Source organism: Roseovarius sp. PS-C2 (assembly GCF_018862045.1).
GTDB lineage: Bacteria > Pseudomonadota > Alphaproteobacteria > Rhodobacterales > Rhodobacteraceae > Roseovarius.
The window spans coordinates 110663-165858 of the sequence record NZ_JAHKSQ010000002.1; the positions used below are offsets into that span (position 1 = coordinate 110663).

Annotated in this window: 57 protein-coding genes (2 of these 57 running past the window's edge); 23 read left to right on the forward strand and 34 right to left on the reverse strand. The window is 64.6% G+C overall.

Annotated elements, in window-relative coordinates; all coding sequences use genetic code 11:
- Positions 1-1689, forward strand: partial view of an FAD-dependent oxidoreductase gene (locus KPG71_RS03870; protein WP_216336825.1) — the 3' portion only. 813 nt of this gene lie to the left of the window's left edge; only the last 1689 of its 2502 coding nucleotides appear in the window; its start codon lies off the left edge, out of view; its stop codon occupies positions 1687-1689.
- Positions 1690-1722: 33 nt separating this feature from the next.
- On the opposite strand, the gene KPG71_RS03875 is transcribed toward KPG71_RS03870, so the two are convergent.
- A complete protein-coding gene (locus KPG71_RS03875) occupies positions 1723-2604 on the reverse strand; it encodes a LysR family transcriptional regulator (protein WP_216336826.1) in 882 nt (293 codons plus the stop codon).
- Between the two features lie 126 nt (positions 2605-2730).
- Here KPG71_RS03875 and KPG71_RS03880 point away from each other — a divergent pair, with 126 nt between their 5' ends.
- The gene (locus KPG71_RS03880; RefSeq protein ID WP_216336827.1) at positions 2731-3753 is read left to right on the forward strand and encodes a D-cysteine desulfhydrase; all 1023 of its coding nucleotides are present in this window, start codon (positions 2731-2733) and stop codon (positions 3751-3753) included.
- 62 nt (positions 3754-3815) lie between these two features.
- Here the strand turns inward: KPG71_RS03880 and KPG71_RS03885 are convergent, their stop codons facing one another.
- The 4 genes from KPG71_RS03885 to KPG71_RS03900 form a co-directional block, all read right to left on the reverse strand.
- Complete coding sequence (locus KPG71_RS03885; protein WP_216336828.1) at positions 3816-4400, reverse strand: DUF937 domain-containing protein; 585 nt, start codon at positions 4398-4400, stop codon at positions 3816-3818.
- Positions 4401-4526: 126 nt separating this feature from the next.
- On the reverse strand, positions 4527-4868 hold the full coding sequence (locus KPG71_RS03890; RefSeq protein WP_216336829.1) for a carboxymuconolactone decarboxylase family protein: 342 nt from the start codon (positions 4866-4868) through the stop codon (positions 4527-4529).
- A 111-nt stretch (positions 4869-4979) separates the two neighbouring features.
- A complete protein-coding gene (locus KPG71_RS03895) occupies positions 4980-5639 on the reverse strand; it encodes a DUF938 domain-containing protein (protein WP_216336830.1) in 660 nt (219 codons plus the stop codon).
- Between the two features lies 1 nt (position 5640).
- On the reverse strand, positions 5641-6573 hold the full coding sequence (locus KPG71_RS03900; protein WP_216336831.1) for an aldo/keto reductase: 933 nt from the start codon (positions 6571-6573) through the stop codon (positions 5641-5643).
- 140 nt (positions 6574-6713) lie between these two features.
- Here KPG71_RS03900 and KPG71_RS03905 point away from each other — a divergent pair, with 140 nt between their 5' ends.
- Positions 6714-7355 (forward strand): Hint domain-containing protein, encoded by a 642-nt coding sequence (locus KPG71_RS03905; protein WP_216336832.1) that lies wholly within the window; start codon positions 6714-6716, stop codon positions 7353-7355.
- Positions 7356-7429: 74 nt separating this feature from the next.
- Here the strand turns inward: KPG71_RS03905 and KPG71_RS03910 are convergent, their stop codons facing one another.
- From KPG71_RS03910 to KPG71_RS03925, 4 genes are all read right to left on the reverse strand, one after another.
- A complete protein-coding gene (locus KPG71_RS03910) occupies positions 7430-8509 on the reverse strand; it encodes a BMP family ABC transporter substrate-binding protein (RefSeq protein ID WP_216336833.1) in 1080 nt (359 codons plus the stop codon).
- Between the two features lie 34 nt (positions 8510-8543).
- Positions 8544-9464 carry an ABC transporter permease gene (locus KPG71_RS03915; protein WP_216336834.1) on the reverse strand — a complete coding sequence of 307 codons (921 nt, stop codon included), beginning with the start codon at positions 9462-9464 and terminating at the stop codon, positions 8544-8546.
- On the reverse strand, positions 9464-10552 hold the full coding sequence (locus KPG71_RS03920) for an ABC transporter permease (protein WP_216336835.1): 1089 nt from the start codon (positions 10550-10552) through the stop codon (positions 9464-9466). The genes KPG71_RS03915 and KPG71_RS03920 overlap by 1 nt, the downstream gene beginning before the upstream one ends.
- Positions 10553-10666: 114 nt before the next feature.
- On the reverse strand, positions 10667-12187 hold the full coding sequence (locus KPG71_RS03925) for an ABC transporter ATP-binding protein (RefSeq protein ID WP_216336836.1): 1521 nt from the start codon (positions 12185-12187) through the stop codon (positions 10667-10669).
- Between the two features lie 190 nt (positions 12188-12377).
- Here KPG71_RS03925 and dnaE point away from each other — a divergent pair, with 190 nt between their 5' ends.
- Both dnaE and KPG71_RS03935 read left to right on the forward strand, forming a co-directional pair.
- Positions 12378-15881: a DNA polymerase III subunit alpha gene (dnaE, locus tag KPG71_RS03930; protein ID WP_216336837.1), complete on the forward strand. Its 3504-nt coding sequence runs from the start codon at positions 12378-12380 to the stop codon at positions 15879-15881.
- Between the two features lie 63 nt (positions 15882-15944).
- The gene (locus tag KPG71_RS03935; RefSeq protein WP_216336838.1) at positions 15945-16820 is read left to right on the forward strand and encodes a hypothetical protein; all 876 of its coding nucleotides are present in this window, start codon (positions 15945-15947) and stop codon (positions 16818-16820) included.
- 5 nt (positions 16821-16825) lie between these two features.
- Here the strand turns inward: KPG71_RS03935 and KPG71_RS03940 are convergent, their stop codons facing one another.
- Positions 16826-17020, reverse strand: a complete 195-nt coding sequence (locus tag KPG71_RS03940) for a SlyX family protein (RefSeq protein WP_216336839.1) — start codon at positions 17018-17020, stop codon at positions 16826-16828.
- Between the two features lie 120 nt (positions 17021-17140).
- On the opposite strand from KPG71_RS03940, the gene hisS reads away from it, so the two are divergent.
- Genes hisS through hisG form a run of 3 tightly spaced genes read left to right on the forward strand, consistent with a single transcriptional unit; the run spans position 17141 to position 20405 of the window.
- Entirely contained in the window at positions 17141-18631 is a 1491-nt protein-coding gene (gene hisS, locus KPG71_RS03945) for a histidine--tRNA ligase (RefSeq protein WP_216336840.1), read from the forward strand.
- On the forward strand, positions 18628-19713 hold the full coding sequence (locus KPG71_RS03950) for an ATP phosphoribosyltransferase regulatory subunit (protein ID WP_216336841.1): 1086 nt from the start codon (positions 18628-18630) through the stop codon (positions 19711-19713). Before hisS ends, KPG71_RS03950 begins: the two co-directional genes overlap by 4 nt.
- Positions 19710-20405 carry an ATP phosphoribosyltransferase gene (hisG, locus tag KPG71_RS03955; protein ID WP_216336842.1) on the forward strand — a complete coding sequence of 232 codons (696 nt, stop codon included), beginning with the start codon at positions 19710-19712 and terminating at the stop codon, positions 20403-20405. The genes KPG71_RS03950 and hisG overlap by 4 nt, the downstream gene beginning before the upstream one ends.
- A 787-nt stretch (positions 20406-21192) precedes the next feature.
- On the opposite strand, the gene KPG71_RS03960 is transcribed toward hisG, so the two are convergent.
- A complete protein-coding gene (locus tag KPG71_RS03960) occupies positions 21193-21786 on the reverse strand; it encodes an outer membrane protein (protein ID WP_216336843.1) in 594 nt (197 codons plus the stop codon).
- A gap of 283 nt (positions 21787-22069) precedes the next feature.
- Positions 22070-22498 carry a DUF1489 family protein gene (locus tag KPG71_RS03965; protein ID WP_216336844.1) on the reverse strand — a complete coding sequence of 143 codons (429 nt, stop codon included), beginning with the start codon at positions 22496-22498 and terminating at the stop codon, positions 22070-22072.
- A 96-nt stretch (positions 22499-22594) separates the two neighbouring features.
- Between KPG71_RS03965 and KPG71_RS03970 the strand changes: the two genes are divergently transcribed.
- From KPG71_RS03970 to KPG71_RS03990, 5 genes are all read left to right on the forward strand, one after another.
- On the forward strand, positions 22595-24874 hold the full coding sequence (locus KPG71_RS03970; protein WP_216336845.1) for an adenosylcobalamin-dependent ribonucleoside-diphosphate reductase: 2280 nt from the start codon (positions 22595-22597) through the stop codon (positions 24872-24874).
- Positions 24875-25193: 319 nt separating this feature from the next.
- The gene (locus KPG71_RS03975; RefSeq protein WP_216336846.1) at positions 25194-25943 is read left to right on the forward strand and encodes a MotA/TolQ/ExbB proton channel family protein; all 750 of its coding nucleotides are present in this window, start codon (positions 25194-25196) and stop codon (positions 25941-25943) included.
- 1 nt (position 25944) lies between these two features.
- Positions 25945-26328, forward strand: coding sequence for a biopolymer transporter ExbD (locus KPG71_RS03980; protein WP_216336847.1), 384 nt, complete (start codon positions 25945-25947; stop codon positions 26326-26328).
- Positions 26329-26332: 4 nt separating this feature from the next.
- Positions 26333-26758, forward strand: a complete 426-nt coding sequence (locus KPG71_RS03985; protein WP_216336848.1) for a biopolymer transporter ExbD — start codon at positions 26333-26335, stop codon at positions 26756-26758.
- On the forward strand, positions 26755-27672 hold the full coding sequence (locus KPG71_RS03990; RefSeq protein ID WP_216336849.1) for an energy transducer TonB: 918 nt from the start codon (positions 26755-26757) through the stop codon (positions 27670-27672). The genes KPG71_RS03985 and KPG71_RS03990 overlap by 4 nt, the downstream gene beginning before the upstream one ends.
- 3 nt (positions 27673-27675) lie before the next feature.
- Here KPG71_RS03990 and KPG71_RS03995 read toward each other — a convergent pair whose 3' ends face one another.
- From KPG71_RS03995 to phnG, 9 genes are read right to left on the reverse strand one after another with little or no spacing between them, the layout of a single operon-like run.
- Positions 27676-28851 (reverse strand): alpha-D-ribose 1-methylphosphonate 5-triphosphate diphosphatase, encoded by a 1176-nt coding sequence (locus tag KPG71_RS03995; RefSeq protein WP_216337197.1) that lies wholly within the window; start codon positions 28849-28851, stop codon positions 27676-27678.
- 8 nt (positions 28852-28859) lie between these two features.
- The gene (gene phnN / locus KPG71_RS04000; RefSeq protein WP_216336850.1) at positions 28860-29435 is read right to left on the reverse strand and encodes a phosphonate metabolism protein/1,5-bisphosphokinase (PRPP-forming) PhnN; all 576 of its coding nucleotides are present in this window, start codon (positions 29433-29435) and stop codon (positions 28860-28862) included.
- Positions 29432-30115 (reverse strand): phosphonate C-P lyase system protein PhnL, encoded by a 684-nt coding sequence (gene phnL, locus KPG71_RS04005; protein ID WP_216336851.1) that lies wholly within the window; start codon positions 30113-30115, stop codon positions 29432-29434. Before phnL ends, phnN begins: the two co-directional genes overlap by 4 nt.
- Before the next feature lie 60 nt (positions 30116-30175).
- The gene (gene phnK, locus KPG71_RS04010) at positions 30176-30958 is read right to left on the reverse strand and encodes a phosphonate C-P lyase system protein PhnK (protein WP_216336852.1); all 783 of its coding nucleotides are present in this window, start codon (positions 30956-30958) and stop codon (positions 30176-30178) included.
- A complete protein-coding gene (locus KPG71_RS04015) occupies positions 30955-31812 on the reverse strand; it encodes an alpha-D-ribose 1-methylphosphonate 5-phosphate C-P-lyase PhnJ (protein ID WP_216336853.1) in 858 nt (285 codons plus the stop codon). Before KPG71_RS04015 ends, phnK begins: the two co-directional genes overlap by 4 nt.
- Positions 31809-32405 carry an HAD family phosphatase gene (locus tag KPG71_RS04020; RefSeq protein WP_216336854.1) on the reverse strand — a complete coding sequence of 199 codons (597 nt, stop codon included), beginning with the start codon at positions 32403-32405 and terminating at the stop codon, positions 31809-31811. Before KPG71_RS04020 ends, KPG71_RS04015 begins: the two co-directional genes overlap by 4 nt.
- On the reverse strand, positions 32402-33511 hold the full coding sequence (locus tag KPG71_RS04025) for a carbon-phosphorus lyase complex subunit PhnI (RefSeq protein ID WP_216336855.1): 1110 nt from the start codon (positions 33509-33511) through the stop codon (positions 32402-32404). The genes KPG71_RS04020 and KPG71_RS04025 overlap by 4 nt, the downstream gene beginning before the upstream one ends.
- Positions 33511-34074 carry a phosphonate C-P lyase system protein PhnH gene (gene phnH, locus KPG71_RS04030; RefSeq protein ID WP_216336856.1) on the reverse strand — a complete coding sequence of 188 codons (564 nt, stop codon included), beginning with the start codon at positions 34072-34074 and terminating at the stop codon, positions 33511-33513. The genes KPG71_RS04025 and phnH overlap by 1 nt, the downstream gene beginning before the upstream one ends.
- Complete coding sequence (gene phnG / locus KPG71_RS04035; protein WP_216336857.1) at positions 34074-34529, reverse strand: phosphonate C-P lyase system protein PhnG; 456 nt, start codon at positions 34527-34529, stop codon at positions 34074-34076. Before phnG ends, phnH begins: the two co-directional genes overlap by 1 nt.
- A gap of 82 nt (positions 34530-34611) precedes the next feature.
- Between phnG and phnF the strand changes: the two genes are divergently transcribed.
- Positions 34612-35343: a phosphonate metabolism transcriptional regulator PhnF gene (gene phnF / locus KPG71_RS04040; protein ID WP_216336858.1), complete on the forward strand. Its 732-nt coding sequence runs from the start codon at positions 34612-34614 to the stop codon at positions 35341-35343.
- 10 nt (positions 35344-35353) lie between these two features.
- On the opposite strand, the gene KPG71_RS04045 is transcribed toward phnF, so the two are convergent.
- The 6 genes from KPG71_RS04045 to KPG71_RS04070 form a co-directional block, all read right to left on the reverse strand.
- Positions 35354-35971, reverse strand: a complete 618-nt coding sequence (locus KPG71_RS04045; RefSeq protein WP_216336859.1) for a chloramphenicol acetyltransferase — start codon at positions 35969-35971, stop codon at positions 35354-35356.
- A 3-nt stretch (positions 35972-35974) separates the two neighbouring features.
- The gene (gene phnE / locus KPG71_RS04050; protein WP_216336860.1) at positions 35975-37318 is read right to left on the reverse strand and encodes a phosphonate ABC transporter, permease protein PhnE; all 1344 of its coding nucleotides are present in this window, start codon (positions 37316-37318) and stop codon (positions 35975-35977) included.
- Positions 37315-38187: a phosphonate ABC transporter, permease protein PhnE gene (phnE, locus tag KPG71_RS04055; RefSeq protein ID WP_216336861.1), complete on the reverse strand. Its 873-nt coding sequence runs from the start codon at positions 38185-38187 to the stop codon at positions 37315-37317. The genes phnE (KPG71_RS04050) and phnE (KPG71_RS04055) overlap by 4 nt, the downstream gene beginning before the upstream one ends.
- A gap of 70 nt (positions 38188-38257) precedes the next feature.
- Positions 38258-39163 carry a phosphonate ABC transporter substrate-binding protein gene (phnD, locus tag KPG71_RS04060; RefSeq protein WP_216336862.1) on the reverse strand — a complete coding sequence of 302 codons (906 nt, stop codon included), beginning with the start codon at positions 39161-39163 and terminating at the stop codon, positions 38258-38260.
- Between the two features lie 48 nt (positions 39164-39211).
- Positions 39212-40024 carry a phosphonate ABC transporter ATP-binding protein gene (gene phnC, locus KPG71_RS04065; RefSeq protein WP_216336863.1) on the reverse strand — a complete coding sequence of 271 codons (813 nt, stop codon included), beginning with the start codon at positions 40022-40024 and terminating at the stop codon, positions 39212-39214.
- A 132-nt stretch (positions 40025-40156) separates the two neighbouring features.
- Positions 40157-41023 carry a sigma-70 family RNA polymerase sigma factor gene (locus tag KPG71_RS04070; protein WP_216336864.1) on the reverse strand — a complete coding sequence of 289 codons (867 nt, stop codon included), beginning with the start codon at positions 41021-41023 and terminating at the stop codon, positions 40157-40159.
- A 101-nt stretch (positions 41024-41124) separates the two neighbouring features.
- Between KPG71_RS04070 and KPG71_RS04075 the strand changes: the two genes are divergently transcribed.
- From KPG71_RS04075 to KPG71_RS04100, 6 genes are all read left to right on the forward strand, one after another.
- Positions 41125-41760 carry a MarR family winged helix-turn-helix transcriptional regulator gene (locus KPG71_RS04075; RefSeq protein ID WP_216336865.1) on the forward strand — a complete coding sequence of 212 codons (636 nt, stop codon included), beginning with the start codon at positions 41125-41127 and terminating at the stop codon, positions 41758-41760.
- Positions 41761-41764: 4 nt separating this feature from the next.
- Positions 41765-42955, forward strand: coding sequence for a P-loop NTPase (locus tag KPG71_RS19725; RefSeq protein WP_216336866.1), 1191 nt, complete (start codon positions 41765-41767; stop codon positions 42953-42955).
- Complete coding sequence (locus tag KPG71_RS04085) at positions 42948-44171, forward strand: NifU family protein (RefSeq protein WP_216336867.1); 1224 nt, start codon at positions 42948-42950, stop codon at positions 44169-44171. The genes KPG71_RS19725 and KPG71_RS04085 overlap by 8 nt, the downstream gene beginning before the upstream one ends.
- A gap of 95 nt (positions 44172-44266) precedes the next feature.
- Entirely contained in the window at positions 44267-45514 is a 1248-nt protein-coding gene (locus tag KPG71_RS04090) for an aminopeptidase (RefSeq protein WP_216336868.1), read from the forward strand.
- A complete protein-coding gene (locus tag KPG71_RS04095; protein WP_216336869.1) occupies positions 45507-46292 on the forward strand; it encodes a ZIP family metal transporter in 786 nt (261 codons plus the stop codon). The genes KPG71_RS04090 and KPG71_RS04095 overlap by 8 nt, the downstream gene beginning before the upstream one ends.
- 98 nt (positions 46293-46390) lie before the next feature.
- The gene (locus KPG71_RS04100; protein ID WP_216336870.1) at positions 46391-46870 is read left to right on the forward strand and encodes a DUF411 domain-containing protein; all 480 of its coding nucleotides are present in this window, start codon (positions 46391-46393) and stop codon (positions 46868-46870) included.
- A 48-nt stretch (positions 46871-46918) separates the two neighbouring features.
- Here the strand turns inward: KPG71_RS04100 and KPG71_RS04105 are convergent, their stop codons facing one another.
- The 3 genes from KPG71_RS04105 to KPG71_RS04115 all read right to left on the reverse strand — a co-directional run bounded on the left by KPG71_RS04105 (position 46919) and on the right by KPG71_RS04115 (position 49740).
- A complete protein-coding gene (locus tag KPG71_RS04105) occupies positions 46919-47740 on the reverse strand; it encodes a molybdate ABC transporter substrate-binding protein (protein WP_253196089.1) in 822 nt (273 codons plus the stop codon).
- 39 nt (positions 47741-47779) lie between these two features.
- On the reverse strand, positions 47780-48259 hold the full coding sequence (tsaA, locus tag KPG71_RS04110) for a tRNA (N6-threonylcarbamoyladenosine(37)-N6)-methyltransferase TrmO (protein WP_216336871.1): 480 nt from the start codon (positions 48257-48259) through the stop codon (positions 47780-47782).
- 77 nt (positions 48260-48336) lie between these two features.
- Positions 48337-49740 carry an FAD/NAD(P)-binding protein gene (locus KPG71_RS04115; RefSeq protein WP_216336872.1) on the reverse strand — a complete coding sequence of 468 codons (1404 nt, stop codon included), beginning with the start codon at positions 49738-49740 and terminating at the stop codon, positions 48337-48339.
- Between the two features lie 129 nt (positions 49741-49869).
- Between KPG71_RS04115 and KPG71_RS04120 the strand changes: the two genes are divergently transcribed.
- Entirely contained in the window at positions 49870-50883 is a 1014-nt protein-coding gene (locus KPG71_RS04120) for an NAD-dependent epimerase/dehydratase family protein (protein ID WP_216336873.1), read from the forward strand.
- Positions 50884-50915: 32 nt separating this feature from the next.
- On the opposite strand, the gene KPG71_RS19730 is transcribed toward KPG71_RS04120, so the two are convergent.
- On the reverse strand, positions 50916-51047 hold the full coding sequence (locus KPG71_RS19730; protein WP_301182883.1) for a hypothetical protein: 132 nt from the start codon (positions 51045-51047) through the stop codon (positions 50916-50918).
- Positions 51048-51154: 107 nt separating this feature from the next.
- Between KPG71_RS19730 and KPG71_RS04125 the strand changes: the two genes are divergently transcribed.
- Positions 51155-51349 carry a hypothetical protein gene (locus KPG71_RS04125; protein ID WP_216336874.1) on the forward strand — a complete coding sequence of 65 codons (195 nt, stop codon included), beginning with the start codon at positions 51155-51157 and terminating at the stop codon, positions 51347-51349.
- A 27-nt stretch (positions 51350-51376) separates the two neighbouring features.
- On the opposite strand, the gene KPG71_RS04130 is transcribed toward KPG71_RS04125, so the two are convergent.
- Positions 51377-51916 carry an adenine phosphoribosyltransferase gene (locus KPG71_RS04130; RefSeq protein WP_216336875.1) on the reverse strand — a complete coding sequence of 180 codons (540 nt, stop codon included), beginning with the start codon at positions 51914-51916 and terminating at the stop codon, positions 51377-51379.
- Between the two features lie 171 nt (positions 51917-52087).
- Here KPG71_RS04130 and KPG71_RS04135 point away from each other — a divergent pair, with 171 nt between their 5' ends.
- Complete coding sequence (locus KPG71_RS04135) at positions 52088-53962, forward strand: acyltransferase family protein (RefSeq protein WP_216336876.1); 1875 nt, start codon at positions 52088-52090, stop codon at positions 53960-53962.
- A gap of 45 nt (positions 53963-54007) precedes the next feature.
- On the opposite strand, the gene KPG71_RS04140 is transcribed toward KPG71_RS04135, so the two are convergent.
- A complete protein-coding gene (locus KPG71_RS04140; RefSeq protein WP_216336877.1) occupies positions 54008-54991 on the reverse strand; it encodes a methyltransferase domain-containing protein in 984 nt (327 codons plus the stop codon).
- 116 nt (positions 54992-55107) lie between these two features.
- A protein-coding gene (locus tag KPG71_RS04145) for an S-methyl-5'-thioadenosine phosphorylase (protein WP_216336878.1) crosses the window boundary here: on the reverse strand, positions 55108-55196 show its 3' end. 784 nt of this gene lie beyond the right edge of the window; the window shows 89 of its 873 coding nt (coding positions 785-873); its start codon lies beyond the right edge, outside the window; the stop codon is at positions 55108-55110.

Sequence of the window (55196 nt, forward strand, 5' to 3'; positions counted from 1 at the left end):
GTCCGCGAAGAGCGCGGCGGTTGGATCCTGGGCCCCTATGAGCGCAACGCGCCTGCGCGGTTCGAATACGGTGTGCCCGACAGTTTCCGCGCCGACCTGTTCCCGCTGGATCTGGAGCGGATCGAAGAGGAATACATGAGCATGATCCACCGGATTCCGTCGTCGGAAACCGTGGGTCTGAAGGACGATTTCAACGGGCCGATCTGCTATACGCCCGATGGCAACCCGCTAGTCGGCCCGGCGCCGGGCTTGCGGAACATGTGGCTGGCCGAAGGGTTCAGCTTTGGCATCACCGCCGCGGGCGGCACCGGCTATTACATGGCGCAGATGATGGTCGAGGGCGAGGCCGAGATCGACATGGCGTCGCTCGATCCCAAGCGGTTCGGCAGCTGGATGACCACCGAATGGGCCGCGCGCAAGGACGAAGAGGCCTATGAGCACGTCTACATCCTGCACCACCCGGACGAAGAGCGCGAAGCCTGCCGCCCGCTGCGCACCGCGCCCAGCTATGACCGTCTGAAGGCGCGCGGCGCGCAGTTCGGCGTGGTCAACGGGTTCGAGCGGCCCAACTATTACGGCCCCGTCGATGCGCCTGCGGATTTCGACCACAATGCGCGCAGTTTCCGGCGTGGTGGCTGGTGGAAATATGCCGTGGACGAGGCCAGGGCCGTGCGCGAGGGTGTGGGCCTGATCGACGCGTCGGCCTTTACCAAACACACGGTCAAGGGGCCGGGCGCGACGGCGTTCCTGGATTGGTTCACCTGCAACAAGCTGCCCAAGGTCGGGCGTATCAACCTGACCTATGCGCTGACCAGCGCCGGAACCACGCGCACGGAATATACCATCGTGCGGCTGGCCGAGGACAGATATTACCTCGTGTCCGCCGGTGCGCTGACCGATTACGACGGCGATTACCTGCGCAAATGCGCCGAGGACAAGGCGGCGGAGTTCGGCTATATCGCGATCGAGGACGTGACCACGCAATGGGGCGTGTTCGCCATTGCCGGGCCGAAAGCGCGCGATGTTCTGAAAGAGGTCATCAAGGATGCCGAGCCCGGCACCGCGCTGTCGAACAAGCGTTTCCCGTGGCTGAGCCAGCGTGACATCGAGCTGGGCATGTGCCCGGTGCGCGCGATCCGTGTGGCCTATACCGGCGAGCTGGGATGGGAGTTGCATCACCCGATCGAGATGCAGAACTATCTGTTCGACCTGCTGGAAGAGGCAGGCAAAAAGCATGACATGAAGCTGGTGGGGGTGCGCGCGCAGAACTGGCTGCGTCAGGAGAAATCCTATCGCGCCTTCGGCAACGAGCTGGGCCGCGATGCGACTCCGCTTGAGGCCGATCTGCCGCGCTTTGTGGACCAGTCCAAGGAGTTTCAGGGCAAGGACGCCATGAACGATCTGGGCGTGCGGTTCAAATGCGTGACGGTCCTGATCGACGGGCCGGACGATGCCGATCCCTGGGGCGCCGAGGCGCTGTATGATGGTGATACGCGGGTGGGCCGCCTGACATCGGGCGGGTATTCCGTGGCGTTCGGCAAATCCATCGGCATGGGCTATGTCAGCCCTGACAAGGCCGAGCCCGGCACGAAACTGAAGGTGAAGATCCTCAACGCGCTTTGGGATGCCGAAGTGACCGAGGACAGCCCCTATGATCCGAAGAACGAAGTGATCCGGGTTGACGGATAAAACGGATCGGGCCGGGCCATGTGCCCGGCCTTTTCAATCGGGCGCGTGCAATGCATCGCGCAGGATATTCCAACTGTCCAGTGCCGCGGGGCGGATGGGATCGGCCAAACGGATCATCCGCACATCCAGCATCAGGTCGGGCGTATCGAGGGGCGCGCGGATCAGGCGGCCCTGGTTCAGCGCCGTGCCTGCCAATGAGAGCGGCAGCCATGCGATGCCGATGCCATCCAGCGCATATTGGCAGGCGGCGAGGGTCAGGGCGGTTTCGGCCTTGCGCGTGATGTCGATACCGGCGGGCAGGCGGGAGAGAACGGCGCGGTCCAGCACCTGCCCGAGGAAGACCTCGCCGGGATAGGCGATGATCGGCCAGGACATCGTGTCCTGCAGATTTGCCAAATCCGGTGCACATACCGCGATCAGAGGCTCGGTGCCGATGGACATTTCGGCGAAGGCACGGCTGTCGGGGCGTGGCGGGCCATGCGGGGAATCGTAGATCACGGCGATATCCACCTCGCCGGTGACGAGTTGCGACAGGCATTCGTCCCGGTTGCCCGAGCGGACCCGCACCGAGCGGTCGCGTGCCAGAACCTGCACCAGCCGGGGGGATATGGTGGTGGTGATGGCGTGCTGACAGGCCAGGGAGACGACTCGCCCTGCGCCCGACTGCCGCAATCCGTCGCGCAGGGTGCGCAGATCGGCGGCCATGCGGCGCATCTCGTCCTCGCGGGCGCGAACATTGGGCAGGAGTTGCACGGGTTTGCGGGCGCGGTCGAACAGTGGCGTGCCGATTCCGTCCTCGATGGTGCGGATGCGGCGGGTAAAGGCCGATTGAGTCAGGTTCCGGGCCTCTGCCGCTCGGGCAAAGGAGCCGGTATCGAGCACCGCAAGGATATCTTCCAGCCAATCCAGACGCATGTGGTTGTGATAGAGTGCGGTGAAGCAACTTGCAAATCATGCATTATGAATTGCGGTATTCGCATTTGCAGCGGCCTGTTTTGTCGGACTATGTGGTTTGTAACGCATAATAAGGAGGGTCCCCCTATGCATCTTGCCCGTTTCCCGCGTCATTTTCTGGCGCATCTTCCCACACCGCTGGAACGTCTGGACCGGCTGAGCGCCGAGTTGGGCGGGCCGGAAATCTGGATCAAGCGCGACGATTGCACGGGGCTGTCCACGGGCGGGAACAAGACCCGCAAACTGGAATTCCTGATGGCCGAGGCCGAGGCGCAGGGCGCCGACATGGTGATGACCCAAGGCGCGACGCAATCGAACCACGCCCGCCAGACGGCGGCCTTTGCGGCCAAGCTGGGGATACCGTGCCATATCCTGCTGGAGGACCGGACCGGATCGAACGATCCGAATTACAACAATAACGGCAACGTCCTGCTGGATCACCTGCACGGCGCCACCACCGAGAAACGCCCCGGCGGCGGCGACATGAATGCCGAGATGGAGGCCGTGGCCGACAAGCTGCGCGCCGATGGCAAGACGGTTTACACCATTCCGGGCGGGGGCTCGAACCCGACGGGGGCTTTGGGCTATGTGAACTGCGCGTTCGAGTTGCTCAGCCAGGTCAACGGAACGGGGCTGAAGATCGACCATATCGTGCATGCCACCGGCAGCGCCGGCACACAGGCGGGGCTGATCACCGGCCTTCAGGCGATGAATGCGCAAATTCCGCTGTTGGGCATCGGCGTGCGTGCGCCCAAGCCCAAGCAGGAGGAAAACGTCTATAACCTTGCCTGCGCCACCGCCGAGAAACTGGGCTGTGCGGGGGTGGTCAGGCGCGAGGACGTGGTGGCCAATACCAATTACGTGGGCGAAGGTTATGGCATCCCCACCGAGGGTGGGCTGGAAGCGATCCGCATGTTCGCCGAACTCGAAGCGATCCTGCTGGACCCGGTTTATTCGGCCAAGGGGGCGGCGGGCCTGATCGACCTGATCCGCAAGGGCCATTTCAAGAAGGGCGAGCGCGTGGTTTTCATTCATACCGGCGGCGCGGCAGCGCTGTTTGGCTATGACGCCGCGTTCGATTTCGCGGATCGCTGGCGCAACGCAGGGTGATCAAAGCAGAAAACGCGCGCCTGTCGGGGCGCGCGTTTTGAGACCGTGTACCCCGGCAAGGTCTATTTCATGAACTTGCCAAGGATGTCGTCCATGGCCGATCCGTCGCCATCGGCATCCAGCATATTGGTCAGAATCGACAGGTCGGGGCCAGAGCCGCCCTTGTCGCCGCCCAACAGGCCGCTGACCATGCCCATCAACCCACCGCCACCGGTCATCTGGTCGATCTGGCTGTCGGGCATCTGTTTTTGCAGACCGCCTTGCGCCATCGCGGCGAGGGCGGGCAGGAATTGCGCCACGAGGCCCTGATCGACGCCCGCGCTTTCCGAGGCGGCGGCGGCCAGCCCTTCGGTGGCGGCAGAATCCCCGAGAAGGCTTTCGAGGAAAGACTGCCCCTGCGCCATGGCCTCGGGTTGGGCTGCGGCGGCGGGATTGTCGAAATACCCGGCCTGCGCTTCGCCCTTCATGGCGCCGAGGACGGTATCGGCCTGTCCCTGCTCGGCGCGTTTCTTCGCGGCCTGCCCGATTGCGGGGGCCAGCATCTGGGTCAGTTGTTGCGCCTTGACCTCGTCCAGACCGAACTGACCGGCCAGTTGCGCAAGGCCCTGACCGCCGCCGGCCTGTTCAAGAAGCTTCATGATCGACATCGTGTAATACCCCCTCAGGTTATGTGTCCTGCCCCAGCCAATCGCAAAAAGGCCAGTAAAGTAAGGGGAAAAACCCTTGTCACTCTGCAGGGGAGATTGCGCCGCGCGCCAGGTGACGTGCCGGGATCAGCCTTGGCCCGTCAATTCATCGTAGCATTCCAGTGCCTTGGCGGCATACATCATCGACGGTCCGCCGCCCATCTGGATGCACATGGCCAGAACGTCGCCGATCTCGTCACGGGTGGCTCCAGTGCGGATCAGGGCCTCGACATGCAGGGCGATGCAGGTCTCGCATTTTGTGGCCACGGCGATGCCGAGGGCGACGAACTCCTTGATTTTGAAATCCAGCGTGCCGCCTTCCTTGACCGATTTCCCAAGCGCGCCAAAGGCCTGTGCAGTGTCGGGGATTGTCTTGTTCAGCGCCCGCAACTGCTGGCGGGTGTCGTTGAGTTTGTCGTTCCAGCTCATATTCGCGCTCCGATATGTGTTTGTCGGAGGTGTCGTATCATGACCCCATGTCAGGACTTTGATGCAGATCAGACCGGCGCATAAGGCAGGGCCGTTTTTTGCGTTGCGCGATCAGAAGGGGCGGTGTGCGACGATACCCAGGTTGTTCGCGGGCATCTCCACCACGTCGATCAGGTCGAGCCCGGCCTCGTGCAACCAGTCGATCACCTCGAAATCGTCCTTGTAGCCGATTTCGGGGTCCTGGGCGCGCAGGCTGGCGTCGAAACGGGCGTCGCCGTCCGAGGTGGCCTCGCCATCGCGCAGGAACGGTCCGTAAAGGACGAAACGCCCCCGTGGGGCAAGCGCCTGCGCGGTCTCGGTGATCAGCGTGCGGGCCTCGGGGGTGCTGATCAGGTGCAAGAGGTTGACCAGCAGGATCAGATCGTAGCCCTGATGCGCGGCCCCCCAGCCGGGGGCGGTGGCGTCCAGTTCGATGGCGGCGCACAGGTTGGGAACGCTTGCCGAGGCGGCCCATGCGTCGATGCTGGCGCGGCGGGTGGCGTCGATCTCGGAGGGTTGCCAATCAAGGCCGGGCAGGGCGGCGGCAAACTGCACGGCGTGCTGTCCGGTGCCCGCCGCCAGTTCCAGAACGCGGCCCGTTTCGGGGCCGTGATGGCGCAGCAGGTCGAGGATGGGCGCGGCGTTGCGTTCCGCTGAAGGTGCGTGCAGGCGGCCATTCTCGCCGGGGGTGGCGGTCGAGGCGCTGTCGGGCAGGTTGAGGCGGCGGGGCATGTCAGGCCTCTTCCAGACGGTCGGTGGCCGGGGGCGGCGCGGGGCTGAGTGCGGCAAGGCGATCATATAGCGCCGCATCCATATCGTAGGTCATTGCGTCGAGCGACGGTTGCAACTGTTCGGTCGAGCGCGCCGACAGGATCGGCATCGGGTGTGCCGGGTGGTGTGCGGCCCATGCGGCGGCCAGCGTGGCGGGATGGGTGCCCAGATCGGCGGCGATCCGCGTCAGATCCCGTGCGGTCTGGTGCATCCAGTCCTGTCCGTAGCGCGTGGCGTAGCGATCGTTCTCGGTCAGGCGTCCGGTTTCGCCTTGAGCGTATTTGCCGGTCAGAAGCCCGCCGGCCAGCGGTGAATACGGGGCGATGGCGATACCTTCGCTGGCGCACATGGGCAGGATTTCGACCTCGGCCTGACGTTTGACGAGGTTGTACATCGGTTGCAGGATCGCCGGAGACAGGGAGAATTCCGCACCAAGGCACGCGGCTTTCATCACTTGCCACGCGGCGATGTTGGACAGGCCCATATGGGTGATCTTGCCCTGATCGCGCAGGCTGGCGAAGGTTTCCAGCGTTTCGCGCAGATCCGCATCGGGGTCGAAGCGGTGCAGGTAGAGGATATCGACATGATCCATCCCCAGCCGTTTGCGCGAAACGTCGAACTGAGTCAGCAGGTTGTCGTGCCCCGCGCCGCCGACATAGCCGACCTTGGTGGCGATGATCAGCCTCTCGCGCATCGGAGCGGCGAAGCGGCCCAGCATCTCTTCGGCGGCGCCGTCGGTATAAAGATTGGCGGTGTCGAAATGGGTGATGCCCGCTGCGATACAGGCATCGAACATGGCGCGGCTGGCGGTCTCGTCGGCGGTGCCGCCGAACTGCATGGTGCCAAAGGCGAAGCGGCTGGCGGGGGTGCCATCGGGAGAGGTGAGATGTGTCATGCGGGCAAAGTGCCACGCGGCGCGGGGATGTGAAAGGGGGCGGGCGTCGCGGTATCGCCACAATCTGTTCACATGCAAACCAAATTTCCGGCGCGGTGTTGTTGGATAATCATTCAAACAGGTCAGGAAGGACGACGATCATGAGCTATGCCGCAGCCATTCCCACACCGGCCAGAACGGATCGCAGGTATCTGACGGGGATCTGCGGCGAGGCCAATGTGCGCACCCCCCTGGGGCCGCGCCGGATCGAGATGCTGCATCCCGGCGACATGATCGTTACCCGCGACAACGGCCTGCAACCGATCCGCATGATCTGGACCCGGACGGTGACCGCCGCGCAAATGCGGGAGAGGCCGGAACTGGCCCCGATCCGGCTGAAACCGCGCGCGGTGGGGCCGATGATGCCCTCGCGTGATTTGCGGATCGCCTCGGGGCATCGGGCGTTGATTCCGGGCTATCGGATTTCCGGGGTCGCCGACGATCAGCCCTGCCTGATGCGGATCGACGGGGTTGCGGTGGCCAGCGATGCGGCGTTTGCGGATATGGGCGCGGATGCGGTGACGTTCTACAACCTGGTCTTCGACAGCCACGAGGTTTTCAACGCCGAAGGATTGCCGGTGGAAAGCTATCGGCCTTCGCCCAAGGCACTGGTGCAGTTGGATATCTCGACGCGCGAGGCGCTGTTGGAGCATTTTCCGAATCTCGCGCGGCGGCGTTGCCCCTATCCGGTGACGCCACATCCCACCGCGCGGGCACGGGCCTATTGCGTCGATGTGATCTGAAAATCCTGAACGGTATGTAAAAAGACCCCCGCCATTGGCGGGGGCCGGTATTCGTGCGGAACCGGAGGTGCCGTTTACTGCGGAATCTCGGCGTCCAGACCTTCGACATAGAAATTCATGCCCAGAAGGGTGCCGTCATCGGCGGTTTCACCCTCGGCCAGCCAGTCCGAGCCGTCCTGCTTTTTCAGCGGGCCGGTGAAGGGGTGATACTCGCCCGCGGCGATGGCGGCCTTGAGAGCAAGCGCCTCTTCCCTGACATCCGCCGGAACCGCGTCGGTGATTTCACCGATGCCCACCATGCCGGGGCCGATGCCGTCCCATGTCTGCTGGCTGTCCCAAGTGCCGTCGATCACCGCCTGGGTGCGGGCGATGTAATAGGGCTTCCAGTTGTCGATGATCGAACTGACGCGCGGGCGCGGTTTGTATTCGGCCATGTCCGAAGCCTGCCCGAAGCTGATCACGTTGCCCGCCTTCTCGGCGGCCGCCTGCGGCGCGGTCGAATCGGTGTGTTGCAGGATCACGTCGGCGCCCTGTTCGATCAGGGCTGTGGCGGCGTCGGCCTCTTTCGCAGGGTCGAACCATGTGTAGGCCCAGATGATCTTGAACTGCACGTCCGGGTTGGCCTTGCGCGCGTGGATGAAGGCGGAATTGATGCCGCGAATGACCTCGGGGATCGGGTAGGAGGCGATATAGCCGACGATATTCGATTCGGTCATCTTGCCCGCGATATGGCCCTGAATGGCGCGGCCTTCGTAAAAGCGCGCGGAGTAGGTCGAGACATTGGGCGCGGTCTTGAAGCCGGTGGCGTGTTCGAATTTCACGTTCGGGAACTTCTTGGCGACGTTGATCGTCGGCTCCATGAAGCCGAAGGAGGTAGTGAAGATCAGATCGGCCCCGTTCAGCGCCATCTGCGTGATCGCGCGGGTGGCGTCGGCCCCTTCGGGGACGCTTTCCTGATAGACGGTTTCGACCTGACCGCCGAAATGCTCTTCGATCGCGAGGCGGCCCTGATCGTGTTCATAGGTCCAGCCGCCATCGCCGATGGGGCCGACATAGATAAAGCCGACCTTGGTCTTGTCGTCCTGCGCCGCAGCGGCTGTGGCCCCGAGGCCAATCGCCATGACGGCGCCGGTCAGGATGGATTTGAGGGTCATGTAAGTTACTCCCTGTGGTTGGATTGGCAGCGCCTCATTGCGAGGCATGGAAGATGCGACCCAAAGAGGCGGGCGCGCGGGATTTGTCGGCGGACATGATGACCAGGACCACGATGGTGATCAGGTAGGGGGACATCGACAGGTATTCGACCGGGATCGCCACGCCCGCCGCCTGAAGGTTGAGTTGCAAAACGCTGACCCCGCCGAACAGCCATGCGCCCAGCAACACGCGGCCCGCTTTCCAACTGGCGAAGACGACCAGCGCCAGCGCGATCCAGCCCGCCCCGGCGGTCATGCCTTCGGTCCATTGCGGGACACGCACGAGGCTGAGATAGGCGCCGCCCAGACCGGCGCAGGCCCCGCCGAAGGCGATGGCCAGAACACGTACGCGCACCACCTTGTAGCCAAGCGCATGGGCGGCGTCGTGATTTTCGCCCACCGCGCGCAGGATCAGGCCCGCGCGGCTGTATTTCAGCATCGCCCAGACCACGGCCACCAGCGTCAGAGCGACGTAGACCATCAGATCGTGGGAAAACAGGATCGGGCCCAATACCGGGATGTCGCCCAGAACGGGGATATCCAGCCGCGCCGTGGGGGGCGGTTTCACCCCGACATAGCCCTGCCCCAGCAAGGCGCTGAGCCCAAGCCCGAACAGCGTCAGCGCCAGCCCCGACGCGACGTGGTTGGCCAGCGCGACCTGTGTCAGCAGGGCAAAGAGCAGCGACAGGACGGCGCCCCCCGCCGCCCCGGCAGCGAAACCGAGCGCCGGTGATCCGGTGTTGACCGCCAGGGCAAAGCCGCAGATCGCCCCGGTGATCATCATGCCTTCGACGCCGAGATTCAGCACGCCTGCGCGTTCGACCACCAGTTCTCCAATCGCCGCCAGCAGGATCGGGGTGGACGCGGCCATGATCGAGGCCAGCAACAGGATGGGGTTGATCGAGCCGAGGTCCATCAGGCGGCCTCCGCTCGGGTTGTTAGGCGCAGGCGATAATTGGTCAGCACATCCACCGCCAGCAGGAAGAACAGCAACATGCCCTGAAACATCTGGATCGCGGCGGCGGGCAGGCCCAGATTGCCCTGCGCGATTTCCCCGCCGATATAGGTCAGCGCCATCAACAGCCCCGCCAGCGCGATGCCGACCGGGTGCAAACGGCCTAGAAAGGCGACGATGATCGCGGTGAATCCATAGCCGACGTTGAAATCTATGCTGACCTGTCCGGCGGGGCCGGAAATTTCGAACATGCCCGCAAGCCCCGCCAGCGCCCCCGACGCCCCGAGGCAGAAGAGGATCAGGCGGCCGGGGCTGACGCCAGCGAAACGCGCGGCGCGCGGGGCTTCGCCACTCAGCCGGATCTGGTAGCCCAGAACGTGACGGCCCAGCAGGACATAGGCCAGGATCACGGCGACAGTTGCCGCGACCACGCCCCAGTGCAGCCCACTGTCTGCGATCAGGTCAGCGTTATGGGCCGCCGGATACTCTTGCAGGTTGCGGCTTCCGGGGAAGCCCATGCCGTCGGGGTTTTTCATCGGCCCAAGGGCCATCGCGGCCAGTAGCTGCTCGGCCACATAGACCAGCATCAGCGAGACAAGGATTTCATTGGTGCCAAAGCGCAGCTTCAGCAGGGCGGGGATCATGCCCCAGGCCCAGCCCCCCAGTGCCCCGGCCATGATCATCAGCGGGAAGACGAACCAAGCGTCCAGCGGGTAGAAGGCCAGTGCCACGCCCGCGCCGGACAAAGCGCCGACGATGTACTGCCCTTCGGCCCCAATGTTCCACACACCCGCGCGAAACCCAAGGCTGAGGCCGATGGCGATCAGGATCAGCGGTGCGCCTTTGATCAGAAGCTGCGGGCGGTAGTAAAAGGCGAATTCGCCGAACAGCGGCTCCCAGAAGATGGTGGAAATGGCTTCGACCGGGTTCTTGCCCAGAAGCGCGAACAGCGCACCACCGGCCAGCATGGTGATGACCACCGCCAGAAGGGGGGACAGGTAGGTCCAGCGGCGCGAGGGCTGCGGGCGTTTTTCGAGATGCAGCCTCATGGGTGGCGGGCTCGTTCGTGACTGGCCGGGTCGGGGGATACAACGCCCGTCGCGCCGGGCGCGATGCCCCCGGATTTTTTCGGGACCGACGAAGGGCGGATCATGTTCGCCATGTCACCCATGCGCCACCTCCATGCCATGTGCACCGCCCATCATCAGGCCGATTTGATCGAGGCTCAATTCGGCGGTGGGGCGGATATCCGACAGGCGGCCTTCGTTCAGCGCGCCGAAACGATCCGAGATTTCCAGCAACTCGTCGAGATCCTGGCTGATGCAAAGGATCGCGGTACCGCCTGCGGCAAGGTCCAGCAAGGCCTGACGGATTGCGGCGGCGGCGGCGGCATCGACGCCCCATGTGGGTTGGTTGACGATCAGCACCTCGGGGTCTTGCAGCACCTCGCGCCCGATGACGAATTTTTGCAGATTGCCGCCCGATAAGGCCCTTGCCGCCGTCTCGGGGCCCGGTGTGCGCACATCGAAACGGTCGATGATCTGTTCGGCGAAGGCGCGCGTTGCCGGCCAGCGGATGAAGCCGCGCGCCAGCAGTCCACGCCGCTGTGCGCCGGTCAGCAGGGCGTTTTCGGTCAGGCTCATGTTCGGGGCGGCGGCGTGGCCAAGGCGTTCTTCGGGGGCGGTCAGCAGGCCCATGTCGCGCCGCGCCGCGGGTGAAAGGCGGCCAATCGCCTGCCCCTTGAGGCGGATCGCGCCGGGGGCGCTGCGCAACTCGCCTGACAGGGCGGCCAGCAACTCGTCCTGCCCGTTGCCCGCTACCCCGCCGATGCCCAGGATTTCGCCCCCGGCTACGGTCAGGTGAATGTTCTTGAGCGCGGTGCCGAAAGGGCTGGGAGAGGCCACCGAAAGCCCGGAAATATCAAGCATCACCTCGCCGGTGCCATCGCGGGGGGCGCGTGCCGGGGCGTCGAAACTGGCCCCGACCATGATCTGCGCCATGTCACGGGCCGAAGTTTCGGCCGGAATGCAGGTGCCCACGTTGCGCCCGTGGCGCAGGATTGTCGCGCGGTCGCAAAGTGTGCGGATTTCTTCCAGCTTGTGAGAGATATAAAGGATCGCCACCCCTTCGGATGTCAGCTTGCGCAGGGTCTGGAACAGGATATCCACCTCCTGCGGGGTCAGCACGCTCGTGGGTTCGTCCATGATCAACAGGCGCGGGTCCTGCAACAGGCAGCGCACGATCTCGACCCGCTGGCGTTCGCCCGCCGAAAGATCGCCCACCGCGCGATGCGGGTCCAGCGGCAGGCCGTAGGTTTCACTGACCTCGCGGATGCGCCGGGCCAGATCGCGCATCGGCGGCGGGGTTTCCATGCCGAGGGCGATGTTTTCTGACACGCTGAGCGCGTCGAACAGCGAAAAATGCTGAAACACCATCGCCACACCGGCGGCGCGGGCGGCACGGGGTTCGGACGGCGCATAGGGGGCGCCGCGCAGGGTCATGTTGCCGCTGTCGGGTTTGACCAGCCCGTAGATCATCTTGACCAGCGTGGATTTGCCCGCGCCGTTTTCCCCCAGAAGCGCATGCACCTCGCCCGGAACGATATCGAACGAGACGTCGTCATTGGCTTTGACCCCGGGATAGGTCTTGGTCAGTCCCGAGATGGTAAGCAATGCGTCAGTCACGCGGTGATCCCCTGATGGCGCGAAGATGTGGTTGAGACCACTGACTAGCGCAGGCACGCCATGATGGGCAATGGTTCATGCGCCTTTTGCGTTGCGTCATGTTTGGCCCTGCCCGTGTCTTGGGCAGAATATGCGGGTTCGGGCGCAAGGCATCTTCCGCCCCGCTGCGCGTGCCGTTACTCTGGCGGGCATGAGCAGCGATCCCCGATTCATCCATCTCCGCGTCCATACCGAGTATTCCCTGCTGGAAGGGGCCGTGCGGCTGAAAAAGTTGCCGGGCCTGTGCGAGGCCGCGGGCATGCCCGCGGTGGCCGTGACCGACACCAACAACATGTTTGCGGCGCTGGAGTTTTCCGTCACCGCCAGCGGGGCGGGAATACAGCCGATCATGGGCTGCCAGGTGGATCTGGAATATGTGCAGGTCCAGCCGGGCGAACGGCCCAAACCGCCCGCGCCGGTGGTTCTGCTGGCCCAGAACGAGCGCGGGTATGAAAACCTGATGAAGCTCAATTCCTGCCTGTACCTGCGTGGCGACGGTCAGTTGGCGCATGTGACAGTCGATGAACTGGCGCAATACAGCGACGGTGTGATCTGTCTGAGCGGCGGGCCGGACGGGCCGGTGGGACGGTTGCTGCGGGCCGGGCAGCGCCCGGCGGCGCAGGGATTGATGGAGAATCTGCACAGGGCCTATGGCGATCGGCTCTATGTAGAGTTGCAGCGCCATCCCGGCGACAGTGGTGCGCCCGAGGCCGAGCGCCTGACCGAGCGCGGTTTCGTCGAAATGGCCTATGCCATGGGCATTCCCCTGGTGGCGACGAACGATGTCTATTTCCCCAAGTCGGACATGTACGAGGCCCATGACGCCATGCTCTGTGTGGCGGAAGGCGCCTATGTCGATCAGGCCGAGCCGCGCCGCCGCCTGACCGCGCAGCACTATTTCAAGACACCGCAGGAAATGGCGACCCTGTTCGCCGATCTGCCCGAGGCCCTGGAAAATACGGTCGAGATTGCCAAGCGATGTGCTTTTGGCACCTACAGGCGCGATCCGATCCTGCCGCGTTTTGCCGATGACGAGGTGGACGAACTGCGCCGTCAGGCCAAGGAGGGGCTGGAGGCCCGTCTGGCCGTGATCCCCCATGCCGCGCCGGTCGAGGAGTATGAAAAGCGGCTGGAATTCGAGTTGGGGATTATCGAGGGGATGGGCTTTCCCGGATATTTCCTGATCGTTGCCGACTTCATCAAATGGGCCAAGGATCAGGATATTCCGGTGGGGCCGGGGCGGGGGTCGGGCGCGGGCAGTCTTGTGGCCTATGCGCTGACCATCACCGATCTCGACCCGCTGCGTTACAGCCTGCTGTTCGAACGCTTCCTCAACCCCGAGCGGGTCAGCATGCCCGACTTCGATATCGACTTCTGCATGGATCGCCGCGAGGAAGTGATCCAATACGTCCAGGAGAAATACGGCCGCGACAAGGTGGGGCAGATCATCACCTTTGGTGCGCTGTTGTCCAAGGCGGCGGTGCGTGACATCGGGCGCGTCCTGCAGATGCCCTACGGGCAGGTCGACAAGCTGTCCAAGATGATCCCTGTGGAAGGGGTCAAGCCGGTTTCGATCGAACAGGCCCTGAAGCAGGAGGACCGCCTGCGCCAGGCCGCGCGCGACGAAGAGGTGGTTGACCGGTTGCTGAATTACGGCATGAAGGTCGAAGGGCTGTTGCGCAATGCCTCGACCCATGCGGCGGGCGTGGTGATCGGAGATCGGCCACTGGACGAGCTGGTGCCGCTCTATCAGGACCCACGCTCGGACATGCCCGCCACGCAGTTCAACATGAAATGGGTGGAACAGGCGGGGCTGGTCAAGTTCGACTTTCTGGGCCTGAAAACCCTGACCGTCATTCAGAACGCCATCGGGCAAATCCACAACGAAGGGCGCGATTTGCATATCGCGCAGGATGGCAGCACGATCTATGAGCCGTTCGAGGGGGCAGAGAACGACATCGGGCAAATCCCGCTGGATGACGAGCGGACATACGACCTCTATGCGCGGGCCAAGACGGTTGCGGTGTTCCAGGTGGAAAGCTCGGGCATGATGGATGCGCTCAAGCGGATGAAACCCACCTGTATCGAGGATATCGTGGCGCTTGTGGCGCTGTATCGTCCCGGTCCGATGGAGAACATCCCCAAATATTGCGAGGTCAAGAATGGCCTGCGCGAGATCGACTCGGTTCATTCGCTGATCGACCACATCCTCGAAGAAACCCAGGGCATCATCGTCTATCAGGAGCAGGTGATGCAGATCGCGCAGGTCATGGCCGGTTACAGCCTTGGCGGCGCCGACCTGTTGCGCCGCGCCATGGGTAAGAAGATCAAGGAGGCCATGGACGCCGAACGCCCGAAATTCACCAAGGGCGCGATGGAAAACGGGGTGGACGAGGCCAAGGCGAAAGAGGTCTTCGACCTGCTGGAAAAATTCGCCAACTACGGGTTCAACAAATCCCACGCGGCGGCCTATGCGGTGGTCAGTTACCAGACGGCATGGCTCAAGGCCAATCACCCGGTCGAGTTCATGGCCGGGGTGATGAACTGCGATATCCACCTGACCGACAAGCTGGCCGTTTATTTCCAAGAGGTGAAGAAGGGGCTGAAACTGCCCTATGCGCCGCCCTGCGTAAACCGGTCTGACGCGGTGTTCCAGGTGCGCGGCGGGGTGCTGCATTATGCGCTTGGCGCGCTCAAGAACGTGGGTGTCGAGGCGATGCGCCTGATCGTCGAGGGGCGCGGCGACAAGCCCTTTGCCACGCTTTATGATTTCGCCCGCCGGGTGGACCTGAAGCGTATCGGCAAACGCCCGCTGGAAATGCTGGCGCGTGCCGGGGCGTTCGATGAGCTGGACAGCAACCGCCGCCGGGTGTTCGACAGTGTCGAGGCGCTGATGAACTACTCGGGCGCGATCTTCGAACAGAAAAGCTCGAACCAGGTGTCGCTGTTCGGTGAGGCGGGCGATGACCTGCCCGAGCCGCGCCTGAGCCCGGTGCAGGATTGGCTGCCCGCCGAACGCCTGACCGAAGAGTTCAAGGCTATCGGGTTTTACCTGTCCGGGCATCCGCTGGATGATTACATGGGGGCGCTCAAACGCAAGGACGTCAAGACGCTGGACGAGGTCACTGCACTGGCCGAACAAAAGGGCGCGGTTCTGGTCAAGATGGCCGGTGTCGTTGCCGGGCGGCAGGAACGCAAATCGGCGCGCGGCAATCGCTTTGCCTTTGCGCAACTGTCGGACACCACGGGCGGCTACGAGGTGACGCTGTTTTCCGAAACGCTGGAAAAGTCGCGTGATTTTCTGGAAACCGGATCGCAGGTGGTGCTGACCGCCGAGGCCACCATGGAAAGCGACCAGTTGAAACTGCTGGGCCGGTCGGTGCAGCCCATCGACGGTGTTGTGGCCGATGCCGGGGGGATCGGGCTGCGTATTTTCGTCGAGACGGAAAACGCGATACCTTCGGTGGCTTCTGTTTTGCGGGACGCCGCGCAATCGGCGAAATCAGGCGGGCGCGGGCCGATCTGCTTTTGTCTTATGGGGCAGGGCCTGCCCGGTGAGGTCGAGATCGACGTGGGCGAGGAATATCCCGTCACCCCGCAAATCAAGGGCGCGATCAAGAGTTTGAGCGGGGTCATGACCGTGGAGGAGATCTGAGAGCGCGCCACTGGACCCCGTCCTGCCGGGTGCGGTAATACCGAGGTATTCTTTTCACAGCTGGTGACCCTTTTGGTGCGACGTCTTCTGTTCTTTGCGGTTTTGACCGTGCTGGCCGGATGTGCCGATCCGATGGACAAGGTCGTGCGCCTGTCGGATCAGGACGTGGCCGAGGATGCGCCCACGCTCGATGTGGCCCGCGCGCCCGATCCCGAAGAGACCGCCGGTGGCGGATTTCTGGCCCGGTTGCTGAACCGCAGCGAAGGATCGGCCTCACTGAGTGACGATACCATGGCGGATGACGGGGCAAGCGCCACGGGGGGCGAGACGCAAACCGCGTCCCTCGATGACGACGCAACCGCCCCGGAAAGGGGCCGCTCCCGGCGCGGCGGATTCTTTGGGCTGTTGTCTTCGGGGGCGTCGAAACCCGATGCATCTGCCACGGGGGCGACCAGTGACATTCCTCCCGGTACGGTGTTGCCCTATGGCAGGGTCGCCCGGATTTGCGGATTGTCTCTTGGGCAAATGGGCAAGGTGATTGCCTCGTACCCCGAACGCCGCCCGGTCCACACTCTGTATGACAGCGATCCGGGCAACACCGCGCCGCACACCTTTTACCTGAGCGGGTTTGGCGACGGATGTGCCCGGCAGTTCACCGCGTCGCTGGCGGTTTTCGGCACTGTCAAGATGCACGAGCAACTGCGCTATGGCCTGCCCGCCGAGGTGCAGCCCTACAGCGATACGGACAAGGCCTATGAGAAGGTGAAATCACGGGTTTGCGGTGTTCCACAGCGCAAACCCTGCGGGACGCGGATTCGGCGGCTGGAAAAGGACACCGTGTTCCTCAGCATCTACGAACATTTCGGTGGAAACGCCGACTGGACCAACCTGTTGTTGCATGGCGGCGACGTGATCGCGCAGGACCGCAAGGGCGGTTGAGGGCGTTACCAGTGCGGCGGACGTTCGTCGCCAAGGGCGATGCTGCCGCCCTGATCCTGTTCGCGCTCGGCCTCGCGTTCCAGCAACAGCTGCACACGGCGCGTCAGCAGCGCGATTTCGCGTTCCTGACGGGCGATCACCTCGGACAGGTCATCGACGGTGCGGGTCAGGTGGGCGATCTGTTCTTCAAGGGCTTTCATGGCGCGATCTAGCGGTTTGGACCGGCCCGCGTCAATCGCGGATCGCCTGCCACAGCTTGCCCCCGCTGGCCCCATCCGCTAGACGCTGCGGCAAACCGCATATGCCGATGGACCCGTATAATGGCCAAGCAGAAGAAACAGCCCCGCCCCAAGGCCGAGACGCCCAAGGGGTTCCGCGACTATTTCGGCCCCGAAGTGACCGAGCGCGCCGAGATGCTGCAACAGATCGCGCGGGTGTATCATCTTTATGGGTTCGAGGCGCTGGAAAGCAGCGCGGTCGAAACGGTCGAGGCGCTTGGCAAGTTCCTGCCCGATGTGGATCGCCCGAACGAGGGCGTCTTTGCCTGGCAGGAGGATTCCGAAGGCGACAAACCGGGCGACTGGCTGGCGCTGCGCTATGACCTGACCGCGCCGCTGGCCCGCGTTTACGCGCAGCACCGCAACGACCTGCCCACGCCCTACCGGCGCTATGCTATGGGGCCGGTCTGGCGCAACGAAAAGCCGGGGCCGGGGCGGTTTCGCCAGTTTTATCAATGCGATGCGGATACCGTGGGCGCGCCGTCGGTTGCGGCGGATGCCGAGATTTGCGCGATGCTGTCCGATACGCTGGAACAGGTCGGCATCCCGCGCGGGGATTACATCGTGCGGGTGAACAACCGGAAGGTTCTGAACGGCGTTCTGGAGGTCATGGGCCTTGAGGAAGGCGAGCAGCGTGATGCGGTGCTGCGCACCATCGACAAGTTCGACAAGGTCGGCGAGGCCGGTGTGCGCGAATTGTTGGGCAAGGGGCGGCTGGATGCCTCGGGGGCTTATATCGACGGTGTGGGGCTGAGCGACGAACAGGCCGGGCCGGTTCTGGCCTTCCTGACCTCGAAAAGTGACAGTGCAGCCCAGACGCTGAATAACCTGCGGGATGCTGTGGGTGACTCTGCGATTGGGCTTGAGGGTGTTCAGGAACTCGAAACCATTGCCGAGCTTCTGGCCGCGCAGGGCTATGGGCCGGACCGCGTGGAAATCGACCCCAGCGTCGTGCGTGGGCTTGGATATTACACCGGGCCGGTGTTCGAGGCCGAGTTGACCTTTGAAATCTTTGATGAAAAAGGCCGCAAGCGGCAGTTCGGCAGCGTCGCCGGAGGCGGGCGGTATGACGATCTGGTCAAGCGGTTCACCGGGCAGGCGGTGCCTGCGACGGGGGTGTCCATCGGTGTCGACCGCCTGCTGGCGGCGCTGCGTGAAAAGGGCCGGATCGGGGGTACCGTTGAGGGCCCCGTGGTGGTGACGGTGATGGATCGCGACCGGATGGCCGATTATCAGGACATGGTGGGCGAATTGCGCCGCGCGGGAATCCGGGCCGAGGTGTATCTGGGCAATCCCAAGAACTTCGGCAACCAGATGAAATATGCCGACCGGCGCGGCTCGCCCATTGCCGTGATCGAAGGCGACGACGAGAAAGAGCGCGGTGTGGTGCAGATCAAGGACTTGATCCTTGGTGCGAAGATTGCCGAAAACGCGACCCTGGAAGAGTGGAAGGAACGGCCCAGCCAGTTCGAGGTGCCGCGCGCGCAACTTGTTGAAAAGGTGCGGGAAATTCTGGACGGGCAAGGCTCATGACCCAACGCGCAGCCATCCGCGCCGAGGCCGCGCGCCTGCGGGCGTCCTTCGAGGCCGAGGGCGCGCAGTCGGTCGAAACGGCGATTCTGCAACCAGCCGAGGTTTTGCTGGATCTCTATGGCGAAGACATCCGTGCGCGGGCTTATGTGACGTCGGATGCGTTGCGCGGGGAGCAGATGTTGCGCCCGGATTTCACCGTGCCGGTGGTGCAGATGCATATGGAGCATGGGGCGGAACCGGCCTGTTATACCTATTCGGGCGAGGTGTTTCGCCGTCAGGAGGACGACCCGGAGCGCGCCAATGAATACATGCAGGTTGGTTTTGAGGTGTTCGAACGCGACGCGCCGGAGGCGGCCGACGCGCGTGTTTTTTCGATCATTTTCAATACTTTGAAGCCTTTGGGGCTGCGTGCCGCGACCGGGGATATCGGCATCCTGATGGCGGCGGTCGACGGGCTGCACACCAGCGAGCGGCGCAAGGGGGCGTTGCGGCGGCATATCTGGCGTCCGCGACGATTTCGCGCACTGATCGATCGGTTCTCGGGGCGGGTGCCGGTGCCGGACAGCCGGGCGGCGCTGTTGTCGATGGCGGACCCGATGTCGGGGGTGGCGCCGGTGATCGGGATGCGGCAGGAGGCCGAAATTCTGAGCCGGATCAAGGCGTTGCAGGAGGATGCGGCCACCGATCCGATCTCGGAAAACGAGGTGGCGCTGATCGACGCGGTGCTGTCGGTGCGGGAAACCTCGGACAATGCACTATCACATTTGCGTGATATCGCGGTGGACATGTCCACGATCCAGCCTGCGGTGGACCGGCTGGCGCGGCGGCTGGAGGCGCTGGAGACACGCGGAATCGACGTGACGCGGCTGGATTTCGAGGCCAGTTACGGACGGACCAACATGGAATACTATGACGGCTTTGTCTTTGGTTTCTATGCAGAAAATCGCCCCGACCTGCCGCCGGTGGCGACTGGCGGGCGGTATGACGCGCTGACCCGGCACCTGGGGCGGGGGCGCGAGATTCCGGCGGTGGGCGGCGTGATTCGCCCTGGATTGGTGGTTGAACTTGGGGGGCTGACATGAGCCTCAAACTGGGTGTGCCGTCGAAGGGGCGGCTGATGGACAAGACCTTTGGCTGGTTCGGCCAGCGGGGGATCGAACTGGGCCGGGCCGGATCGGACCGGGAATATGCCGGGTATGTCCAGGGCATTGATAATGTTGAACTTGTTCTGCTGTCTGCCGGGGAAATCCCGCGCGAACTGGCCGCCGGGCGCATTCATCTGGGGGTGACGGGCACCGATCTGGTGCGCGACAAGCTGGGCCAGTGGGATCGCTCTGTTGAGGAATTGGCAGGGCTTGGCTTTGGTCAGGCGGATCTGGTGCTGGCGGTGCCCAAGTGCTGGGTGGATGTGAACACGCTGGACGACCTTGACGCCGCCGCTGCCGCGTTCCGGCTAAAGCACGGATTTCGTTTGAGAATTGCCACCAAATATCACCGTCTGGTGCGGGAGTTCCTTCGCGATAACGGGGTGGCGGATTACCAGTTGGTTGACAGCCAGGGCGCAACCGAGGGCACGGTCAAGAACGAGACTGCCGAGGCGATTGCCGATATCACCTCGACCGGCGATACATTGCGGGCCAACCATTTGAAAATATTGGAAGATGGATTGATCTTGCGCTCGCAGGCGACGCTGTTCCGCGCCCGCAGGGCGGCGATGGACGAGGGCGACCGCAAAACGCTCAAGACCCTGCTGAAACAGCTGGCGCTGGACTGAGGCGCGTTTCGTACGTTTTGTACGATGTGTACGCGGGTTTTGTACGAAAACCGGGGGGTGTTGCGAAATTTGCGTCCATGATGGACGCAAACGGGGGCGTTGTGGGTCTTGCGGAGACCGGCGCGTGGTGCGGCAACCTTCGGTTAATCGGTTTGTGTCAGAACGGGGATGTCGGCGCGATATGTGAAGGCCGTGATCGGGCGAGGTGAAGGATATGGCATTACGGGGTGTCGTCGGGCGATGGGTGGCAATGGTGATGTGTTGGTAGCGTTGGAATGGTGAATGTTTGGAATGAGGCCTTGCAAGACGTTCGTGCAGAGCGCCCAGCCGGTTAACAGCCGCGAAGCGGCCCGGCTATCGTCAGCCCCTCCCTTGGGCTGGCGATTTGTCTGAGCTGGGCGCGCCGTTCGTTCTGTGGATGTGTTTTGCGACCATAAAGCTCTTTGAAACTACGGTTGCATCGCCACCCCAGGGGCTGACGTCAGCCTTCGTCGTGAACGGCAGATTCGTCCCGCAGAGAGGTCTTTCCACTCGCGCGAAACAGCGGCCGCAGGTCGCCGCGCATCAGAGGTGCTGAAAACGGCGCCATTGGCGCATGTCGATCCCATCGCCCCGCGCCGCAAACGAAACGGGCGCGCCCAAGGGACGCGCCCGCCACGAGGCCCGATCTGGAGGGGTCAGGCCTTCAGGCCGTCGGGGCCTGCCGCATGCACGCGGCAAACCCCGATCTTCCGATGTCGCATGCCCGAGGGGTGAAAACCCGGTGCCGGGTCTTGCGAGGCATGGATCAGAAGCGGAACGTACCGCGGACCTGAACCGTGGTGGCTTCGAGATCGGTGGTGGTGTTCCCGAAGTTGGAGAACTCGTGATAGAGCGCCTCGCCACCGAGCGAGAAGTTCTGCGTGACCATGTGTTCATAGCCCGCGCCGACGAAATAGCCGTCGTCATCGCCCAGCGTGTCGGTGTCGGCCTGTGCCCAGCCACCGGTGCCGTAAAGCAGGCCGTTGCCGATCTTGTAGCCGCCGCGCAGCTTGACGCGGAAGATGTTTTCGAGATCGGGGTTGCCTGCGCCGAGGCTGATATCGGCCCAGTCGTAATCGAGGCCGCCGCCGATGACCCACTGGCCGAGATCGTAGTCATACCCGCCGGTCAGACCGCCGATGGCGCCGTCACCGTCCACGCCGGGAACGCTGGTGTCGACATTGCCGTAACCGACCTGGCCGCCGAGGTAGCCGCCGGTCCAGTCGGGGCTGGCCGGAGCGGGCGCGGGGGCGGGGGTGGCGATGACGGGATCGGGGGCGGGTTCGACGGGAGAGCCGGCGAAAGCGGGGCCTGTGGCAAGCGCCAGGGAGGCGGCGATAAGGGAACCTTGTTTCAGCATTGGATCAGATCCTTTTACCTTTGTGTCCTGTCATGTCCTCGCTGGTAGCGGGACTGCTCGTTTCCTGTGATGCCGGTGCCGCGGGTGCGGCCCGGCGACCGCAGGCAGCGATTGCGCTGCGGTTGGTCAACAGGTGAGAGCGAAAGGGCCGACATTCAACGGGGGGTGGAATTTACGGCACGATCCTGCCGGGGGGCGTCGCGTCATGCGCTGAAAATCGCCGTTTTCCTGCTGAAAAAGCGGCGGGCCATGCGATGGCGGTCAAAACCTCGTGACCGTGGCGTCAGAGCACGCCGATATCGGCCAGCGCCGCCGAGAGTTCGGGCGGCAGCGTGTCCTCGGACTGGCGGCTGGCGGGCAGGTCGGCGGGGGCGTCGCCCGTTTGCAGGTAGCGCCAGCCCTGAAACGGGCGTTTCTGGGCGGTGGTGGTGCGGATTATCTGCGGGTCCAGCACGAAGGCGCAGCGGCGGATGCCGTCCTCGCCGATGATCTCGTCAAGGCGCAACAGGCGCTGGCGGCATTGCACAAGCCCTTGAATGACCCAGAAAATCGAGCCTCCGTCCAGAAGTTCGGCCTCGCGTTTGGGCCACATGCGGGTGATGTGGCGCGGCATGCCGTCGGGGCCCTGGGCGTGGGGCGTGGATTGCCAGCGCATCAGGCTTTCGACGCTGTCCGTGCCGACGCTGAGCTTGATGAGATGGAGTTTGGCCATGACCTGCGATTCCCTGCGCGATGGGCATATAGAGTAGTGGAAATGCGCCGGGCTTCAAGTTATTGTGGGTCTCCCCAGCCAAGCAGGATTCGCGCCATGACCCGTTTTGCCGCCCCGATTGCCCAGTCCATCTGGGACATGAAATACCGTCTGAAAGAGGCCGATGGCACCCCTGTCGACGAGACGGTCGAGGATACATGGCGCCGTATTGCCCGTGCTCTGGCGGCGGTCGAGGCCGAGCCGGAAACGTGGGAAGAGCGGTTTTACGGCGCGCTGGAGGATTTCAAATACCTGCCGGCGGGGCGGATCACGGCGGGGGCCGGGACGGCGCGCAGCGTGACGCTGTTCAACTGTTTCGTGATGGGCACGATCCCCGACAACATGGGCGGCATTTTCGAGATGCTGAAAGAGGCCGCGTTGACCATGCAGCAGGGCGGCGGGATCGGGTACGATTTCAGCACGATCCGGCCCAAGGGGGCCGAAGTGCATGGCGTGGCCGCCGATGCCAGCGGGCCGCTGAGCTTCATGGATGTGTGGGATGCCATGTGCCGCACCATCATGAGCGCGGGCAGCCGCCGGGGCGCGATGATGGCGACCATGCGCTGCGATCATCCTGATATCGAGGATTTCATCGCCGCCAAGGCGGATTCGGCGCGGCTGCGGATGTTCAACCTGTCGGTGCTGGTGACGGACGCCTTCATGGAGGCGGTCAAGGCCGATGGCTCGTGGGAGCTGGAATTCGACGGCAAGGTTTACAAGACGGTCGAGGCGCGCGACCTGTGGAACCGGATCATGCAGGCGACCTATGATTTCGCCGAGCCGGGGGTGATTTTCATCGACCGGATCAACGAGGCGAACAACCTGAATTACTGCGAGACGATCGCGGCGACCAACCCGTGTGGCGAGCAACCGCTGCCGCCCTATGGGGCGTGCCTGCTGGGGTCGATCAACATGGCGCGGCTGGTGCGCGATCCGTTCGGCAAGGGGGCGGCGCTGGACCGGGAGGCGCTGGACGATCTGGTGGCGACCGCCGTGCGGATGATGGACAACGTGGTGGATGCGTCGAAATTCCCGCTGGAGGCGCAGGCGCAGGAGGCCGCCAACAAGCGGCGGATCGGGCTGGGCGTGACCGGGCTGGCGGATGCGTTGCTGATGGTCGGCTTGCGCTATGGCAGCGACGAGGCCGCGGCGCAGACCGAGGCGTGGCTGAAGCAGATCGCGCGTGCCGCCTATCTGGCCAGTGTCGAGTTGGCGAAGGAAAAGGGGCCGTTCCCGCTGTTCGACTCTGATGCGTTCCTGGCCTCGGGCAACATGATGGGCATGGACGAGGATGTGCGCGCGGCAGTGGCCGAGCACGGTATCCGCAACGCCCTGCTGACCAGCATCGCGCCGACCGGGACGATCAGCCTTTATGCGGGAAATGTGAGTTCGGGGATCGAGCCGGTATTCGCCTATTCCTACACCCGCAAGGTGCTGCAGAAAGACGGGTCGCGCACCGAGGAAGAGGTGGTGGATTACGCCGTGCGGATGTGGCGCGAACAGATGGGCGATGCCGAATTGCCCGACTATTTCGTGAATGCCCAGACACTGGCCCCGGCGGATCACGTAAAAATGCAGGCCGCCGCGCAGCGCTGGGTGGACAGCAGCATTTCCAAGACGATCAACTGCCCTGCCGATATTTCCTTCGAGGCGTTCAAGGATGTCTACATGCAGGCCTATGAAACCGGCTGCAAGGGCTGCACCACCTACCGGCCCAACGACGTGACCGGCAGCGTGCTGAGCGTGAGCGAAACTGCGGATAAAACGCCGGGCGAGGCCGGTGTGCCGCTGCCGCAAGAGGGCGGCGAGGTGGTCTATATGTCCGAGCCGCTGGACCGGCCCACGGAACTGGAGGGCGCGACCTACAAGCTGAAATGGCCCGACAGCAACCATGCGATCTATATCACCGTGAACGACATCGTGCTGAACGGGCATCGCCGCCCGTTCGAGGTGTTCATCAACTCCAAAAACATGGAGCATTACGCCTGGACGGTGGCGCTGACGCGGATGATCAGCGCGGTGTTCCGGCGCGGTGGCGACGTGAGTTTCGTGGTGGAAGAGTTGAAAGCCGTGTTCGACCCGCGCGGCGGGGCGTGGATGCAGGGGAAATACATCCCTTCGATCCTTGCGGCGATCGGCGGTATCCTGGAACAGCACATGATCTCGATCGGGTTCCTCGAAGGCGAGGGGCTGGGGCTCAAGACCGACCCGACGCAATCGGTGGTGAACCTCGACGCGCCGCGCGGTCCGTCCTGCCCGTCCTGCGGCAGCTATGACATGCGGATGATCGAGGGCTGCATGACCTGCGCCAGTTGCGGCCATTCCAAATGCGGCTGAGCCGGGCGGCCTGACGGGGCTGTTGTGGCGGGGTCTGCCTGTTCCCGGTTGAGCGGTTGGCTGCGCGCGGGCTTTTTAGTTGACAGTAATTGTCGGGATACGTAAAGCGGCGTCAACGCGCGCCATTCGCGCGGCACAGCCAGCGATCCCGCCAGCTATCCATCACGGTTTACACGGCAGGGGCGGCGCGGTTTCATGACATGTTCGGCCCTGAATTTCCCTGTGTGCGGGACAATGCGGCGCACTTGAAGCGTATCGTGAAGCGCTTTAACCCGAAAACGCCGCTTGTGGACGGGCGGCAGAGCATACGAGGTGGCCCATGGCTGACGAAATGACCACGACGCTTCCCCAGGCGGACGCACCGGCGGGGCTGGTGCAGGATGCCGTGCTGGGCGGGGCCGCTGGCCGGTTCGACAAGGTCGTCGAGTTCATCGTGCTGGGCGGTCCGGCGATCTGGGCCATTGCGGCAGTTTCGGTTGTCGCGCTGGCGCTGATCCTGTGGAAGGTCTGGCGGCTGGCGATCATGGGTGCCTGGATCGGCGGGGGCCATGCGCGCCGCGCGGTGGAGCTGTGGGCGCAGGGCGATGAAGATCGGGCGCTGGCGCAGTTGCAGGGGCGGCGCACCTGCCGGGCGGTTCTGATCCGCGCGGCGATGGAGGCGCGGCGCGATGCGACACTGGACGCGGATGCGGCGCAGGCCGAAACCGAGCGTGTGGCGCGTAATTTGTTGGCGAAAGCGCGCGGCGGTTTGCGCCCGCTCGAACTGATCGCGACCATCGCGCCGCTGCTGGGGCTTCTGGGCACGGTTCTGGGCATGATCGCGGCGTTCCAGGCCTTGCAGGCAGCGGGCAGCCGCGCCGATCCGGCGATTCTGGCCGGGGGCATCTGGGAGGCCTTGCTGACCACGGCGGCGGGTATGGCGGTGGCGATCCCGGCGTCGATGGCGCTGACGTGGTTCGAGAGCGTGGTGGACCGGCTGCGCCTTGAGATGGAGGATTTCGCCACGCGCATTTTCCTGCGCCCCGTGCAGGGCGAGGACGGCGCGGCGATGGCGCGTGCGGCCGAGTAAGATGTTCGCCTTCGGTCCCCCCAGACCCCGCAGGAAACCCAGCCTGACGCCGATGATCGACGTGGTGTTCCTGCTGCTGGTGTTCTTCATGCTGGCCTCGCGGTTCGGGATGGATATGCAGGTGCCGCTGAATGCGCCCGGTTCGGGGGGCGAGCGGCCCTATTCCGGGCCGCCGCGTCTGGTGGATATTCTGCCCGAGGGTCTGCGCCTGAACGGGCAGGAGATGACCCCCGAGGCCCTGCCTGCGGCGCTGGCCGATCTGGTGGGCGATCCGGGCGATACCATCGTGCTGCGCGCCCGTGACGAGGCACGCTTGCAGCGTGTTGTGGACGTGATGCAGGCGTTGAAGCAGGCCGGGTTCACGGCGCTGGTGTTGGTGGAGTAGGCCGATGCAGTTTTCCGAACCGCCCCGCCGTCACCCGCCCGAAAGCATCGTTCCGATGATCAACGTGGTGTTCCTGCTGCTGATCTTTTTCCTGATGACCGCGCAGATCGCCCCGCCCGACCCGATCGACGTGAAGCCGCCGAGTGCCACGCAGGCGCTTGATCCGGCGGAGGGCGAATTCACGCTGTATCTGGGGGCGCAGGGTGACCTGGCCTTTGGAGAGGCGCGTGGTGAGGACGATGCGCTGGCCGCGTTGCAGGCTGCCAAAGAGGCCTATTGCGCCGATGGCGGCTGTTCGGACACGGTGCCGCCCCCGCCGCTGATATTGCGGGCCGATGCGGATGTGCCGGGGGCCACGCTGGCGGCGCTGATGCCTCGGCTGGCGCAGGCGGGATTCGCGGAAATTCAGCTTGTGACGGTGTCGCAATGATACGCGCGCTGGAATTCGGCGGTTTCCTGGTGCTGGCCGTGGTGGCGCATCTGGCGGTGGTGCTGATCGGGCCGCGCACGCAAGGGGTGGCCTCGTCCGGGCAGGCGGGCGAAACGGCGGTGTCGATCCAGGTGTCGGACGGGCAAATTGCCGATATGGTGGCGCAGTGGGAAACCCCGCCCGAGGTGCCCGAGCCGGTCGAAGCGCCGGACATGCCCGAGACCGCAGCGCTGAACGAGCCCGAGATGCCGCCGCTGGAGCAGCCGGAGCGGCCCACGGCCCCCGCCGCCCCCGTGGCCCCGGCAGTGCCGGGCCTTGCGGTGCCGCAATCCGACAGTCTGCCGGATGCCTCCGTCACCGCGCCTCCGCCGCCGCCGCCGGTGCAGCGCCCGGATCCGGAACTGGAACGATTGGGCGAGACACGCCCGCAACTGCGCCCCGAGCGGCCTGATCCGCCCAAGCAACAGCCCAGGCGTGAGCCCGCGCCGAAGAAGCAAGCGAAGAAGGCGGACAAACCGAAGCAGGCAGCGGCCTCCAGCACGGCACAGCGTGCCGCCGGGCAGGGGCAGGGGGCGAATGCGGGCAATGCCCGGCAAACACAGGCGGCCACGCTGAGCGCGGGCCAGATCCAGAGCCTGACCGCCCGATGGGGCGCGCAGGTGCGCCGCCAGATCGAGCGGCGCAAGCGCTATCCGTCGGCGGCACGCGGGGCGTCGGGCACGGTTACGGTGCGCCTGACGGTGGGGCGCAACGGCAGTTTGCAGGGCGTCGGGCTGGCGCGCTCGTCGGGCAATGCGGCGCTGGATCAGGCGGCGCTGCGCGCAGTGCAATCCGCCGGGCGGTTCGCGGCGGCGCCCAAGGGGCTGACCAAGGCCAGCTATACCTTCACCCTGCAAATGCGCTTCAACCGCTGACCCTTAGCCGACTTGCCGTCCCCGGCTCCAGACCGTGCGCACCACGGGGGTGCCGTTGATATCGCGGATGCGCAGAAGATCGGCGCGCTGACCCGCGATCAGGTGGCCGCGATCCGTCAGCCCCGTCACTTCGGCGGGGGCGGCGGTGACGGTGCGGATGGCGCGGGGCAGGTCCTGCCAGACTTCGCCCAGCCGGAACGCCGACAGCAGCAGCGCCGAGGGCACGTAATCGGACGACACGATATCCAGAAGCCCGCGCCCGGCCAGGTCCAGCGCGCTGACATTGCCCGAATGAGAGCCGCCCCGGATGATGTTGGGCGCCCCCATCATGATCGCCACGCCTTTGTCGCGGCAGGCCTCGGCGGCCTCGATCGTGGTGGGAAATTCGGCAAAACCCACGCCGTTCCCCTGCGAGGCCGTGACCTGTTCGGCGGTGGTGTCGTCATGGCTGGCCAGAACCGCGCCAAGGCGGTTGGCCTCGGCGATGGCGCCGGTTTCGTGCGTGTCGCCCAGCCGTGCGCGCAGCCCCTTGAGGTGGGTCACATGGGCCTCGAAATCGGCGTCGCTCATGCCGCGTTTCTTGGCGATATAGGTCTTGAGCTTGGACAGGTCGCGGAACTGGCGTTGCCCCGGCGTGTGATCCATCAGGCTGACAATGCCGATGCGGTCTTCGGGGGTGAATTCGGCCAGTTCCTCGAGCAGGGTTTCGGAACAGATTTCGGCCCGCAGGTGCAGGAAATGGCTGATCCGCAGGGCATCGGCGCGGCGCAGGGCAAGGATTTCGTCGGTCAGGGCGCGGGCGTATTTCACATAGCCGCCCTTGCCGGTGTGGATCGAGCCGACGCGCATCGCGTCGAACACGGTGGTGATCCCGGTCGAGGCCAGTTCGCCGTCATGGGCAAGGATCGCCGAAAGGTGCGGCCAGTCGACCGAGGGGCGCGGTTCGATATGGCGCTCGAGATTGTCGGTGTGCAGCTCGATCAGGCCCGGCGTGATGTAATCGCCGTCGCAGTCGATGGCCCCGGCCGCGACATGAGTGCCGGGGGTGATTTCGGCGATCCGGCCGTCGGACAGGCTCAGCGAGCCGGTCAGCACCGTGTCGGGCAACACCAGCCGGGCATTGGCCAGGTGCAGGGTTTCGGCGCCGGGCGCAAGGGACAGGTCGGCGGGGGCGGGCATGGCTGGGGTCATCCGGTGTATCGTCCTTGGGTCAGTCGCGCCGGGGCGGCGAGGCCCAGCAGGTGCAGGGCCTGATCGACGGTCGCTTCGATCGGGCCGTCATTGGAAATGTTATGCACCCTCAGCCCCTTGGGCAGGGGCGCGGTGTTGCGGTTCAGGCGGCGCGCAATGTCCTGTGTGGTTTCACGGCCACGCCCGGCCAGCCGCCTGGCCAGCGTTTCGGGGGTGGCGGTGACATGCAACACCTCCAGCGCGGGGAAAATCAGCGCGGCCTGTCCCAGAACCCCGCGCGACAGGTTCGCCATGCGTTGCGCGCCGCCCCGGACATCGTCGGGTATGGCAGAGGGAATGCCATAGCGCAGGCCATGTGCGTTCCAGTGCAGGCAGAACCCGCCCGTATCGGCGCGGGCGGTGAATTCGGCCTCGCTCAGCGCGTCATAGTCTTCGCCGCCAAGGCCGGGGGTGCGGGTGATCGCGCGGCGCACCGGAACCAGCGCAGGGGCGGCTTCGGCAAGGCCGCGCATGACGCTGTCCTTGCCTGCGCCGGATGGACCGACCAGGGCGATCAGGCGGCCCGCGCTCATGCGGCCCTCGCCGGGGTAAAGGCGGTGACGTCGATTTCACGGTCGCAAACCCGGTCACGGGCGGCCTCGTCGTGGAAAATCCCGACGATGGCCGCGCCGCGCGCCTTGGCGGCTTCGATCAGGCCCAGAACGACCTCGCGATTGGTGGCGTCCAGGCTGGCGGTGGGTTCGTCCAGCAAAAGTGCGGGATAGTCATGGGCAAAGCCGCGCGCGATGTTCACGCGCTGCTGTTCTCCCCCCGAAAAGGTGGTGGGCGACAGCCCCCACAGGGTTTCGGGGATGTTCAGCCGTTTCAGCAGTTCGGCGGCGCGGACGCGGGCATCCTCCAGCGGTGTGCCGACCGCCAGCAGGGGCTCGGCCACCACGTCCAGCGTGGGAACGCGCGGCACCACGCGCAGGAACTGGCTGACATAGCCCAGCGTGTCGCGGCGCATCCTGAGAATGTCGCGCGGCGCGGCATCCGTCACCACCGTGTTGCCCACGCGGATGCGCCCCGCTTCGGCCAAGTAGTTGCCATAGATCATCCGCATCAGCGTGGATTTGCCCGCGCCCGACGCCCCGGTCAGGGCCACGCAGTCTCCGCGCGCCACCGACAGGGTCGCGCCCTGCATCACGCGGATTGTCGCGCCGCCCTGATTGTGCAGGGTAAAGGCCTTGGACAGGTTCTCGATCTCGATCATGGGCTTTCTTCTGTTTCCAAATATCCTCGGGGGTCCGGGGGCAGACAGCCCCCGGGTGTTTCAGACTTGCAGCACGCTGGAAACCAGAAGCTGCGTATAGCCGTGTTGCGGATCGTCCAGCACCTGATCGGTCAGGCCCTGTTCCACCACATGGCCCGACTTCATCACCATGAGGCGATCCGCCAGCAGCCGTACCACCGCCAGATCGTGGGTGACGATGATGGCCGACAGGCCCATGTCACGCACCAGCCCGCGCAGCAAATCCAGCAGGCGGGCCTGCACGCTGACATCCAGCCCGCCGGTGGGTTCGTCCATGAATACCAGCCGCGGTCCGGTGACGAGGTTGCGCGCGATTTGCAGCCGTTGCTGCATTCCGCCCGAAAAGGTCGACGGGCGGTCGTCGATACGGTCGGGGGCGATTTCGACGCGGTCCAGCCAATCCGTCGCACGTGCGCGGATGTCGCCATAGTGGCGCGCGCCCACGGCCATCAGGCGTTCGCCCACATTGCCGCCCGCGCTGACACCCATACGCAGCCCGTCGCGGGCGTGCTGGTGGACAAAGGCCCAGTCGGTGCGCGACAGCATCCGGCGTTCGGGTTCGGACATGGTGACGGTGTCCCTAGGACCCGTGCGCGTGTCGAAGATCACCTGACCTGCATCGGGCGTCAGGTGGCCGGCCATGCAGTTGAGCAGCGTGGATTTGCCCGAGCCACTTTCGCCGACGATGCCCATGACCTCGCCGGGGTAAAGATCGAACGACACGCCGGTGCAGCCGATATGGCTGCCATAGAGCTTACGCAGGTCGCGCACCGACAGAAGGGGGAGGGTGGGATCAGGGCTCATGCAGCGTCCTTTCCGCGATGGCCCTGCGCCTGCCGGGCTTCGCAATAATCCGTGTCCGAGCAGACGAACATCCGCCCGCCCGCGTCATCGGTGATCACCTCGTCAAGGTAACTGTCGCTTGCCCCGCACAGCCCGCAGGGATGGTCGGCCTTCGAGGCGTCGAACGGGTGGTCCTCGAAATCGAGACTGACGACCGTGGTATAGGGTGGCAGCGCATAGATGCGCTGTTCGCGCCCGGCGCCGAAAAGTTGGATCGCCGGGCAGTCCGACAGTTTCGGGTTGTCGAACTTCGGGATCGGCGACGGGTCCATCACATAGCGCCCCTCGACCTTGACGGGATAGGCGTAAGCGGTTGCAATATGGCCGTGGCGGCTGATGTCTTCATACAGTTTCACATGCATTAGCCCGTATTCTTCCAGGCTGTGCATCTTGCGGGTTTCGGTTTCACGCGGCTCCAGAAAACGCAGGGGTTCGGGGATCGGCACCTGATAGACCAGTATCTGCCCGTCTTGCAGGGCGGTTTCGGGAATCCGGTGGCGGGTCTGGATCACGCTGGCGGCGGTGGTTTCGGTGGTCACCTCCACCCCCGCCGTGCGGCGAAAGAAATTGCGGATCGACACGGCGTTGGTGGTGTCGTCGGCGCCCTGGTCGATCACCTTGAAACGGTCCTCGGGCGTCAGCACCGCCGCCGAGACCTGCACGCCGCCGGTGCCCCAGCCGTAGGGCATGGGCATTTCGCGGCTGGCGAACGGCACCTGATAGCCGGGGATCGCCAGCCCCTTGAGGATGGCGCGGCGGATCATGCGTTTGGTCTGTTCGTCCAGATAGGCGAAGTTATAGGCTTGGTCGGTCACAACAGGCCCCTTTCGGTCAGGTCCGCCTCGAGGGTTTCGGGCGAGATGAAGTGATGCCCCTGCCAGCCCGCATCGCGTGCGCCCTGCACGTTGGCGGGGCTGTCGTCGATGAACAGGCAGTCTTGCGGGGGCACATCGGCGCGCTGGCAGAGCAGGTCGAAGATGGCTGGTTCGGGTTTGCCCATCCCTTCGCGGCCAGACACGATGGTGACGCCGAACGTGTCGGTCAGGCGCGGATGCAGGGTAAGCCCGATGGGCCATGTTTCCGCCGACCAGTTGGTGATCGCATGCACATCGTGGCCGCGGCGTTTCAGCCGGTTGACGATGTCCCATGTGCCTTCGATCGGCTCGCGCAGGGTCAGCGCGTAGCGTTCCAGATAGCGCGAGAACAGCATTCGGTCGTCCGGGTCGTGGATTTCCTGCGCCAGCGCGCCAAAGCGTTCGCCCCGGTCGGCGCGTGCGTTGCGCGCGTGAAAGCCGGTGCGGTCAAGAAACGCCTGCGCCTTTGTGCGGCATCCCAGATCGGGCAGGAAGGCGGCGACGGGGTCCCATTCGACCAGCACGTTTCCGATATCGAAGACGACGCTGGTCATTCGGCGGCCTCCTGACGGGATGTGTTGGCGGCCTCGGCGCGCTCGGCCACCTCGCGGCGCAGTTTGCGCACCAGTTCCAGTTCGGACTGGAAATCGACGTAGTGGGGCAGCTTGATGTGTTCGAGGAACCCGGTGGCCTGAATGTTGTCGGCATGGGACAGGACGAATTCGGCGTCCTGTGACGGGGCGCCGGTGAAATCCTCGCCCAGTTCCTGCCATCGCAGGGCGCGGTCGACCAGCGCCATCGAGATCGCCTTGCGCTCGGTCTGACCGAAGACCAGCCCATAGCCACGGGTGAATTGCGGCGGTTCGGTTTTCGAGCCGGTGAACTGGTTCACGGTTTCGCATTCGGTCAGGGTGATGTCGCCGATCTCGATGGCGAAGCCCAGTTCGGGGATGTCCATCTCGACGCTGACCGCGCCGATGCGCAACTCGCCCACGAAGGCGTGGTTGCGGCCATAGCCGCGCTGCGTGGAATAGGCCATCGACAGGACAAACCCCTCGTCGCCGCGCGCCAGCGCCTGAAGGCGCAGCGCCCGTTCGGCGGGCAGTTCCAGCGGTTGGCGTGTCAGGTCTGGCGGGGGCGTGTCATCGGCGGGGGCCTCTTCGATCAGGCCCTCGCGGTTGAGGAAGCCGGTGACATGGGGCACGTCGCCCGCCTCGGGGGGGCGTTGGGGCGCGTCTTGCGGGGGGGCGCCCTCGGCGGCCAGTTTGAAATCCAGCAGGCGGTGGGTGTAGTCGAATGTCGGCCCCAGGATCTGCCCGCCGGGGAGGTCCTTGAACGTGGCCGAGATACGCCTGTCGCAGGCCATTGCGGCGGTTTCGACCGGGCGCGAATTGCCCAGCCGGGGCAGGGTGGTGCGATAGGCGCGGATCAGGAAAATCGCCTCGATCAGGTCGCCGCGCGCCTGTTTGATCGCCAGTGCGGCAAGGTCGGGATCGTAAAGCGAACCCTCGGCCATGACGCGGTTGACCGCCAGCGCCATCTGTTCGCGGATTTGCGCGATGGACAGTTCGGGGACCGACGGATCGCCGCGCCGTTCCTCGGCCAGCCATGCGTGAGCGTTGTCGATGGCGCGCTCTCCGCCCTTGACGGCGACATACATTACAGCACCTCGGTGGAACGCGGCAGGGCGGCAAGGGTCCGACCGCTGGTAAAGATGAAATCCAGGCCCAGAGGGAAACGCGCGGCGTTCTGGCGAAACGCATCGCCGTCGGGCAGGGACAGGGTGGCGGTGTCCTGAATTCCGGGGCCCCGCAGGGTGGCCCCCCGCGCCGACAGTTCGGGCAGTTCGACGATCAGCGTGGCGGAGCGATCGGGATATTCCGCCGTGCCGCAGGGAAATTGCGACAGCGGCAGAAAATCGTCCCAGTGTCCGATGGCAAAGGCGCAATTGCTTGCGTCGCTCAGCGGTGCGCCGGTGTGAAAGGCCAGCCAGTCGCGCACCGCCGGGCAGTCCATTTCACCCGCCAGGAACAGCGGCGTGTCGGTGTCACACAGGGTCAGCACAACCGCCCCTGCCGCCGGGGACAGCGGCGCGGGAGGTGTGGCCCCGGCAAGGGTTTCGATCCGTCCGGGACGGGCCATGGCCTCCATCACCGCGCGGAATGCGGTTGCGGCCTCGATGGCCGGGTCGGCAAAGCCGCCGTCAAGCGTTGCGCTGTGCATCAATCCTCTCCTCGGACCATGGTGAAGAAGTCGACTTTCGTCGCTGCCGCGCGGGCGGCGCGGTTGGTGCGGGCGGTCTCGGCCTCGGCCCTGAGTGGGTCCAGAACCCCGGTTTGCAGGGCCGGGGCCCGGTCGGTCTGCATCAGGGCATCGACCAGTGCGGCGGCCTCGGCATCGGGTTTGCTGCGGCCCTGGATATAGGCGTGGCCGACCGTGCCGCAGGGCAGGCGCAGGGCGCAGCGCGTCACGGTCATTTCGCCAAGGTTGAAGGGTGCGCCGGTGCCGCCGGTGCGGCCGCGCACCATGACGCTGCCGGTTTCCGGGCGACGCAGCCAGTCGAAGCCGGGGCGGGGGCATGTATCGTCCAGCAGGGCCGCCACGCGGCCCGGCGCGGCCTTGGCCAGCAGACCCATCCATGCCTGTCGCGGGCCGTGATCGGGGGCGTGATCTTTCATCTCGACAAATCCGTGCATTACTATACAACTATACACATTATACCGAAGCGGTAGCGATCAGGCCAGTGGGGATTTGTGAATTTTGGGTGACAAGCAGGGCAAGGCGGGCGGGAAAACGCCATTGTGGCAGGCCATTTCCAAGGCGCTGCGGCAAGATATTTTCGAAGGGCGTTACGGCCCCGGTGACAAGCTGCCGACCGAAGCGCAGCTTGCCGAGCGGTTCGGCGTCAACCGCCATACGGTGCGCCATGCGCTCGGGCGCATGGCCGAGGACGGGGTGGTGCGCTCGCGGCGCGGATCGGGGGTGTTCGTGACGGCGCGGCCCACGGATTATCCCATAGGCCGCCGGGTGCGGTTTCATGAAAACCTGCGTGCCGCCGGACAGCGCCCGGACAAACGCATCCTTCAGATCGAAACCCGCAGCGCCACGGCGGGCGAGGCCGAGGCGCTGGAGATCGCGCCGGGCGCGCCGGTTTGCGCCTGTCATGGCCTGTCGCTGGCCGACGATGCGCCCATCGCGGTGTTCGAAAGCGTCTTTCCGCTGGAGCGCCTGCCGGGGATCGCCGAGGCGCTGGAGGAGCAGCCGGGCGTGACGGCGGCGCTGCGGCAGGTGGGGGTGAGCGATTACACCCGCGCCTCGACGCGGCTGACCGCCGTGGCCGCCGATGCCTCGCAGGCGCTGCATCTGCAGTTGCGCGAGGGCGATCCGTTGCTGCGTTCGACGGGGGTGAATGTTGCGCCCGATGGCAAGCCGGTGGAGTATGGCCGCACGGTGTTCGCCGGGGATCGTGTGACGCTGACGCTGGAGGATTAGGGGCCGTGCCTCAGCCGCCGTGGCGCTCAAGGAAGGCCTCGGCGGATAGGGTGCGGAAATCGTTCAGCGCATCGCGCAGGCGGTCATGGCCCCAATCCCACCACGCCAGGGCGATCAGCCGGTCGGCGATCTCGGGCGTCTGGCGGCGGCGCAGGGGTTTGGCCGGGGTTCCGGCGACGATGGTGTAGGGCTCCACATCGCGGGTCACGATGGCCCCGGCAGCGACCACGGCACCGTGGCCGATGGTGACGTCGGGTTTGATCATCGCCGCGTGGCCGATCCATGTGTCATGCCCAATCACCGCGCGCCGCGCCTTGCGGTGTTCGAAAAACGCGGGGTCGTCGCTGGCATCGTCCCAGTAATCCGCCGAGCGATACAGGAAATGGTGCATGCTGGCCGTGGTCAGCGGGTGGTCGGTGGCCCCGATCCGCACGAAGCTGGCGATGTTGGAGAACCTGCCGATATCGGCATTGGCGATGTCGGCGTAGCGGTCGCAATAGGAATAATCGCCGATATCGCTATGGGCGATCCGGCTGCCCTGGCCGATTTCGGTGAACCGGCCAAGGCGTGTGTCGGTGATCTGGCAGCCGTCATGGATGAACGGCGTATCAGCCGTCAGGCGGGCCATGTCTCAGTGCCCCTCGGCGCGTCCGATCAGACGCCCGCGCAGCCAGCCCGACACCGAATCCATGATCATGACCATCAGGATCACCAGCACGATGTAATAGGTGACTTCTTCCCAGTCCTTCTGGGTGATCATCGCCTGGGTCAGCAGCAGACCGATCCCGCCGCCGGTGATCGCCCCGATGATCGTGGCGCTGCGGGTGTTGGATTCGAGGTAATACAAAAGCTGGCTGAGCAGGACCGGGGTAATCTGCGGGATCACCCCGAAGCGATAGCGTTGCAACTGTTTGGCCCCGGTCGATTGCACGCCTTCGATCTGCTTTTCGTCGACGTTTTCCAGCGCCTCCGAGAACAGCTTGCCGAAGGAGCCGGTATCGGTCAGCAGGATGGCGAGCGCCCCGGTCAGCGGCCCCGGCCCGAAGGCGCGGGCCAGAACGATGGTCCAGATCAGCGCATCCACCCCGCGCACGAAGTCGAACACCCGGCGGACCCCGAAACGCACCGCGATCAGCGGCGAAAAGTTGCGCGCCGCCAGAAACGCCAGCGGAAGTGCCACGATGGCCGCGCCGAAGGTGCCCAGAAACGCCATCAGCACCGTTTCGAACAGTGCCCAGGCCACATCGCCATGACGCCACATCTTGTTGGTCCAGAAATCCGAGGCCATCGCGGCAATATTCGATTTGCCCGGCACGACGCGGTCGGACGAAAAGGCCAGCGAGACCAGTTCGCCAAAGCTCTTGCCGTGGAACGGGCTGTCGAGCGTGAACCAGAAGAGTTCCCAGCCGTATTCGTATTTGAACAGTTCCGCCCGCGTGCGCGTGACCGTCAGGCGGCCCTGATCGGTGGTCACGTTCAAGCGATTTTTCGAGGCGTTGATCCAGTCGGGCTGGGTGCTGCGGTCGCCTTGCGGAAAGCTCATGTCGACCCCGTTGCGCGAGGGGGTCGCGGTGATCGGCCCATAGCCGGGAATGTCGTAGGTGACGGTTCCCTCGTCGAAGGTCACAACATGTCCGCGCCCCAGATCGCCGCGCACAATGTCCCCGTCGAAGCTGAGCCAGCCGGGGCCGGTGCCCGGCTCGTAGGTGCCCTTGCGCTCACCCTCGATGGCAACGGTGATCGCGTCGGAGCGGGCATCGTATTCGACATGGGTCTTGTAGCTGTAGCTGTCGCCGACAAGCGTGCGGGCGTTGTCGATGCTGGCGCGCTGGGCGAGGCCCGATATGTCGAAGGCGAAAAAGATATAGACGAAGTAGGCCAGGATCATCAGCGGAAAAGCGAAATTGACGATCCGTTTGCCGCGAAACAGCCGGGTGGCCTCGTCGTGCATGTCGTGGGTTGCCGCGAAGGTCATGCGCCCCTCCCTTTGATCAGGCGGTCACGGAAATGGGATGAGAGTTGATCGAACAACACGATGGTCAGGAACAGGAGGATGAAGATCGCCGCCGCCTCGTCGAATTTGCCCTGGCCCCAGGACATCGCGTTCTTGAGTTCGTAGCCGATACCGCCGGCCCCCACGAAGCCAAGAATGGCCGAGGCGCGGATGTTGATCTCGAAGCGCAGCAACGTGTAGCTGAGGTAATTGGGGGCGACCTGCGGGATGACCCCCAGCAGCATCCGCTGCGACCAGTTCGCGCCCACCGATTGCAACCCTTCCACGGGTTTCAGCGAGGCGTTCTCGTTCACTTCCGAGAACAGCTTGCCCAATGCGCCGATGGTGTGAAAGGCGATGGCGATCATCGCCGGAACCGGGCCGCCACCCAGAACGAAGATCAGGACCAGCGCGATCACGATTTCGGGGACCGCGCGCATGATGTCCATGATCCGGCGAAACACCGGAATCAGCCGCGGCCAGCGGGCCAGCCCGCGTGTTGCCAGAAGCGACATGACAATCGCCCCGATCGCCCCCATCAGGGTCGAGGCCGCCGCGATATTCACCGTTTCGATCAGGGCGGGCAGGAAGGTCAGCAGGTGGCCGGGCAGTTCGGGAGCCTTTTCGATGGCCTCGCTCAGGACCTGTGCCGGGAAATCCAGTATGTTGTGCCAGCCATCCCAGAATCCGCCGGCGTTGCGCGCATCGGCAAGGTCGAACCCCGCCACCATGAGGGCCACGAAAATTGCCAGTATCGTCCCGGAATACAGCCGTTTGCGGCGTGTCATCGCCATGTAATCCTGGCGGATATCGTCCGTGGTGATCGGCGCCTGTGCGCTTATGTCAGCCATTCTTTGCCCCTCGGAAGGATAGAAAAAAGGGCCCATCGCGGGGATGGGCCCTTGTCCGGCGGTTGCCGGATCAGTTCGATTTGGCCTTGCGGGCCTCGATGATCGACAGATATGCGTCGTGGGTGATCGGCATGAAGCCTTTCGCGTCACCCTGCAGGACGCCATAGGCGCACTCTTCGTCCATCGACTTGAGCGAGGCCATCAGCCCGGTCATCTTCAGCTTCACGTCTTCGGGGAGTGCGCTGCGCAGAACGACGGGGCCTTCGGGGATCGGCTTGGATTTCCAGATCTCGACGAGGTCGTTCATGTCGACCAGGCCGGCATCCACGGCCTTGCGCAGCGCGCCCGAGTTGTAGCCGTCTTCCCAGTTGCCCAGACCGTCGGCCCAGGTCACGCCGCCGTCCACGTCGCCATTGTTGACCGCAACGATGGTCTGCTCGTGACCGCCGGTGAATTTCACCTCACCGAAGTAGTCGCCCGATTGCATGGTGGCGCCGATTTCCGCCGGAATTTCGATCGAGGGGATCAGGTAGCCCGAGGTCGAGTTCGGATCGCCAAAGCCGAAGACCTTGTCTTTCATGTCTTCCAGCGAGGTGATGCCGCTGTCCTTGCGGGCGAAGCCGATGGAGTGATAGCCGTAACCGCCATCGAGGTTCACCTTGACCAGAACCGGCTCGACCGCTTCGGGGTCTTCCAGATAGGTCTTGGCATAGCCCGAGGCACCCAGCCATGCCATGTCGATGGTGCCGCCCAGCAGGCCCTGAATCACGCCGTTGTAATCGGCCGGGGCGAACAGTTTGGTTTCGACGCCAAGCAACTCTTCTGTCTTTACGCGCAGGCATTCGTTGGAGGTCATGCGATCCTGGGCGTTTTCGCCGCCAAGGATACCGATGCGGAATTCGGTGATGTCCTGCGCCGTGGCCGAGGTGGCCAGGGCGGTCGAAGCTGCCAGTGCAAGGGCGAGGGTGGTTTTCATTTGGGTCTCCATTGGTGGAAAGGCCCGCCGTGGCGGGGTGGGGATGGATCAGGCCGGGACGACCGGGGCCGCTTTCGGCCTGTCCAGGGTTTCGATGGCCGTGGATGTCGCGGCCTCGGAAAAGTCAGCACCCGCGCCGTAGATGTCGCGCGCAACGCCAGTGGTCAGTTGTTCGGGCGTGCCGTCGAACACGATCCGCCCGTCGCGCATGCCGATCACCCGGTCGCAATAGCGGCGCGCGGTATCCAGCGTGTGCAGGTTGGCGATGACCATGCGGCCGTCTTCCTCGTGGATGCGGCGCAGGGCGTCCATGACGATCTGGGCGTTCATCGGGTCGAGGCTGGCGATCGGTTCGTCGGCCAGGATGATCTGCGGGTCCTGCATCAGGGCGCGCGCGATAGCGACGCGCTGTTGCTGGCCGCCCGACAGGGCCTGCGCCCGTTTGGGGGCCTCGGCGGCGATGCCCAGACGGTCGAGGATGTCGATGGCCTTGTGGATGTCCTGTGCGGGGTAGAGGTTGAACATCGTCGCCAATGTCGAGCGGCGGTTCAGTGTGCCGTGCAGCACGTTCGAGACCACGTCCATCCGCGGCACGAGGTTGAACTGCTGAAAGATCATCGCGCAGCGCGATTGCCATTCCCGGCGGGCGGCGCCGGTAAGCGTGGTGATCTCGGCGCCTTCGAAGGTAATGCTGCCTTCGCTGGCGTCGCTCAGGCGGTTCAGCATGCGCAGCAAGGTGGACTTGCCCGCGCCTGAACGCCCAATGATCCCGATCATCGCCGGTTTGCCGACCTCGAAACTCGCATTGTCCACGGCGCGTTTGTCGCCAAAGCGCTTGGTTAAGGACGTGACCTGCAGCATGTATGAACCCCCGGTATTTGTCGCCGTGCTAGGCGGGGGCTGTGTCAGCTGCGTGACAGTTGTGTTTCAGGTGGATGACAAGACGTTCAAGGTTTCATGACGCTGGCGTAGGGGCTTGTTTGCGCGGCGGAATCAGAATGCCATGTCCATCGGTTCGGGCTCGGCCCTGAGCGAGTCGCGCAGGCGCTCCAGCCCGCGTTCGCGCAACTGGCGGACCCTCTCGCGCGAAATGCCGTGGATTTCACCCAGTTGATGCAGGGTCATCGGGGGGTCCTGCACGACGGTGGCGATCACGATATCGCGTTCGCGGTCGGGCAGGTGGCCGAAATGGCGGCTGACCGTGCGGCGGAACACGTCCATGTCATGACGTGTGGCGACCTGTTCCTCGACATCGCAATCGGGATCGGGCAGGAGGTTGATGATCTCGTCCCCTTCCTCGCCCGCGGTCAGGCGGTTGAGTGAACTGTCACTGCCGCTGAATTGCTGGCGCATCCCGTCCAGTTCCGAGGCCTTGACGCCCAGCTTGACGGCGATGCGCTGTTCGCGCTCGGGCGTGGTTTCGCCGGGCACGGCCTCCAGCGTCTCCTCGATCCGGGCGAGGTTGAAGAACGCCTTGCGGGCCTTGGACGAGCGCCCGCGTTTGACCAGCGACCAGTTGTTCATCCTGTAATCCTGCAACTCGGCGCGCACCCACCAGGCCGCATAGGTCGAAAACCGGAATCCGCGATCCGGGTCGAACCCGTCGGCGGCTTTCAGCAGGCCGATCAGGCCATGCTGCAGCAGGTCGGGATCGTCATTGATGTTGCGGTTCCTGGTGAAGCGCCGTGCAATCGACATGACCAGCGGGTGATAGGCGGTGATCAGCCGGTTGCGGGCCTCGACATCGCCATCGTCGCGCCAGGCGCGGGCAAGGCGCAATTCCTCTTCGGCTGTCAGAAAGCCGGTGCGGTCGTTGTAACCGGGGCGCGACGGGGCGCTGGGGGCGTATGATTTTGGCATGGCATCGCTGCAGTTGGAAATCTGCTGAAATAGTTTCGTATCGAAATCATATCTGCATTAACGCGCTTGTCAAACTGATTTTGAATCGCTACCAAATATGCATGGGTTCCTCTGATACGACATCTAGTCAAACATCGGGCTGCACCGAGCAGCTGGCCGAGATGCTGGTGCATATCGGCCGCACCGCGCGGGGCGAAGAAACCGGCGCTGGTCTGACCGCCGCGCAATGGACGGGGCTGCGGTTTTTCGCGCGGGCCAATCGCGCCTCGCGCACGCCGTCGGCCTTTGCGAGTTTTCAGGCCACGACACGGGGCACGGCCTCGCAGACGATCAAGGCGCTTGAAGGCAAGGGGCTGGTGCAGCGCCAGCGCTCGGAAACCGATGGGCGCAGCGTGCGGTTCGAGTTGACGGCACAAGGACACGACATGCTCGGGCAGGATCCGCTGCGCCATCTGATGGCGGCGCTGGCGGGGCTGGACCCGTGCGACCGCGCCGCGATGGAGCGCCTGTTGCCGGTGATCGCCGCCGAACTGGCACGGCAACGCGGGTGCCGCGCCTTTGGCACATGCGACGATTGCGGTCATTACGAAAAGCGGCCGTGCGGCGGATACTGTGCCTGCGCCGCGCTGGATTTGCCGCCGGGCGAGATCGGGCGGCTTTGCGCCAGCTACGCGCCCAGATGCGGGGCGGATGAAACATTACCGCAAACAGCAGGCAACGCAGGCAGCCGGGAATAAGACAATGACAGCTACAGACCAATCCGCGTCGGCCTCGCCCCTGGCGGGCCTTGGGCGCATGATCGCGATCAGCAGCGGCAAGGGCGGCGTCGGGAAATCGACGCTGACCGCCAACCTTGCGCTGGCGCTGGCCGGGCAGGGGCTGCGCGTGGGCGTGGTGGATGCCGATCTCTACGGTCCTTCGATCCCCGGCATGTTGGGCATTCCCGGCGATCAGCCCCCGGCAATGGCCCCCAACAACAAGGTGATCCCGGCGCAGGCGCATGGGGTCAGGGTGATCTCGATGGCGATGCTGTCGGGGGATGACAAGCCTGCCATCCTGCGCGGGCCGATGGTGACGAAATACCTTCAGATGTTCATCACGCAGGTCGATTGGGGCACGCTGGACGTGCTGCTGCTGGACCTGCCGCCGGGCACGGGCGATATCCAGCTGACGCTGGCGCAGGCCTTTCCGCTCAGCGGCGCGGTGGTGGTCAGCACGCCGCAGGATGTCAGCCTCAAGATCGTGCGCCGCGGCCTGCGGATGCTGGAGCAGGTCAATGTGCCGATTCTCGGCGTGGTCGAGAACATGAGCGGCTTTACCTGCCCCTCCTGTGGCGAGGTCACGCATATCTTCCATCAGGGCGGCGGGCAGAAGATCGCGGACAGCCTGAACGTGCCGTTTCTGGGCAGTATCCCGCTGGACCCGGCGGTTGTGGATGGTGGCGATACGGGCCGCCCGTTGATACTGGACGCGCCCGACAGCCCCGCCGCACAGGCCTATCGCGCCGTGGCCGCCGCGTTGAGCGGCGGCGCACAGGAGGGCGCCGGGCTGGCGCTGCCGTTTGACTGGCAGGTGGCGGAAGGTACCGGAAAACCCGCTGGCGCCGCGCCGGTCGCGGGGGGTGACCCGGAACGCCCCGTCGCGCTCGATTTCGGGGCGGAAGGGCTGCATATCCAATGGCAGGACGGGGCCGGTCAAATGATCGACCCGCGCGATTTGCGGCTGGCCTGCCAATGCGCCGCCTGCCGCGATGAAATGTCGGGCCGGCGGTTGCTGGACCCGGCCAGTGTGCCGCTGGATATCGCGCCGACGCGCATCTGGAGCGTGGGCAACTATGCCATTGGCGTGGCCTTCAGCGACGGGCACAGTTCGGGCATCTATACCTTCCCGGCGCTGCGCGCGATGCAACAGGTCGAGGCCGAAGATGTCTGAGACCGCCCTGCGCCGCCGCATCCGGGCGGTGCCTTCGCTGAACGATCCGGCGACCATGCGGTTCGTACTGGAAACGCCGGTACAGCCGGGACGCTCGGCCAACTGGAACGCGCCGGACAGCGATGCGCCACTTGCGCGCGCGCTGTTCGACGTGCCCGATGTGCGGGCGGTGCATGTGGCCGAGGCGACCATTACCGTGACCCGTGCGCCCGAGGGCGACTGGGCGCAGCTCAAACCCCGGATCGCGGCGGCGATCCGCGAGGCGCTTGAGGACAGCGATGCGCCGCTTGGGTCCGTTGAGGCTGTGTCGGACGATCCGGACCGACGGTTGCTGGACAAGGTCACCGACCTGCTGGACCGGCAGGCCAACCCGGCGATTGCCGCCCACGGCGGGCACGTCAGCGCTGAAAAGGTGGACGATGGTGTTGTCTACCTGCGCATGTCCGGGGGCTGTCAGGGCTGTGCGGCCTCGGCGGCCACGCTGCGCGGCGGGATCGAGAACATGCTGCGCGCCGCCATCCCCGAGTTGCGCGATATCGTCGATGTGACCGACCACGAGGCAGGGACCAACCCGTTCTACAGCGAAACGCTGGGGCACAGCCCGGCGCTGCTCCGTCCGGTTCCGCCCGAGGCGCTGGACTGGAGCGATGGGGATTTGCGGATCGATCCCGATTATCTGGCGCGTCGCCTTGGGCTTGCGCCGCATGTGCTGGTGGCGGGGCTGGAGAATGGGGACATTGAGCGCGAGGTTGAAACGCTGGACGGGCCGGGCGGAGAGATCACCCGGCTGACCATCCGCAGCCCGCAACGGGCCTGGGCCGCCGATATCCGGCCCGACGGTACGGTGGTCGAGGTGCCGCCCGCGCGGCAGGGCAGCAAAAAGCCCGCGCTCAAGGATCGTGTCCGCCGGCATCTTGCAGCGTTGCCGCCCGAGGCCGTGCCGGTGCCCTATGGCAAGCTGGCCCGCGCGTTGGGCCTCTACCTGCCGGGTTCGGTGGGCCGTGTCACCGCCGCGCTTGAGGATACCATGCGCGAAGATGTTGCCGCGGGGCTTCCGATGATCGCCGCGCTGGCCTGTGGGCGGGGGGCGGACTTGCCGGGCAAGGGGTTCTTCGATCTGGCCAGGACGCTCGGTGCGCCGGTCGCCTCCGATCCGGCGGGGTTTGCGGCCTACCGGGCGCAGGCGATCGCCGCGCATCTCGGACAAGGCGGTTAATGCAGGCAGAAGGGTAAGGAACGGGGCATCCTGCTTGACCTTGCCCGCGCCTTGCCCGAACGTGGCGCCGAAATTTCAAATGCCACGAGGTCCCCATGACATCCCAGCCCTTCGACACCCAGTCCCTTGATCGTCTGGCCGATGTGGCCGTGCATGTCGGCCTGAACCTGCAAGAGGGGCAGGATCTTGTGCTGACCGCGCCGGTATCGGCGCTGCCGCTGGTGCGCCCCATCGTGGCGGCGGCCTATCGGGCGGGTGCGGGGCTGGTGACGCCGATCCTTGGGGATGAACAGTTGCAGCTGGCGCGCTACCGCAATGCGCGCGACGACAGTTTCGACCGGGCGCCCGACTGGCTGTATCAGGGGATGGCGCAGGCGTTCGAGGGCGGCGCGGCCCGGATGGCCATCGTGGGGGACGATCCGATGCTGCTGTCCGACGAAGACCCCGACAAGGTCGCGCGCGCGGGCAAGGCGAATTCGATGGCCTACAAGCCGGCGCTGGATCATATCGCGAATTTCCATATCAACTGGTCCATCGTCAGCTATCCCAGCCTGTCATGGGCGCGGCGCATGTTCCCTGACCTTGACGATGACGCGGCGGTGGCGAAGCTGGCCGGGGCGATCTTTGCCGCCTCGCGGGTCACCGGCGACGATCCGGTGGCCGAATGGAAAGCCCATAACGCCGCCCTGCGCACCCGCACCGAATGGCTGAACGCCCAACGCTTCGCCGCGCTGCATTTCACCGGGCCGGGGGCGGATCTGACCGTTGGGCTGGCCGATGGGCATGAATGGCAGGGTGGGGCCTCGGTCGCCGGGAATGGGGTGGTCTGCAATCCCAACATCCCCACCGAAGAGGTCTTTACCACGCCTCATGCCCACAAGGTCGAGGGCCATGTGCGCGCCACCAAGCCGCTGTCGCATCAGGGCAGCCTGATCGAGGACATCGAAGTGCGCTTCGAGGCGGGCCGCATCGTCGAGGCCCGCGCCAGCAAGGGCGAGGCCGTGTTGCACAAGCTGCTGGATACGGACGAGGGCGCGCGCCGTCTGGGCGAGGTGGCGCTGGTGCCGCATTCCTCGCCAATTTCGCAATCGGGGCTGCTGTTCTACAATACGCTCTACGACGAAAACGCCGCCTGCCACATCGCGTTGGGTCAGTGTTATTCCAAGTGTTTCGTCGATGGCGGGTCGCTGACGCCCAAAGAGGTGGCCAAGCGCGGCGGCAATGCCAGCATGATCCATGTGGACTGGATGATCGGCGGGCCGCAGACCGATATCGACGGTATCACCGACAGCGGCGCGCGCGTGCCTGTTTTCCGTCAGGGGGAATGGGCCAGCCATGCTTGAGGGCCTTTCGCCCACGGCACTGGGGTTTTTCGGGAGTCTCGTCGCGGGGCTGATGACGGCGGTGGGGGCCTTGCCCGTGCTGGCGGGGCGCATTCCCGGTCGGGCCACGCGCGACATGGCGCTGGGATTCGCCGCCGGTGTGATGCTGGCGGCATCGTTCTTTTCGCTGATCATTCCCGCGCTGGATGCCGCCGAAATCAGCTATGGCGCGGGGGCGATCCCGGCGGCCATCACTTGTGTGTCGATCCTGATCGGCATGGCTGCGGTGCATGGCATGAACGAAACCCTGCCGCACGAGCATTTCAAGCTGGGCCGCGAAGGCCCCGAGGCGGCCTCGTTGCGCCGGGTGTGGCTGTTCATCATCGCGATCACGATCCACAATTTCCCCGAAGGGCTGGCCGTGGGCGTGGGCTTTGGCGCGCACGGGTTCGAGGGCGGAATGCCGCTGGCCATCGGGATCGGCCTGCAAAACGCGCCCGAGGGGCTGGCCGTGGCCGTGGCCCTGCTGGGCGAAGGATACGGCAGGCGCCGGGCGTGGGTCATCGCCGCGCTGACCGGCATGGTCGAACCCATCGGCGGGCTGATCGGGGCCGGGGTGATTGTGCTGGCGCAACCGTTGCTGCCCTGGGGATTGGCCTTTGCCGCCGGTGCGATGCTCTATGTCATCAGCCACGAGATCATCCCCGAAACCCACCGCAGCGGGCATCAGAACAAGGCCACGCTGGGCCTTGCCGTGGGGCTGGTGGTGATGCTGTTCCTCGATGTCTGGCTGGCGTGACCGGTGGGGCAATCCTCGCGTCAATGTGATAAGCTCCGCCTTGTGCCTGCATGGCGCAAGGTTAGGCTGTGGCGAGCCAATGAAAGGGATATCCGACCATGTCCAAGCATGACCTGACCCGCCGGGGATTTTTCGCAAGCGCCGCCGCTCTGGGCCTGAGTGCCGCGGTGCCGGGTGCCGCCCGCGCGGCGCAAACCGAAATTCACGTCATGAAAGACCCCAATTGCGGGTGCTGTTCTGCCTGGATCGACATTCTTCAGGACGAAGGGTTTTCCGTGACCACCGAGCGCAGCTTTGGAACCGCACTGACCCGCTACAAGATGGAGAACGGCATCCCGGCCGAGATGATGTCGTGCCATACCGCGCGTATTGACGGTTATATGCTGGAGGGGCACGTCCCCGTCGCGGATATCCGCCGCCTGCTGAGCGAACGCCCCGATGCCGTGGGGCTGGCCGTTCCGGGCATGCCTTATGGATCGCCGGGCATGGGCCCCGAAGACCAGCGCGAGGCCTATGACGTGCACCTGATCCGCCGCGATGGCACGACCGAAGTGTTCACGCATTACAAGGCGGCCTGAGCGAAACCCGCATTCGGCCATGCGCGTCCGAATGCGGGCCTGCATGGCTCAGCCGGTTTCGGGCAGCGCCCCCACGGCAAAGCCGTAATCGCCCAGAACCGCCTGTCCGGCGGGCGACAGGATATATAGCGCCAGTTTCCATGCTTCGGGCGGCGCGTCGTTCAACACCATCAACCCGTAATCGGCCCCTACGGCCAGGGCCTCGGGGATCTGGACGATTTGCAGATCGGGCACATCGCGCTGCGCCAGAACGGCGTTGGTGCAATAGGTCAGGAACAGGTCGGCGCGGTCGTTTTCCATGACCCAGCCATAGGTGTTGCGCCCCTCGGGCGCCTTTTCGCTGTTCGGCCCGCCCGTCAGTTGCAGCGCCTTGCCGCGCAGGGTGTCGGTTGCGCCGTCACGCAGGCCCTCGGCCTTGCCGAACAATTCCCACGCGTAGTCGCCCGACGGATCGGCCTTGGGGGTCGAGGTGCCGACGCGCGTGCCGTCGTTCAGCATGACGTCGAGCAGGGTGTCGGATGTCACGTCGACGCCCGGTTGCGCCAGCGCGCACAGGCGGTTGCGGGCGAACAGCGCCACCGGCCCGCCGCGCCCTGCTTTCTCCAGCGTGCGGGGGTGGCGCATGTTGGCCGAGGCAAAGACATGCGCCCGTTCGCCGTCTTCGATGTTTTGGCGCATCAGGCCCGAGGGTCCGAAGGTGGTATCCACCGCCGTGCCATGTGCGGCGCTGTAATTCGCGGCGACATCCGACAGGGCGGCCTTCAGGCTGCCGGCCGCGATCAGCACGACGCTGTCCTCCTGCGCCGCCAGCGGGGCGGCGCTCAGGCCCAGGGCAAGGGCCAGCGAAGCCATGACTCTGCGATGTGACATGATGGGTCCTCCAGTAATACCAGTCCGATAGGCAATGCGTTATTCCGATCCCGGCTTGTCCGGGGCTTTCGGCGTGAATTCACAGCGGTCGGGTTTGATGTCGATCAGCGGGGTGCCGTTCAGGCAATCCAGCCCCCGCACGACCAGAACATTGCCCTCGACCCGCTCCAGCCGGACCAGCGCGGTGCCGATGGGGTTTGGCCGCTGGGGCGAGCGCAGGGCGAAGGTGCCGAAAAACCGCTTGCCGTCGCCCTTGGGATTCTGGCGGATCAGGTCGCGACGCGAACGATCCAGCCAATAGAGGATTTCCAGCCGTCCATAGGTTTCGATCCCCTCAAGCGCGCGATCCCAGGGTGGAAATACCTCGATCCGGCATTCCGGACCGTCCTGTTTGCCTTGTCGGGGGCAGAATTCGCGGCTGTCCCACGGGGTATGGATGCGCCCGATGAAATGCAGGGCGGCATCGCGCGGCTCGGCTGTGTCGGTGGTCTCCTCTCCGGGGCGCAGGCGGTTTTGCATGATTCAGCATATTCCTGTTCATCTTCCGATGCGCCAAGCCTATGGCGAAATCGCAGGATGTCCAGAGCCGGGAGGGATCATGCCCCGTTGGCGCGGGCCGCTTCCGCCCGCAGGACGCCCAGATCGTAGAGTGGAAAGGGCATCACCCGCTCGCCGATCTGCATGACCGCCGGGGTGAGATAGCGCAGCCCCGCAGGACCTGCGGCCAGATCCGGCCCGGTGATCACCCCGGCGCCATCCGGTGTCAGCGACAGCCAGCCCCGGCGCAGCAGTTCCGTGCTCAGGTCATCCAGCGCCAGCCGCGTGCCGGGGCCGGAGCAGTTGACCACCAGCGGCGCGGTCAGGCTGTCCTGCCCGGCGACGCGCACCGTTGCGCCATCCGTCGCCGGGGCAACCGCCTCGGCGCGGCCCATTATCTCGGTGACCTGCCCGGCAGCCCGCAAGCGGCGGTAATCGGCGATGCTGTCATGGCTGCCTCGGCGGAACCGCCGCTCCAGGAGGGGCGGAACAGCCTGACGTTCGGCAAGGTCGGGCAGAAGGGCGGCCAGCGTCTCATGGGTCATCCATGCCTTGAAGCCGGGCCTGAGCTGCGCCATCTCCGCGCCTTCGGTGCGAAACCTTGCGATTTCGGCGTCAACTGCGGCCATCAGATCGGCGCAGGTGTCGAAAGGCCCGGCAATTTCCGGCTCCACCGCCGGTTTGCGGGGGCGTTGCCATATCAGGGGCTCAGGCCGCAGGGGGCTGGTGGACAGTACCGACAGGCGAATATCGTCCTCGTCCAGAACCGATTGCAGAAACCGCAGCACATCGAGCATCGCTGCATTCGCGCCAAGGCACAGGACCGTCCGGCCCGGCTGCACTTGCGCGGCGATCTCGTCTTCATGACCGTAAAGCATGGGAAAGGCGCAGGGCCCCGCATCGCTGCCCAGCCCGTCCAGCGCCGGGGTTCCGGGGGCCAGATCGACGCGGTCGGCCCGTATGCGTTCGCCATTATCCAGGCCGATGACGAATTCCGCCCCGTCCCGATCCAGTGTCACCGCCCGGCCCCTAATCAACTCCACCGCAATGCCGCTTGCCCGGTGCCGGTCCAACGCCGCCTGCACCAGCCCGGTCAGGTAATCGCCGAATATGGCGCGGGGTGCAAAAAGCGCGGCATGATCCGCTGCGGCGATGTGATCCGCCCCGAAGCTCAGCCAATCGGGCCGCCGTCCGCGCATCCGCTCGGCCACCTCGTCCCACCGGGCGGCCATCCAGTCGGCGAACTCCGGCAACACCGCCGCCGAAGGCGAGTTCAGCAGGTAGGCATCGGCCCAGGGCCGGTCTGCGGGCACCTCGCCATAGGCCAGACCTCGGCCCAACTGCCCGATATCGGGGCCGATCACGCTCAGCCGGTCACCGGCCTCTGTCGGCGCGGTTTCGGCAAAGGCGGCGGCGGTGGCCCCGTCGCCGATGATGACATGATGCCGGCCCGTATCGCGCATGGATGATCCCCCGTGTTTCGGCGCAGTTTGCGTCACTCTGCGCGGCTTGGCCAGAGGTCCGGGCCTTGTGCCACCCGCCGCCAGCGGCTATCGCTCGGTCCGGGTGCGTGACAGTAAAGGGCGGGCGGCATGACACGGGTTTTCATCACCGGCACGGCGGGGTTCATCGGCTATCACCTGGCCGATCTCTTGCTGGAGGAAGGGTTCATCGTCCACGGGCTGGACGGAATGACCGATTACTACGATGTCGCCCTGAAACAGCGCCGCCACCAGATGCTATTGCAAAAGCCCGGTTTCACCGCGACCGAGGCGATGCTGGAAGATGCCGATACGCTGGATCGAGTCACGGACGACTTTCAGCCCGATATCATCGTTCACCTCGCCGCCCAGGCCGGGGTGCGCTACAGCCTTGAAAACCCCCGTGCCTATATCGACGCCAATGTGGTCGGCACGTTCAACGTCATGGAGGTGGCCCGCCGTCATGCGGTGCGGCATCTGCTGATGGCCTCGACCAGTTCGGTTTACGGTGCGAATACCGACATGCCCTATGTCGAAACCATGAAGGCCGACTTGCAGATGACCATTTATGCGGCCACCAAGAAGGCGACCGAGGCGATGGGCCATTCCTATGCCCATCTGTGGAACCTGCCCACGACCATGTTCCGGTTCTTCACCGTCTATGGCCCGTGGGGGCGGCCCGACATGGCGCTGTTCAAGTTCGTCTCGGCGATCCTGGAGGGGCGGCCCGTCGACATCTACAACCACGGTGAGATGTATCGCGATTTCACCTATATCAGCGATCTGGTGCGCGGTATCCGCCTGTTGATGGACACCGTGCCCGAACGCCCGGAAACCCCCGACGACATCGCCGCAGGCGACAGCCTGTCGCCGGTCGCGCCGTGGCGTGTGGTCAATATCGGGAATTCCAATAGCGTGCGGTTGCTGGATTTCGTCGATGCGATCGAGGATGTCCTCGGCATTCCCGCGCAGCGCAACATGATGGACATGCAAAAGGGTGACGCTCCGGCCACATGGGCCGATGCCAGTCTGCTGCATGATCTGACAGGGTACAGGCCGCACACCGATCTGCGCGACGGGATCGCGCAATTCGTGAACTGGTATCGCGACTATTACCGCGTCTGAGCGGCCCCGTCGCCGGGGCCGTCAGAGTGCCTTCATGCGCCGCGGTTGCCGTGGCGCGCTTCCGAGAAAAAGCGGTAGATGCGGGACGGAATCCAGGGCAGATGCGCCCGGTTCCAGTCCATCCGTTCCTGCACGAGCATCGGTTTCGCTGTCAAAAGTGTCATTTTAATATTCCTTTCGCGTGACTGCATCGCTATCTTGTCTTTAGCGGTATATGCAATGTATATACATTTGATATGCAAAAGTCAAGACCGAACCGGAAAGCCCGCGCGTGACCAAGAAAGACGACAAAGACGATGCCAAGGCCAAAAAGAAGGCCGGCAAGAAAAACAGCCAGTTGATCCTGCGACTGGACAAGGACGACCGCGATGCATTTGTCGCGCTCTGCAAGGACATGGACACCAGCGCCGCCCGCGAAATCCGCGGCTTCATCCGGTCCTATGTGAAAAAGCACGGCAAGGGCTGAACCGACGCGCGGGCAGGGTGGCCGCTTTCAGGCGCCCTCGTATTCGCACAGCACATGCACGTCCATGCCCATGGCTTCCAGCTTTTGCCGCCCGCCCAGTTCCGGCAGGTCCACGATAAAGGCGCAGCCCATGATCTCGCCGCCCAGCCGTTCGATCAGCCTGATGCCCGCCTGCGCGGTGCCCCCGGTGGCCAGCAGGTCATCGACCAGCAGGATTTTCTCGCCGGGCTGGATCGCGTCGTCGTGGATTTCCACAATCGCCTCGCCATATTCCAGCTGGTATTCTTCGGAAATCACCGCGCCGGGAAGCTTGCCCTTCTTGCGGATGGGAACGAAGCCCAGCGACAACTGATGCGCAATCGCCCCGCCAAGGATAAACCCCCGCGCCTCCAGCCCGACGACCTTGTCGATCTGCTCCCCGGCGTAGGGGTGCAGCATCTGGTCGATGGCCATGCGAAACCCGCGCGGATCGGCAAACAACGTGGTCACGTCACGAAACAGGATACCCTCGTGCGGGAAATCGACAATCGTGCGGATGTAATCCTTGACGGTGCGGAGTACGGGCATGGCGCGGCCTTTTCCAAACGGGTCCGGGCAACTGTCTGACCCAAGCCGCCCCGCTGTGCAAGGGTGCGAAGCGCCGCGCCCGGTGTTTGCCGACGGTGTATAGCCTATTTACTCCAAACCGTCCGGTCAGTATGTGAGGCCTCGCATCAGATATCCCGCGCGGAGACACCATTGAAGTATCGTGCTGAAATCGACGGCTTGCGCGCGGTCGCGGTCGTGCCGGTCATCCTGTTTCACGCAGGGTTCGACCTGTTCGGCGGTGGCTATGTGGGCGTGGACGTGTTCTTCGTGATCTCGGGCTACCTGATCACCACGATCATCCTGAACGAGATGAACGAGGGCCGGTTCAGCCTTGCCAATTTCTACGAACGCCGCGCCCGGCGCATCCTGCCGGCGCTCAGCTTCGTGGTGCTGTGCAGCCTGCCGGTGGCGTGGCTCACCCTGTTTCCCACCGACCTCAAGGATTTCGCCCAAAGCCTGATCGCGGTAGCAACCTTTTCGTCGAACTTCCTGTTCTGGACCGAAAGCGGCTATTTCGACACCACGGCCGAGATCAAACCGCTTTTGCACACCTGGAGCCTGGCGGTCGAAGAGCAGTATTACATCATCTTCCCGTTGTTCCTGATGCTGGCGTGGCGCTGGGGCAAGCGGCGGATCGTCAAGATCCTGATCGGGGTTTTCGTCTTCAGCCTGCTGCTGGCCCACTGGGCCGCCTATCAGGAGCCCGAGGCCGGGTTCTACCTGCTGCCCGCCCGCGCGTGGGAGCTGCTGGCCGGGGCCTTCATCGCCTTCTATGTCGATCGCCGGCCCATCGAGGTGCCCACCGCCACCGCCAATGTGCTCTCGGGGCTGGGGCTGGCTGGCATCACCTTCGCGATCTTCGCCTATGACAGCGGCACCCCCTTTCCCAGCCTCTATGCGGTGGTGCCCATCGCGGGCGTGGTGGCGGTGATCGCCTTTGCCGTGCCCGGCACCATCGCCCATCGCCTGCTGTCGCTCAAGCCGATGGTGGCCATCGGCCTCGTCTCCTACAGCGCCTATCTGTGGCACCAGCCGATCCTTGCGTTCTATGCTCATGTCATGGGCCACGACGCGCCCCTGTGGCATGTTGCACTGATGCTGCTTGCGACCGCCGTTCTGTCGGTCTTTACCTATCGTTTCATCGAAATCCCGACCCGGCGCAGGCGCGTTTTCGCCACACGGCCCAAGGTCGCGGCCTTTGCGGTGACGGCCTCGGCAGTGATGATCGTGCTGGGCCTCATGGGCACGCTCACCAATGGCAACGCCTACCGTTATCCGCAGGCCATCGTCGATCTGTTCGCCCGCAACGACGAATTCAGCCGTATCGTCTGGCTGGCCAAGGACGCCACGCGCCTGAAAGACTTCGACGACGATGCCGAAACCAGGCTGCTGATCGTGGGAGACAGCAATTCGGCCGATTTGCAAAATGCCCTCAACGCGGTGATCGGCAAGGATGTCTCGGTGGTCAGCGCGCAGGTCGGGGTGACATGTGGCAACCTGTTCGTTCCACAAGAGAAATTCATCGAATTTGCCGACGACAACCGGTTCAACATGTGCAGCCCCCGGCACAACGACCTGACCGATGCCAGAACCTTCGAGTTGATAGACCAGGCCGATGTGGTGATCTTCGCCACCGCCTGGACCGACTGGGAGACCGACCTGATGCAGGAGAGTATGGATAATCTGGTTCGGGACTATGGCGACAAGTTCTGGGTTTTCGGCACCAAAAGCGTCGAGTTCGACCAGCAGGATATTCTGGATACATGCATTACGGGCTGCATGAACTGGCAGACCGAACCTGTCCCCAACGCGACCAAGATCAATGCCAAACTGGCCGGGGTGCTGGGGAACCGCTTTATCGACCCGCTCAAACTGATTTGCGCGGACGGGCCGTGCACGGCCTTCCTCGGCCCCGAGACCATCGTCATGTATGACGGGTTTCACCTGACACCCGAGGGCTCGGCCTGGCTGGGGGAACAGATGAAAGCCGATGGCGTGATCGACCGTATGGGGCTGGGGGGCTGATCTTTACGCAGCGCCGGATACGCGCCGCCATCGGCGGGCCAGTCTTCAGCCGCTTTTGATCTCCTTCAGACGGTTCTTTACCCGACTTCGCAAGGACTTCAGCCAACGCGCGATTTTTCGTTTGCGAATATCCCAAGGGGCGATCCCGTAAGGTGCCGCGCCCAAATTCCGGGACATCTTGACCAGCAGATCGTGGCGATGCGCATAAAACGCCTCGTCCGGGATTTCGCGCGGGGTTTCCGGTTTGCGCAGGTGGACAAAAAATTCGAGCCCCTGTGTTTCACTGATTTCCAGAATGTCAAACCCGACCAGGTTGAGTTTGCGCAGATCCCTGAGCATCAGTTCCAGGGTTTCGGGGAAGAACACATTGCAATGGGCATCGCGGTATTCACTCGGCTGAGCCTTTCGGGCTTTGTAATCCTCGTAGACTTGCACAAGACGTCTGTTGGGCTCAAACGCTGCGGGATCGCCCGTCTTAAGATCGCATCCCGGCTGGGCCTGTCCGTCATGGATGAACATCGACTTATGGGCCCCTCCGTCGAACAGGGTCTCGGGGCTAGGTTGGCGGCGATCCTCGTGATATGCCGCCAGCCAGTCGGACAGACGTGACGGCAGCCGGAAATGATCGAAAATCGCGCGACAATCGGGCACTGCCATACTCAGCACGCCGCCTGGCGCCAAGGCATCGTAAGCGCCTTGCAGGAACAGAATGGGGTTCGGCAAGTGTTCGAAATTATGCGAGGATACGATATAGTCGATCTTGCCCTGCAAACCGGCCTTGGCGATCACTTCGCCAAGACGCGAGGCGTCCCCCACCAGATCGACGTTTTCGATTTCCTCGATGCGCGTGTCCGGGATCCGGGGATCGTCGAGTGCTCTGCTCCGCAACTTCTCGGTATTGAGCATGTCCATGATCAGGACATCATGACCGTCGCGTTTCGCCACCGCGGGATTGAAGTAGGGGGCAATCTCGATCCCCTTGCCGGACAGGTCGGCGTATTTCAAAATCCAGTCGATTCTTGGCAACATGTACCTCCTGGAATTACACGCGGGAGAAATCGGTAGACAGCAAACCGTGTGATCTTGCTGTGCTCTATATTGGATGGTGGACTAAATCCAGAAGATTCCCCGAGGCTCTAACCCGATCAGAATACCCGCCCCGCCACCGCGTCCAGCCTTGCCACCAGCGCCGCATCGCGCGCCTCGGGGGCGGTCAGAACGGCGTTGTCCAGCG

Excerpts from the sequence above, each read along its gene's own strand:
- KPG71_RS03920 (WP_216336835.1), bottom strand. The coding sequence starts at position 10,552 with ATGAGGCTGCATCTCGAAAAACGCCCGCAGCCCTCGCGCCGCTGGACC.
- phnE (WP_216336860.1), bottom strand. The coding sequence starts at position 37,318 with ATGACCTTCGCGGCAACCCACGACATGCACGACGAGGCCACCCGGCTG.
- KPG71_RS04070 (WP_216336864.1), bottom strand. The coding sequence starts at position 41,023 with ATGCCAAAATCATACGCCCCCAGCGCCCCGTCGCGCCCCGGTTACAAC.
- phnD (WP_216336862.1), bottom strand. The coding sequence starts at position 39,163 with ATGAAAACCACCCTCGCCCTTGCACTGGCAGCTTCGACCGCCCTGGCC.
- phnE (WP_216336861.1), bottom strand. The coding sequence starts at position 38,187 with ATGGCTGACATAAGCGCACAGGCGCCGATCACCACGGACGATATCCGC.
- dnaE (WP_216336837.1), top strand. The coding sequence starts at position 12,378 with ATGAGCAGCGATCCCCGATTCATCCATCTCCGCGTCCATACCGAGTAT.
- KPG71_RS03895 (WP_216336830.1), bottom strand. The coding sequence starts at position 5,639 with ATGCCCCGCCGCCTCAACCTGCCCGACAGCGCCTCGACCGCCACCCCC.
- KPG71_RS04120 (WP_216336873.1), top strand. The coding sequence starts at position 49,870 with ATGACACGGGTTTTCATCACCGGCACGGCGGGGTTCATCGGCTATCAC.
- phnC (WP_216336863.1), bottom strand. The coding sequence starts at position 40,024 with ATGCTGCAGGTCACGTCCTTAACCAAGCGCTTTGGCGACAAACGCGCC.
- KPG71_RS04085 (WP_216336867.1), top strand. The coding sequence starts at position 42,948 with ATGTCTGAGACCGCCCTGCGCCGCCGCATCCGGGCGGTGCCTTCGCTG.
- KPG71_RS03960 (WP_216336843.1), bottom strand. The coding sequence starts at position 21,786 with ATGCTGAAACAAGGTTCCCTTATCGCCGCCTCCCTGGCGCTTGCCACA.
- phnH (WP_216336856.1), bottom strand. The coding sequence starts at position 34,074 with ATGCACAGCGCAACGCTTGACGGCGGCTTTGCCGACCCGGCCATCGAG.
- KPG71_RS04075 (WP_216336865.1), top strand. The coding sequence starts at position 41,125 with ATGGGTTCCTCTGATACGACATCTAGTCAAACATCGGGCTGCACCGAG.
- hisG (WP_216336842.1), top strand. The coding sequence starts at position 19,710 with ATGAGCCTCAAACTGGGTGTGCCGTCGAAGGGGCGGCTGATGGACAAG.
- KPG71_RS04105 (WP_253196089.1), bottom strand. The coding sequence starts at position 47,740 with ATGTCACATCGCAGAGTCATGGCTTCGCTGGCCCTTGCCCTGGGCCTG.
- KPG71_RS04100 (WP_216336870.1), top strand. The coding sequence starts at position 46,391 with ATGTCCAAGCATGACCTGACCCGCCGGGGATTTTTCGCAAGCGCCGCC.
- KPG71_RS03880 (WP_216336827.1), top strand. The coding sequence starts at position 2,731 with ATGCATCTTGCCCGTTTCCCGCGTCATTTTCTGGCGCATCTTCCCACA.
- KPG71_RS03910 (WP_216336833.1), bottom strand. The coding sequence starts at position 8,509 with ATGACCCTCAAATCCATCCTGACCGGCGCCGTCATGGCGATTGGCCTC.
- KPG71_RS03940 (WP_216336839.1), bottom strand. The coding sequence starts at position 17,020 with ATGAAAGCCCTTGAAGAACAGATCGCCCACCTGACCCGCACCGTCGAT.
- KPG71_RS03890 (WP_216336829.1), bottom strand. The coding sequence starts at position 4,868 with ATGAGCTGGAACGACAAACTCAACGACACCCGCCAGCAGTTGCGGGCG.
- KPG71_RS04130 (WP_216336875.1), bottom strand. The coding sequence starts at position 51,916 with ATGCCCGTACTCCGCACCGTCAAGGATTACATCCGCACGATTGTCGAT.
- phnG (WP_216336857.1), bottom strand. The coding sequence starts at position 34,529 with ATGAAAGATCACGCCCCCGATCACGGCCCGCGACAGGCATGGATGGGT.
- KPG71_RS19730 (WP_301182883.1), bottom strand. The coding sequence starts at position 51,047 with ATGACACTTTTGACAGCGAAACCGATGCTCGTGCAGGAACGGATGGAC.
- KPG71_RS04090 (WP_216336868.1), top strand. The coding sequence starts at position 44,267 with ATGACATCCCAGCCCTTCGACACCCAGTCCCTTGATCGTCTGGCCGAT.
- KPG71_RS19725 (WP_216336866.1), top strand. The coding sequence starts at position 41,765 with ATGACAGCTACAGACCAATCCGCGTCGGCCTCGCCCCTGGCGGGCCTT.
- KPG71_RS04140 (WP_216336877.1), bottom strand. The coding sequence starts at position 54,991 with ATGTTGCCAAGAATCGACTGGATTTTGAAATACGCCGACCTGTCCGGC.
- KPG71_RS04095 (WP_216336869.1), top strand. The coding sequence starts at position 45,507 with ATGCTTGAGGGCCTTTCGCCCACGGCACTGGGGTTTTTCGGGAGTCTC.
- KPG71_RS03970 (WP_216336845.1), top strand. The coding sequence starts at position 22,595 with ATGACCCGTTTTGCCGCCCCGATTGCCCAGTCCATCTGGGACATGAAA.
- KPG71_RS03975 (WP_216336846.1), top strand. The coding sequence starts at position 25,194 with ATGGCTGACGAAATGACCACGACGCTTCCCCAGGCGGACGCACCGGCG.
- phnN (WP_216336850.1), bottom strand. The coding sequence starts at position 29,435 with ATGAGCGCGGGCCGCCTGATCGCCCTGGTCGGTCCATCCGGCGCAGGC.
- KPG71_RS03885 (WP_216336828.1), bottom strand. The coding sequence starts at position 4,400 with ATGTCGATCATGAAGCTTCTTGAACAGGCCGGCGGCGGTCAGGGCCTT.
- KPG71_RS03950 (WP_216336841.1), top strand. The coding sequence starts at position 18,628 with ATGACCCAACGCGCAGCCATCCGCGCCGAGGCCGCGCGCCTGCGGGCG.
- KPG71_RS03985 (WP_216336848.1), top strand. The coding sequence starts at position 26,333 with ATGCAGTTTTCCGAACCGCCCCGCCGTCACCCGCCCGAAAGCATCGTT.
- KPG71_RS03905 (WP_216336832.1), top strand. The coding sequence starts at position 6,714 with ATGAGCTATGCCGCAGCCATTCCCACACCGGCCAGAACGGATCGCAGG.
- KPG71_RS04115 (WP_216336872.1), bottom strand. The coding sequence starts at position 49,740 with ATGCGCGATACGGGCCGGCATCATGTCATCATCGGCGACGGGGCCACC.
- KPG71_RS03990 (WP_216336849.1), top strand. The coding sequence starts at position 26,755 with ATGATACGCGCGCTGGAATTCGGCGGTTTCCTGGTGCTGGCCGTGGTG.
- phnK (WP_216336852.1), bottom strand. The coding sequence starts at position 30,958 with ATGAGCCCTGATCCCACCCTCCCCCTTCTGTCGGTGCGCGACCTGCGT.
- KPG71_RS04045 (WP_216336859.1), bottom strand. The coding sequence starts at position 35,971 with ATGGCCCGCCTGACGGCTGATACGCCGTTCATCCATGACGGCTGCCAG.
- KPG71_RS03875 (WP_216336826.1), bottom strand. The coding sequence starts at position 2,604 with ATGCGTCTGGATTGGCTGGAAGATATCCTTGCGGTGCTCGATACCGGC.
- tsaA (WP_216336871.1), bottom strand. The coding sequence starts at position 48,259 with ATGCAAAACCGCCTGCGCCCCGGAGAGGAGACCACCGACACAGCCGAG.
- hisS (WP_216336840.1), top strand. The coding sequence starts at position 17,141 with ATGGCCAAGCAGAAGAAACAGCCCCGCCCCAAGGCCGAGACGCCCAAG.
- KPG71_RS03900 (WP_216336831.1), bottom strand. The coding sequence starts at position 6,573 with ATGACACATCTCACCTCTCCCGATGGCACCCCCGCCAGCCGCTTCGCC.
- phnL (WP_216336851.1), bottom strand. The coding sequence starts at position 30,115 with ATGATCGAGATCGAGAACCTGTCCAAGGCCTTTACCCTGCACAATCAG.
- KPG71_RS04020 (WP_216336854.1), bottom strand. The coding sequence starts at position 32,405 with ATGACCAGCGTCGTCTTCGATATCGGAAACGTGCTGGTCGAATGGGAC.
- KPG71_RS03915 (WP_216336834.1), bottom strand. The coding sequence starts at position 9,464 with ATGGACCTCGGCTCGATCAACCCCATCCTGTTGCTGGCCTCGATCATG.
- KPG71_RS03965 (WP_216336844.1), bottom strand. The coding sequence starts at position 22,498 with ATGGCCAAACTCCATCTCATCAAGCTCAGCGTCGGCACGGACAGCGTC.
- KPG71_RS03995 (WP_216337197.1), bottom strand. The coding sequence starts at position 28,851 with ATGCCCGCCCCCGCCGACCTGTCCCTTGCGCCCGGCGCCGAAACCCTG.
- KPG71_RS04025 (WP_216336855.1), bottom strand. The coding sequence starts at position 33,511 with ATGTATGTCGCCGTCAAGGGCGGAGAGCGCGCCATCGACAACGCTCAC.
- KPG71_RS03980 (WP_216336847.1), top strand. The coding sequence starts at position 25,945 with ATGTTCGCCTTCGGTCCCCCCAGACCCCGCAGGAAACCCAGCCTGACG.